This window comes from Salinisphaera sp. RV14, from assembly GCF_052044135.1.
Classification (GTDB): domain Bacteria; phylum Pseudomonadota; class Gammaproteobacteria; order Nevskiales; family Salinisphaeraceae; genus Salinisphaera.
In genome coordinates, this window is record NZ_JBQDYF010000006.1 from 168,712 (window position 1) to 224,034 (window position 55,323).

A 55,323-nucleotide genomic window follows, 5' to 3' on the forward strand; every position below is an offset into this window, starting at 1 on the left:
ATTTTTCTCATGCGGCGATTCGGTGTAATAGAAATCGACACCCTTCGGGGCTGGCCGGCGGCGTAACCAAGCATTCGCAAATATTTTTCTCGGGACCACGACGGCCGCCATCCTGGGTTCGCGCTCAAGGGGCGGTGTCGGTCACCTACGGCGTCCACGCGCTGCTGGCCGCGCAGTGGGGTTTCAGGCGGTCCGCGGCTGTCCTGTTGCGGCGAGTTGCGATCGCGACGCCAAGCTCTTGGCGTCCTCGCCACGGCGCGACGACGTCTCTGCCCACCACCCGCACAACGCCGACTGGGCCAATCACTCGATTATCAACCGTATCGGGGCCCTTTTTTTCGGCTACCCAGGAAAGTCGGGCCACCAGAATAGCGGCCCGGCCGAATAGCATTTCAGCCGGTTTCATTGACGGCGGGGGTAAGCCAGCGCATGCGGTGTCGCCTCCCGGCCGACTTTTTCGGGGACGCAAGGAGAGGGGCATGAGGATTTCCTATCATTTTCACCAGGGCGTGATCGCTGCCGTCATTCTGGCCGCGGGCACCGCCGCTGCGCAGGCGGGCGCCACGCATGGCGCGCCGTCGGCGAATCTCGACGTCTATCGGCTCGGCTATACCGCGACGCACTTTTATCGCCAAGAGCATAGTTTCGATAGCCAGAAGGGCTGGATCAACGGAATTGACCTCCAGAAGCTCTATATCGGCAACCATTTTTATTACGACAGCGATCTCGGTTACAGCGCCGGTAGCGCCCACTACGACGGCGGCGTTCAATATGTGAACCCGAATACCGGCCAGGTCGGCTCGCAGCCGTATTCGACCTCGATCGATGAAAAGCTGCTGACCAGCCACGTCGACATGGGCCCGGTGTTTCGCCTGGCAGGTGGTCGGGATGCGATCGTGCCGTTTATCGGTATCGGTGTGCGCTACCACTACGATCACACGAGTACCGGGCGCGTGACTGCGCCGGGCTTCGGCTCGGCTCCGGTAGCGGCCAGCCGTGACGATCGGCTACAAGCACAGGCGCGTTTCGGCGCGATGGACCGTTTCGCGATCACCCGCAGACTCGGCCTGGAACTGAAGGGACTGGCCACCTACAACTTTTACGGCCGGCTCTCCAACACGCAGTATTCCGGAAACTACAAGGGCCACGACTGGGGCTATGTTGGCTCGGCCACCGCCGATTATCAGCTTACCCGCGTGCTGGGCATCTATGCGCGTGCCAGTTACACCAGGGTGCATACCTCGCGCATCCAGCTGTCGCAGACATTCTACGAGCCCTCGGCCAGCAGTGGCGTCACTCGCCTGACGGTAGGCGCCCAGGCGCACTTCTAGACCACAGTTCGCGTCATGGATTTCGATCGATTTCTCGTGCCAGGCAAGGCGCGGTGATGAGCCCTATCGGGTTCATTGGGCTGGACCCCATCGATATCCGTAGGCGCGCCATCCCGGGCAGTAGGGCTCGACCGCAGATGACTGCGGCCGGGCCCTGCGTCTTTTCTGGCTCGAATTGGAGCCTGACATGCGCCATTGCGTGGAACGACAGCAGGCTCGCAGCCACGGGCATGACCGAGGCGCCAACACGGCCATTCAAAATCCGGTTTCAAGACCGCTCTGTTGTTGTTGGGGGTTGCATTCGCCGAGCAAACGTCCCCGTAGCCGGATGGCGGCTATCCCCTGGCCCGAATCACGGCCGAGACGCCGGCCAGAACGGTCATCGTCCCGATGATCTGCGGCAGCGAAATGCTTTCATGGAGGAACAAATAACCGAATGCCAACACCGCAATCGGCAGCGCGTTCAAACTCAAGGCGGCTGCTGTCGGGCCGATTGTTCTGAGCGCACGGTTATAGAGAATAAACGCCACGAACGAGGGGCCGAGGCCGAGGTAAAGTGCCGATCCGACAGCGGCTGGCGACAGAGAGCCTGAGCCTCCCAGAACGAGCTGTTCGATGACCGCAAGCGGGAGCAATGTCACCACAGCAGCCGCAGATAACGGCACCATGGCGGCCAGCGGCGGTAGTCCCGACAGGCCGTGAGTGGCGACCATCGCATAGACGATCCAGGCGCCGATTGCGAGCAGCATGACGAATACACCCGGAGACACCGTTCGCAAAAAGCTCATCGGCGCACCGTTTGTTACCACGATCACGGCGCCAGTGACCGATACAAACACGCCGGCCCAGCCCAGATACCCCAGACGCTCCTGAAACCGCAGCCATGCGACGATTGCGGTGAAGATCGGGATCGATGCCTCGAGCACGGCGACCGACGTCGTGCTGGCGGTATGCAGGGCCGCATAAAGCAACGCATTGAAAAGTCCGATGCCCGAGGCGCCGATGATAAACAGCCGGCCTTTGTGCTGTCGAAACAGGTTAATCGAGCGCCAGGCCGGGCCGCCAAAGCACACCACCGATGCCGTAAAAGCGATGATCGAACGCAACAGAGCGAGGGTGAACGGCGGTATTGCCGGCACCGCCGCCTTGCCGACCAGGATATTACCGGCAAATAACAGCACGACGACGCTGATCGGCGCCAGTTCACGTATCGAATGGTTCCATTTCATGGATCCAAAAGTACCGGATCGGAGAACGGCCCGTCATCAAAGAAATCTGCATCTCGATACAGCGTATTTGGAGAAAAGATTGGGTCAGGCCGTGCTCCGTGTGAGCAATATGAGGCCTGACCCTATGGCAAACACTGCCAGGGGGGCAGGTCTGCGCCCGACGCCTGTCGGCGCTAATCGATCTCCGATATGGCGGCGCCCGGATAGCGCTTTTCGAACTCGTGGACCAGTCGACGCTTTTCCTTGATTATGGCCACGGCCAATTTCGGCAACAGGTCGCGGGTGATGGCCCGGAGTGCGTCCGAGGCAAGGTCGGTATCCGCCGGGTCTTGCTCGCCAGGCCAGTGACGCCACTGTTGATAGTCGTCCGCTATACCGCCGGCCCCGGAATCTGCAACTTGCGTGCGCCGGTCGGCGAGCTGTTCCGTAAAGCATTTGCCAGCACGATTGTAAATGCACACCTGACGGGAAATATAGCCTCGGTATTGCCAGTCATTGTCGATGCAGGCGGCCTCGAGCCCGGTGGCGTAGGCGATCTGATAACACTCCGTGGCGCCGTCGCTGAAACGCAGGAGAAAATTGAAGGTTTCCGTGCGTATCGGCATCAAGAAGTCTTCGCCGGCATCACTTTGTCGGCGTGCGCGAAAAAAAGGTGAGCGAGGATTGTTGCAGCCCGTGGCCCGCGGTCGTTTTTCGCGGCTCTGATTCGCCCTGGGTATCGGGTAATAACCTGAGCCCCGACCGGTGTCGGTAGGGGAATCTCGTCGTGCACAGTTCATGTGTGCCCCCTGGGATTGGTTTGGTCGCTGGCCTGCCACGTTGACAGGATTTTATTGGAATCATCAACGGCCTTGTTTCGAAATTAATCGCTACACGGATTGAAAGCAAGTTTTAGTGGAAACTAAACAAAATCCGATCGGGGTACGTACGTCAACGCGATGCGTGCCTTGTGCTCATTTCATGTTTTCGATTCGTCTTGCTGGAAAGCGAGACGTAACTGCGGTATCCACGTCGTTAAATGAGAAGTCGAAAAAACGCCCGCAACAAGGCGGGCGTTGACAGGCGCGAATTGACGACGCTCGGTTAATCAATAGACGCGGTCAGCTCCTTGAGCAAAAACGCAAAGATCAGCCCGGTTTCCTCCAGTGCGGCAAATCGCCCCGGCAGGCCGCCGTGGCCGGCCGCCATATGCGTTCTGAGCAACAGGGTGTGGTTGTCGGTTTTGGTCGCGCGTAGTCTGGCGACCCATTTGGCGGGTTCCCAGTAGGTCACGCGCGGGTCGGAGACACCGGCGATGGTCAGTACGGCCGGGTAATCCTGGGCGGTGACGTTCTGGTAGGGGCAATAGCTGCGGATCGTTTCGAATGCTTGCGCGTCGTCGCGCGGGTTGCCCCATTCGGGCCACTCGGGCGGGGTGAGCGGCAGAGTGTCGTCCAGCATGGTGTTGAGCACGTCCACGAACGGGACGTCGGCGATCGCCGCCCCGAACAGTTCGGGACGCTGGTTGACGACCGCGCCGACCAGCATGCCGCCGGCGCTGCCGCCGTGGGCGGCGATCTTGCCGGGGGCGGTGTAGCCGGTTTCGCAGAGATGCTCAGCCACGCGAATGAAGTCGGCGAAGGTGTTGGGTTTTTTCTCGAGCTTGCCGTCGGCGTACCAGCGATAGCCGCGTTCCTTGCCGCCGCGGATGTGGGCGATGGCGTGCACGAAGCCACGGTCGATGAGCGAGAAACGGGTGGACGAGAAGGCGGCCGGCTCGGAGATGCCGTAGGCGCCGTAGCCGTGCAGCAGGCAGGGCGCGCTGCCGTCGATCGGGGTGTTTTTGTGGTGGGTGAGGGTGATCGGCACGTGCTGGCCGTCCGCGGTGGCGGCGGTCAGCCGACGCACGATGTATTGCGCCGGGTCGAAGCCGCTCGGCACCTGGCGTTGCTTGCGCAGGATGCGTTCGCGGCTGCGCATGTCGTAGTCGAAGGTTTCGTCCGGCGTGTGCGGGGCGCTGTAGAGAAAGCGCAGCGTGGTGGTGTCGTATTCGTAGCCGGCGGCCATGCCCAGGCTGTAGGCCTCGTCCGCGAAGGCGATGGCGTGGTCTTCGCCGCTGTGCTTGTCGGTAATGACGATACGCGGCAGGGCGTCGGCGCGCTCCATGCGCACGCGATGATGCGCGAACTCGACGTGGTCGAGGATGAGCCGACCCGGCACGTGCGGCACGAGCTCTTCCCAGTGGTCGAAGTCCGGCGTGGCGACTGGTGCGCGCATGAGGCGAAAATCCTCGGCGTCGCCGGCGTTGGTGAGGAGGACGAAATACTCGCCGTTGTCGTCGTCCACGCTGTATTCGCGGCCCGGCACACGTTCGGCGATCAGGCGCGGTGTGGCTTCGGGGTTGGCGGCCGGGATGAAGCGCGTTTCGCTGGTGGCGTGGTCGTGGGCGTGGATGAGCAGGTAGCGCGCGCTCTGGGTTTCGCCGAGGCCGACGAAAAAACCGGGGTCGGATTCTTCGTAGATCAGCGTGGCATTGGCCGGCGGCGCGCCGAGCGGCAGGCGCCAGACGCGGCAGGGCCGGTGATTCTCGTCGAGGGTGACGTAGAACAGCGTATTGCCGTCGGCCGACCAGGCGACGTTGCCGGTGGTGTTGTCGATCGGCGGCTGGATTTCGTCGCCGCGCGCGCCGTGTGGGTCGATGGCGCGAACGTGAATGGTGTAGGCCTCGGAGCCGCGGTCGTCGAGGGCGAAGGCGAGTTTGGCGTGGTCCGGGCTGTGGTCGACCGCACCGAGCGAGAAGTACGCGCGGCCTTCGGCCTCGGCGTCGCCGTCTAGCAGGATCTGTTCGCCGGCCAGCGGCTCGCCGGGTGCGGCGCCGCCATCCGACGCGCGCGGCGCCCGACAGAAGATCGGGTGCTGGCCGCCTTCGCGAAAACGCAGGTAATAGACATAGTCGCCGTCCGGCGTGGGTACGCTGGCGTCTACTTCGGCTATGCGACCGCGCATTTCGGCGACGAGTTTGGCCTGCAGCGCGGTGGTGTCGGCCATCGCGGCGTCGGTATAGGCGTTTTCGGCCTCGAGATAAGCGCGGATGTCGGCGTCGAGTTTGTCCGGATCGAGCATCGCCTCGCGCCAGTTCGGGTCGCGCAGCCAGGCGTAGTCGTCGTGCAGGGTCACGCCGTGGATGGTGGTCTGGCTGGGCTTGCGGGCCGCGGTCGGCGGTTCGGCGGCGATGGTGTCGAGCTGTTCGGACATGGATCTCATCGATGGTAGAAGCGACGGCCGCGGGGCGGCCTGCGGGATAAATGCGGGCTGGCCGCTGTGCTTCAAGGTGCGCGGCGACCCGCGGGATGGCTGACACAATACGTCAATCGCATGTTTGGCATTGTGGGCCGCAGGGCGCGATGATGAACGGCAAAGACTTGCAGACCACGGTGCGACGCCATGCAGCGACAAATCGGCGAACTCGTCATCGAATGTGTTCGGGGCGATATCACCCGGCAGGACGATATCGATGTCATCGTCAACGCCGCCAACAAGCAATTGCAGGGCGGTGGCGGTGTGGACGGCGCGATCCATCGCGCGGCGGGTCCGGAGCTGGTCAAGGCGAGCAAGGCGCTGGCGCCGATCGAAGCCGGCGAAGCCGTGATTACCGAGGCCTTCGATCTGCCCAACGATTGGGTGGTGCACTGCGCCGGGCCGGTGTATTCGCATAACACCGAGGTGCCGAAACAACTGGCAGCCTGCTATCGCAACGCGCTGGCGCTGGCGGAAGACAAGCAGGCGGCATCGATCGCCTTTCCCGCGATTTCGGCCGGTATCTACGGGTATCCGCTGGACGAAGCCGGTGCGATCGCCGTGCAGGCGGTGAGCGACCATGCACGCGCGTCGCTATCGCTCCAGCGCGTGCGCTTCGTGTTGTTTTCCGAGGAGGTGTACGCGGCGTTCTCCCAGGCGTTGTCGGAACGGAACTGATGCCGCGCGGGGCGGTGCAGGTTGCCGGGTTGCACGTGGAACCGTTGCGCCCAAAGGTGAACGCCGCCGGGCAGCCGGCGGGTCGGCTCAGCCGGCCGCGGTAGCGATCCGAGCCACCGGCGCGGCCATGACATAGTCATCCATCACGAAACCATGGCCGATGTCCTTCACATCTTCGTATTCGGTTCCGAAGCCGATGCGTCGATAGGCGGTAATGGATTCGGCGTTGTGCCGGTTTACCCGAAGACGCAGCATCGCGGCGCCGAACTCGCGGGCCTGGTCCGCCGCGCGCTGGACCAGCCGGCGACCCACGCCGAGATTGCGTGCCTCGATATGCACGTAGAGCTTGTCGAGCCAGGCGGTGTCCGGGTCGTCCGCATCGGGCGAGACGGCGACGAAGGCCACATAGCGTTCACCTCGGCGCGCCAGGGTGAAGCGTGTGCCGGCCGCCATTTGTTCGTTGAGGGCGTGTTCGCTGTAACCGCCGTCGAGCATGTACTCGACCTGCTCCCGGCCGATGATTGGCGTGTAGTGCTGGTGCCAGATAACGTGGGCCAGCGCCGAAAGCTCAAGCAGCAGGGCCGGGTTGTCGGCGGCGACGAGTTCGATATGATCCATCAGCACTCGGTGTCGGTGTGGTGGGCAGCAGCGAGGCGTTCGCGGATGCGATCGCCGTAGCCCGGTTCGCGCAGCAGGGCCCGGCCGCGGGGCGACTGCGCCAGCCGCAGTTCGATCCAGCGGGCGCGGCGGGTCAGTTCGCGGGCAGCGTGGGATTCGGGCAGTGTGCGCGCCAGGAGATCCTCGACCTCGCGCAGTTCGCGCCGGACCTCGATCTCGGGTGGCACGTAGCCAGCGTTTTTCAGAAGCCGGTAGCCCGCGCGCAGATGCTCGGGCACGTTCGCGGCCTCGTCGGCCAGCAAGGGCTTGCCCGCGCCGGGCAGGTCATCGAGTTCGCCGCGTTCGGCCGCCGCTTCGATGTGGGCGTCGGCCAGTCGGTCCAGTAGGCTCATGAAGCCGCACTATACGCGGTCGCCGCGCCTGCGGCCTTAACGAGTAACGCGCCCGGACTTGCGGGCCGGCCGTCTGCGGTTTGCGATACGACCGGTCGGGCCCGGGGTGCACCGGGCAATCGATGATCGGCCGCAATGCCGGGCCACAGGTCGCTGACACCGGCTGACTACGCTATGCTCGCCCTGCTTCGCCCGGCCGCGAAACAGCCCCGGGCACGGTCACCTACGAAATGGCAACAGGCTCAAGTGATGGCGGAGTATCTTGCCCCGGCGCTGCACGGCGCCGACACCGTGGACACGGTCCAGGCCAACGGCCTGGAGCTGGCCTACGAACAGTTCGGACGCGACGACGATCCGGCGCTGGTGATGATCATGGGGCTCGGCACCCAGCTCACCGCCTGGCCGGATGCGTTCTGTCGCGCCCTGGCCGACACCGGACTGCGGGTGATCCGCTTCGACAATCGCGACATCGGCCTGTCGAGCAAGATACGGGACACGCGCCGTTACGACTCGGTACGCCGGGCGTTTTTCAAGTCGTTGCTGGGCCGGGAAATCGAGACCCCGTATACCCTGGAAGACATGGCGGAGGACACGGTGGGGCTGCTGGTGGCGCTCGGTATTCGGCACGCGCATCTGGTGGGTGCCTCCATGGGCGGGATGATCGCCCAGATCGTGGCCGCCAAGCGCCCCGCGCGGGTGGCGTCGTTGACTTCGATCATGTCCAGCTCGGGCGCGCGCAAGCTGCCGCGCGGGCGCTGGAAGGTGATGATGCGGTTGGCCAAGGCGCCGAAAAGCCGCGACCCGGACGCGATCGTTGCCCATCTCGCCAGGACCATGAGTCTGATCAGCAGCCCGAAGATGGGGCGCAGTTATCACGACTGGGAGGCGGAAATTCGGCGCGCGGTCGAGCGCAGTTATTATCCGGCCGGCACCGCACGCCAGACGCTGGCCGTGCTCGCCGCCCCGCCGCGCGACGATCTGCTGGGGGCGGTGCGCTGCCCGGCGCTGGTGATCCACGGCAGGGCCGACCCGTTGCTGCCGGTCAAGCATGGGCGTTCCACCGCCGAATGCCTGCCCAACGCGCGTTACGAGGAAATCCCCGGCATGGGCCACGATCTGCCGCCGCGCATGCTGCCGCGATTCGTGGACTGGATCAGCGAACTGGTGCATGAAGCCGAAGATCGTGCCGCAAAGTCACGACAAGAAAGACAGGCCTGATGAACGCAAAACCATGCGAATGAAAATTGGCAAGGCGGCGAATGGTCGGGCGTCGGCCATGGGCGAGACAGAATGAATCTGCGCTGGGCTGCGATGGTGGAAAACGCTTGGTCAAGCGAGCGGCGACGAGCCCGGGTCATGGTCTCGGCGCCGATTCGGCCCGAATCCACAGGTCTTTAGATTGGCGCCGGCCGCGCTCATTTGCAGACGGTGTGGCCAACAACCGCCCTTTGAAACGTTGCAAAGCCGGGGCCGGGCTCAGCCGAAATCGAACCCGATCTGGTCGCCGGCGGCGGGCGGTACACGGAACGCGGCGGTATCCAGGGTGAAGCGCTTCCCGTTGATACCCGTCCGCTTGCAGGCCAGCGCGAAACGCCTGGCGATCAGGTCGGCATAGGTGCCGGTGCCGGTCATGCGCGTGCCCCAGCTGGCATCGTAGTCGGCGCCGCCGCGCATCTGCTGGATCAGGCTCATCACGTGTCGGGCGCGATCCGGATAGTGCTGGTCCAGCCATTCACGGAACAGGTGCTTGATCGCGTGCGGCAGGCGCAGCAGGACGTAACCGGCGCGCGTTGCTCCGGCCTCGGCGGCGGCAGCAATTAAACTTTCCATCTCGGCATCGGTGATCATCGGGATCACGGGGGCGATGAGCGCGCCGGTGGGCACATCGGCCTCGGCGAGCGCGGCGATGGTGCGCAGCCGCTGAGCCGGGGAGGCCGCGCGGGGCTCGAGATGCCGCTTGAGTTCGTTGTCGAGGCTGGTGAGACTGACGAACACACTGGCCAGGTTGCGTGCCGCCATGTCGCCGATCAGGTCGAGATCGCGGGTGACGTGCGCGCCCTTGGTCACGATCGAGATCGGCTGGTTGAAGCGGTGGGCGACTTCCAGGATGGCGCGCGTGATGCCCAGATGCCGATCGTCCGGCTGGTACGGATCGGTGTTCGCGCCCAGCGTGATCGCCTCGCAGCGATAGCGCGAGTGCCGGAGCTCGGCTTCGAACAGGGCCGCGGCTTCGGGCTTGTAGTAGATCTCGCTTTCGAAATCCAGGCCCGGGGAATGATCGAGATATTCATGTGTGGGCCGGGCGAAGCAATAAATGCAGCCATGCGCGCAGCCCTTGTAGGGGTTGATCGACGCGGAGAACGGCACGTCCGGCGATTCGTTGCGCGAGATCACGCGGCGCGTCGGATCGCGGTGCAGGTGCGTGGCCGGCGCGGTGTCGTCTTCGTCGGCCTGGTCGATCGTGTCCCAGCCGTCGTCGAAGTCCTCGCCGGCGGTGGCCGCGAACCGTGAGACCGGGTTGGTCAATGCCCCGCGGCCCTTGTGATGCGTTGCTCGGTGCGCCATATCCGTACTGTATGAATAAACAGTTGTTATGGCAAGCCGATGCCGCGATCACCGCATCGCGTGCCGAATCACTCGGTCCGGCGTCCGTCGACCAGCGGGTGCCGGCCGGGCAGTTTGAAGCGGTTCTTGCGCAGCTCGATCAGCTTGTCGACTTCCGCCGCGCTGAACTCGTGCGCGCCGCCGTACTGCGAGGCCAGATAGACCACCTTGGCGTAGTAGTCCAGCGCCTCCATCTTGAAGTGCGCGTTGTCGAGGTCGGCGCCGTACGACAGGGCGCCGTGATTTTCCAGCAACAACGCGTCGTGGGTCTGGAGGTAGTCGGTGATGGCGTTCGGCAGGTCCATGGTCGAGGGCGTGCCATAGGGCGTGAGCGGTACCTCGCCGAGCAGGATGGTCGATTCGGGCATGATCTGCTGGGTGAGCGGCTTGCCGCAGATGGCGTGCACGGTGGCGTAGAGCGGGTGGGCATGCACCACGGCATTCACGTCCGGCCGGTGCTGGTAGACATGCAGGTGCATGCGGATTTCGGACGACGGTTTGCGGCCGTTGTCGCCGATCGCCTGGCCGTCACGGTCGATCGTGCAGATCATGTCCGGCGTCATGAAGCCCTTGGACACGCCGGTCGGTGAGCAGAGGATGCGCTCGTCATCCAGCTTGACCGAAATGTTGCCGTCGTTGGCCGCCCCCATTTCGCGCTGATACAGACGCTGGCCGATCGCGCAGATGTGTTCGCGCAGCGCGTGTTCGGTGGTCGATGCAGACATCAGGGATCCTGTGTGGAGCCGGCGGCGCCGGGTTGGTTTTAATTGGCCAATATGACTAATAAGCAAAAAATAACAACACGAATAAAGGTTGTTCTTTTGTTTGTTTTGTTATGGGCCTGAATGGCGCATAGTATTATCAATCATCGGTCCGCCCGGGTAGTGTATGTCGCACGCCGCGTGTTCGCAGGCCGGGCCCGGGCCGCCCGGTCCCGTTCATTGCCTGGCCTTCGATTTCGGGGCCGGCAGTGGCCGCGCCATGCTCGGCCGGCTGGATACGTGCGGGCTGGCGCTCGAGGAAGTCCATCGTTTCGATACCGCCACCGTCATCGACGATGGTCAACTCTGCTGGGATCCGGACGCGCTGTACGGCGGACTGGAAACCGGCTTGCGCGCCGCGCAGTCGCTCGGCCCTATCCACGCTATTGGCATCGATGCCTGGGGCGTGGATTTCGGCCTGGTCGATGCCGAAGGCCGTCTGCTGGCGCCGCCGTTGCATCATCGCAACGGTCACGGCAGCCGCGGGGTCGCGCGCGGCCTGTTGTCGCTGGACGACATGCATCGCCGAACCGGCGCCCAGAAACTGGAACTGAATACGGTTTTTCAGCTCATCGATTTGCGCGCCCGCCGGCCCGAACTTATCGCCGCGGCCGACCGCCTGTTGCTGATGGCGGATTTGTTCTCGGCGCATCTGACCGGCCGGCAAACCAACGAATACACGCTCGCGACCACGACCGGTCTGTTCGATACGGTCCGCGGCGAATGGGCGTATGCGTTGATCGACGAACTCGGGCTGCCGCGCCGGCTGTTCCGGCCGGTCGTCGCCCCCGGCCAGCGCTGCGGTGTGCTGCGCCCGGCGCTGCGGGCGGCCGACGGCGTGGCCACGCCGGTGGTGGCCGTCGGCGCCCACGATACCGCGAGCGCGGTGGCCGGTCTGGATCTCGCGGCGGACGAGGCGTTTCTCATCCTGGGTTCGTGGTCGCTGCTGGGAGTGGAGACCGGCGCGCCGACGCGCGATGCTCGTACGCTCGCCCATGGTTTCGGCAACGAAGGCGGGGTCTGCGGTACCCATCGCCTGATCACCCGCATGAATGGGCTGTATCTGATTCAGATGCTGCGCCAGGCCTGGCGCGTCCGGCACGATGAGTACCCGGAGTTTTCCGAGATCACGGCGGCGGCGCGCGCGGCGCGATCCCTCGGTTTGCCCGCGTCCATGCGTATTGACCCGACCGATCGCCGTTTTTTCGCGCCCGACGACATCATGATGGCGATCGACGATTCCCTGGACGCCGGAGGGCACAGCCGACCGGCCGGACTCGGTGAATACGCGCTCGCCATCTATCGCGGGCTCGCCGACCAGATCGCGGTCGGCGTCGCCACACTGGAACAGGGATTCGGGCACCGGATCGGCGCGATCCATGTCTGCGGCGGCGGCAGCCAGGATGCGCTGTTGTGCGAATGCATCGTCGAGGCCACCGGCAAACCGATACGCCACGGCGCGGTGGAGGCCGCGGCCTATGGCAACGTCCTGATGCAACTCATCGGGCTGGGCGCGGTGGACGATTTGCGCGCGGCGCGCGCCTTGCTCGGCGGGTCGTCGCGACGCGAGCAGGCCTGAGCGGTGCCGCTGGCTATACTGACAACATGCCGGCGGCATTGGCCGTCGTCGGTTTGACGCTGATATGTAGGGATGATGCTGCCCGCGGAACGAAAACAGAAAACCCTCGATGTGTTGCGGGCCGACGGCAAGGTCGGTGTGGCCGATCTGGCGGCACGCTTTCGGGTCACCCGTGAAACGATACGCCGGGATCTGGAAAAGCTCGAGGCCGAAGGCGTGCTCGAGCGTACCCACGGCGGCGCGGTCGCCATCGTCGAGCGCAGTCAGGATTTGCCCTATCTCACCCGCGAGGCGGTCAATCGCGCGGCCAAGCAGCGCATCGCGCACAAGGCGGCGTCGCTCATTGCCGATGGCGATGCCGTCATGCTCGATTCCAGTTCCACCGTCTGCGAGATGCTGGGCGCGCTGGCCGGACGGCGCGATCTGCAATTGATCAGCAATTCCCTGCGCCTGGCCGCGGCGGGGGCAGACAGCGAACATGCGCTGATCACGGTGGGCGGCGAGCTGTGCAAGAAGTCGTTGGCGTTCGTGGGTGGGCTGGCCGAAGAATCGCTGGCCCGTTTCAACGTGCATTGGGCGCTGGTCGGTTGCAAGACGCTGCATGCCGAGGCCGGCGTGCTCGCATCCAATCTCGGTGAAGCCCAGATCAAGCGGGTCATGCTGGCGCATGCGCGGCGAACCGCGTTGCTCGTCGATCACAGCAAGTTCGATCGCAGTGCGCTGGTCCAGATCTGTGCGTTGCCCGAAATCGACGTGGTCGTGACCGATCAGGCGCCGAGCCCCGCCTGGATCGAGCGCCTGGCGGGGCTCGACGTACGCCTGATCTATTGAGCCGATGGCCTGCGGATGCGGCCCGGTGGTGGCGGCACGTTCGAGTCTACGCCCGCGGGGTGATCAGCGACCCGCTCAAGCGCGTTCGTCCTTGGGCGAGCCCATGACGATATAGGTCGTGATCGCACTGACATGCGGGTGTGTCCCGAGTATCTCGGTATGAAAACGCTTGTAGCTGGCGAGGTCCGGGCATTCGATTCGCAGCAGATATTCGAAGGCACCGGCGATGTTATGGCATTCGGCGACTTCGTCGGCATCGCACATCGCCCGTTCGAAGTTCTGCAGCGCTGTCTTCGTATGCGATGAAAGCCCCACGCTGACATATGCCGCGAAACCGCGCGCCGTGCGTTGGGGGTCGGTCACCACGCGGTAGCCTCGAATGACGCCCGTTCGCTCGAGCTCCTGAATACGGCGAAGGCATGTGGAGGGCGAGAGGTTTACGCGCTTGGCGAGCTCGACGTTACTGAGTCGCCCATCCTGTTTGAGCTCGTGCAATATTCGACGATTCGTCGCGTCCATCCCTGTCATTTTATTGCAACTTCATGCATCAATTGCAGTGAATTAGATCATAAATTGCTCGGTTTTCGGCGTAAAATTTCGCACAACACGACTGCAGCACATCCAGGCACCATGAGTTTTCCCGTAGTCGCCGCGCTTTTCGGCTTCGCATTCGTCACCACCGTGACGCCGGGCCCCAACAATCTGATGCTGATGGCGTCCGGCGCCAATTTCGGCTTTCGGCGCACGGTGCCGCACATGATCGGTATCGTGACGGGTCTGGCGTTGCTCACCCTGCTCGCCGGTGCCGGGCTGATGGCGTTGTTTGACGCCTTTCCCATCGTACGCACGGCGCTGAAGACTGTTTCGGTCGCCTATCTGCTGTGGCTGGCGTGGAAGGTGGCGACCGCCGCGCCGCCCGGCGAGACCGCGGCCAAGGGGCGGCCCATGACGTTTTTGCAGGCCGCGGCGTTTCAGTGGGTCAATCCCAAGGCGTGGGCGATCGGCCTGTCGGCGATCACGATCTATGCGCCCGATCGCTCCCTGCTATCCGTGACCCTGGTGGCGGCTGCTTTCGCGGTGGTGTGTTTCCCGGCGATTTCGGTTTGGGCCTGGTTGGGCACGGTCGTACGCCAGTGGCTGTCGAGCGCCCGGCGGCGCCATGTGTTCAATGGGGCCATGGCCGCGTTGCTGGTCGTGTCGCTGTACCCGGTTCTGGGCTTGCACGGTTGAGGCGCTGGTGGCGGTCAGAGACGTGCATTACGCAAAGCGGGGCCTATGGTCGATCGCAAAAACCTAACGGTTGCGACCTGTTTTTTATTGCGAACGCGGGTCGAGTGTTTTGCTTTGTTCGCTATCGATGCCTGCGGCCTCAGGGCGCGATGCGTTTGCCGGCCCAGTCGAACAGCAGGCCGGTATCGTCGGGTGTGAGCCCGGCGATGACGCCGAGCAGATGCTTCGCGGCCTGGTCGGAGCGTTGCAGTTGCCCTTCGGGTAGGCGTTTCTGAAATGGCCTGGACAGGCCGGTGTCCACCGTGCCCGGGTGCAAACCGACGCAGATCAGGTTTTTCGAACGGCGTGCCAGTTCGATCGCGGCAGTGCGGGTGAACTGGTTCTGCGCGGCCTTGGACGCGCGATAGCCGTACCAGCCGCCGGTGCCGTTATCGGAGATCGAGCCGATGCGGGCCGATATGCTGGCGATGACGGCGCGGTCGCCGTGCGTCGTGAGGTCGTGGAAATGCTTGATCATCAGCGCCGGGCCGATGGCATTGACCGCAAAGCTCGTGGCGAGATGGTTCGGATCCAGATCCGATAATTTCTTTTCTGGGCGGATGCGGCGGGCTTGGTCGTGCAGCAGCCCGGCGCAGGTGATCATCAGATCGAGGCGCGGGTGGCGCTGGCCCGTCGCGACACGGGCAGCTTCGATGCTTGATTCATCGGTGATGTCGAGCGGCTGCAGCGCGAGCCGGTCGCCGTACCTGTCCCGCAACGCCACCAGATCGGCGCTGGATTCGGGATCGCGGGCCGTGGCGGTGACCACGGTCGCGCGATCGGTAAGCACGTGTCCGACCAGGGCCAGGCCGAGACCGCGGCCGCCGCCCTGGATGAGAATATGTTTTTCGGTCATCGCTGCCGCGTCGAGAGGGACGATGACTTGAGCTTACGGCAGACGCCGCCCAGCCGATGCCGGCACGGGCTATTGCATCAGCCAGCTCAGGATGGCGATGCCCGGCATGCCGGCGATGGCCGCCGCGACGAACCGGCCCCGGAACAGCGAGCGCAGGCCGGAGATCAACAGGGCCTGGACGGCCGAAGCCGATGCGCGCCGTCCACACGGCCCGTGGCGCGGGCCGTGCGTCGGCCATCAGTGGCTCGGTTGCTGTGCGTCGGCCTTGTCTGACGGAATCTGCTCGGCGCGGGTCGGGATCGGCTTCTGCTGGGCGCGTTGGTTCGTGGTGCCGTTGCCGGTAATGTCGATGTCCACTTCCACCATCATGCCCGGCGCCAGCTTCGGTTTCGGCCCCTGGTCGATTGCAATGCGCACCGGGATGCGCTGGGTGATCTTGGTGAAGTTGCCGGAGGGGTTGGGGTCGGGCAGCAGGGCGAACTGGTTGGTCGCGGCGCCACCGATGACCTGCACGTGGCCCTTGTAGGTGGTGTTCGGCCGGGCATCGACCGAGATGTCGACCGGCTGGCCGACCGCCAGGTCGCTGATCTCGGTTTCCTTGATGTTGGCCTCGATCCAGACATCGCCGGGATCGTGCATCATCAGGATCGGCTGGCCGGCCGAGACATATTCGTTTTGCTCGATGAAGGTCTTGTCGACGATGCCGTGAATCGGGCTCTTCACGGTCAGGTCGTCGATCTTGTTCTGCTCGTGCGCGCGCCGGGCCTTGGCCTGTTTGAGCCGGGTCTGCAGCACGGTGGGGTTGGTGATCCGGCCGCCGGCGAGCAGGCCGGTGCGGGCATTGGCCACCGCCACCTGATCCTGCTGCACCTGGCTCTGGGCTTGCTTGTAGTCGGCCTGGGCGGACTGATAGTCGTAACGATAGATATCGCGCTGTTTCTGCGTGCCGCCGTGGGCCTTGTACAGGTTCTCGGCACGCACATAGTTGTCGTGGGCCTTCTCCATGCGCGACTTCGCGGCATGCATGGCGGCCGTGTCCGCGGCCAGCATGGCCTTGGCCGATTTCACGCCGCCGGCGATCTGCTGGTTGGCCAGCCGCAGTTGCGCCTTGATGTTGGCGATCTGGGCATTGATCTGCTCGAGCTCCAGTTTATCCGGCGTGCTGTAGAGTTGCGCGATCTTGTCACCCTGGGCCAGTTTGTCGCCCTCGATCAGATCGAAGCCGGTCACCCGGCCGGCCAGCCGCGAGGATACCGTGATCTCGTGCGAGGCCACGTGTGCATCATTTTCGCTGACGTGTGTGAAGCGGTGGTACAGCCAGAAGCCCAGCCAGACCACGATCACCACCGCGGCGATAATGATGGCGACGAGCTTGAGCTGGCGCTTGCGCAGGGCCCCGAATCTGGGGTTCTCGCGAACGGACTGTTTGTCTTTGGAGTCGGCCATAACGTGGTTGTGTCGTGTCGGAAACGGTTATTCGGCCCGGGCGGCGGCCCGCTGCTGTCCCCAGCGGGACAGCAGATAGGACGGCACGATCACCGCCGCCAGCGCGACGGCGACCATGAGAAAACAATCCTGATAGGCATAGATGGTCGCCCAGGTGGCATCGACCCGGGACAGCATGTCGCTGGCGGCGGCCTGGCGGTAGACGTCCGATGTGCCGGTGCGATGGGCGATTTCGCCGTACTGGCGCATGGCTTCCATGGCCATCGGGTTGCCCGGTGTGAGGCCCTGATGGGTCAGCTGGGCGCTGTGCAGGGCGGTGCGACGGTCGATCATCGCCACCAGGGCGACGGTGCCGAACGCGCCGCCGAGTTGCAGCGCGAAATTGATGGCACCGGAGCCGTAGCCGATCAGCCGCGGCGGTAGCGAGCCGATCGAGCGCGACAGCGTCGGCGGCGGCACGGTGGCCATGCCGGTGGCAACCAGCGCCATCGACAGGCTCAGATAGAAATACGAGGTGTTCCAGTCGGACTGGGCGAAGCGCCAGGTGGCGAAGGCCGTGATAGTGAGCGCGGGCACGGTGATCCAGTGCGTGGGGATCCGGTCGCTGAACCGCCCCACCAGTGGCACCAGCACGGCCAGCACGAAGGTCGAGGGCACGAACAGCTCGCCCGAAGTGATCGGGCTGTAGCTCAGAATCGCGTCCATGAATTGCGGCAGCAGATACATCACACCATAGAAGGCGCCGCCGAACAGGAACAGCACGATCGAACCGGCCAGGAATTCGCGTGTCTTGAAGATATCCAGATCGAGAATCGGGCGTTCCTGGCGCGGCTCCCACCACACGAAGAACACCGTGCCGACGATCGCGATCGCCTCCAGCCAATGGATCGTGGCATCGCCCCAGCCCCAGCGCTGGCCATTGGCGATGGCGGCCAGTGCGGAGAAGATGGCGATGAACAGTACCGTGGCGCCGATCCAGTCCAGCTTGGGCTTGCGTCCACTCCCTTCGCGATCGGGCAGAAAGATCAACCCCATCAGGATCGCGGCCCCACACACCGGCAGCACGACGAAGAACACATAGCGCCAGTTGAAGTGATCGACCAGATAGCCGCCGACCACGCTGGCCAGCGTCAACGGCAGACCCAGGCTCATGCCGTAGATCGCGGTGGCCAGCCCGCGTTTTTCCGGCGGGTAGACCGCGAACAGGGCTTCCAGCGCGACCGGCCGGATCACGCCGGTCATTGCGCCCTGGATCACGCGGGCGGCGATGATCATGCTCATGCCGGTGGCCCAGCCACCCATGAACGATGCGGCGATGAATACCAGCAGCAGGCCGACATAGGTCTTGCGCTGGCCGAATGCCGCCATCAGCCACGGCGAGATCAGCAGGGTGACCGTCGTTGCCGCCAGAAATCCGGTCGACAACCATTGCACCTGCGACGCGCTCATGCCGAACGCCCCCTTGATGTAGGGCGTGGCGACATTGACGATCGTGATCGACATGCCGAGCGCAACGAGGCCGAGCAGCACCGTGAGGGTGACGTACAAGCGGTATTTCGGCCCGTAGCGCTCGAACATGGCCTCGACCTGGGTCATGAGACTCCGAGCGGGAAAGAGTGGCAGGAAATATTGTGTAGTATACAGAAAGACGGGGGCGCATGCTTACCCATGCCGGTCCGGTTGGAACAGGAGCGAGCCGTGAAAAAACTGCGGAGGGCAATAGCCGGCCTGCTGGCCGGCGTCGTGCTGACGGGGTTGGCTGGATGTGCGCATGCGCCGGCGAAGACCGGCCCGGGCGCGGCACGCTTCGACAGCGCGCGGTATGACGTGACGATGGTTTATCCGGCCACGCTCAAGGTTCGCCACGGATTCGCCAGTGGTTATTTCCTTCAGCAGCGCTGGAATCCGGATGCCGCCCATGCCGTGTCCGGGCAGGGCTTGCTGACGCTGACGCTGCCGCAATCGAACAAGCTCACCACGGGCGAGCTGCGGCTCGGCGTCAGCGACGCGAGCCGGGCGTTGCACCATTGCGCGCTGCCCGACGACGGCAACGCGGGCGCGGTTTCACGAGTCGTGATTGACGGCGTGGCGTTCAAGCGCCGCGACACCGGCGATGCGGGCATGAACCATTACCTGATGCGGCACGCCTATCGCGGCGTCGCGCATGGCCATTGCTACGCCATCGATCTGATCGTGGATGGCACGAATCCTGGCGTCTATCCCGGCAATCCCACTCCGCCGATGACGAAAAAGACAGCCTTCAAGCGCCTGACGTCGTTACTCGATGGCCTGACCTTCTCCCGCTCCTGAACGCAGAAGACCGCCGGTAGGCGGCGTTCGGTCCTATCCGCCGGGCGTGTCGTGCGGCTTATTGATCGCCGCTGGGCTTGTGCTTCTCGGCGCTATGTTGAATGCTTTGCCCCGCGTCCTTCATGTCGTGGCCGAAGCCCGCCATCGTGTTGCAGCCGGCCAGCCCGAAGGTGGCGGCGACGATGAGCAGCAAGCCGAATGTAATCTGTTTCATGGCGTACCTTTGTTGAGTCATCTGGCTCTCGGCCCGGATGGTAACGCGCAGGGCATGATGCCCGAATTAGGCATGGCAATGCATGAACCGCGGCTGACGAGCCCCGGCCTCAGGTGGCCGGGCGTGGCGGCAATGCACGATCCTGCAACACCCGGCGCAGCACGAAGCTTGAATGGACGCCGGACACGCCCGGTATGCGTGTGATGTGCTGCAGCAGCAGGCGCTGATAATCGTCCATGTCGACCGCTGCGATACGCAGCAGATACTCGGCTTCCTGGCCGGTAATCAACAGGCATTCCTGGACCTCGGGCAGCTCGGCGATGCGGGTCTCGAATTCCTCGAAGCGCTCCGGCGTGTGTTGGTCCATGCGGATCATCAGCACCACGTTGAGGCCGTAGCCGAGCTTGCGATCGTCGACCGTGGCGCGATAGCCGGTGACCAGCCCGGCCGCTTCCAGTGCACGCACCCGCCGCAGGCAGGGCGAGGGCGACAGATTCACGCGTTCCGCTAGGGCCTGATTGCTGATCCGGCCCTCGGTCTGAAGAATTTCCAGGATCCGGCGGTCGAAGCGGTCGGGGAATTCGCTGTTTCGGTTATCGGCCATGGCGGCGCAATTTTATTCTATATCAGTGTCCGATCTGGGAATAATCTACCTTTAACCGGTATGCGCGCGCCATAGTTGGCAATCATCTGCCGCGGCTGGGCGCGTATCATGAAGTCATCGTCGGCGGTTGCCGGCGTTCGTATTCGTCAGGAGTTTCGTCATGTCCCGATTCGACCATCGCAAATACAAGCCGGCGCCGCGCGTGACCGGTTTCGATCGCACCTGGCCCGAGCGCGAGATCACCCGCGCGCCGATCTGGGTGAGCGAGGATCTCCGCGACGGCAATCAGGCGCTGCTCGAGCCGATGACGGTCGAGCAGAAACAGAAGCTGTGGAAGCTGCTGGTGGATATCGGCGTCAAGGAAATCATGGTCGGCTTTCCCTCGGCCAGCCAGCCGGACTACGACTTCGTGCGCTGGCTGATCGATGAAGACCAGATTCCCGAGGATGTCACCATCGCCGCGCTCACCCAGTGTCGCGACCACCTGATCGACAAGACCTTCGAGTCGCTGGAAGGTGTGTCCAAGGCGATCATCCATCTCTACAACTCCACCTCGACCATCCAGCGCGAGCGCGTGTTCGAGATGGATCAGGACGGCATCATCGATATCGCCGTGGCGGGTGCGAAGCGCGTCAAGGCCAATGCGGAGGCGCGCCCCGGCGTGCACTGGCGGCTGGAATACTCGCCGGAGAGCTTCTCGCAGACCGAGGTCGATTTCTCGGTGCGCATCTGCGAGGCGGTGATGGATGTCTGGCAGCCCACGCCCGAGGACCGGATCATCTTCAATCTGCCGAACACGGTGGAGCAGGTCGGCCCGCATCATCATGCCGACCAGATCGAGTATTTCTGCCAGCACATCAGGGGCCGCGATTCGGTGATCGTATCCGTGCACACGCACAACGATCGCGGCGGCGCGCTGGCCGCGGCCGAGCTGGCGATGCTGGCGGGCGCGGAGCGCGTCGAGGGTTGCCTGCTGGGCAACGGCGAGCGGACCGGCAACATGGATATCGTGGTCCTGGCGATGAATCTCTACGGCATGGGCGTGGATCCGGAGCTGGATCTGTCCAACCCGGACGAGATCATCAAGGTCGTGCACGAGTGCACCGGCATCCCCCTGCATCCGCGCCATCCCTGGGTGGGCGAGCTGGTCTATACCGCCTTCTCCGGCAGCCATCAGGATGCGATCCGCAAGTCGCTGCGCAAACAGGGCGACGACGAGCCCTGGCAGGTGGCGTATCTGCCGATCGACCCGCGCGACATCGGTCGCGACTACCAGGCTGTGATCCGTGTGAACAGCCAGTCGGGCAAGGGCGGTATGGCCTTCCTGCTCGAGCGCGACTACGGCATCAACCTGCCGCGCTGGATGATGCTGGCGCTGGCCCCGCACGTGCAGCGCGAGAGCGAAAAAGTCACCGGCGAACTGGGCTCGGCCGCGATTCGTCGCCTGCTGTTCGAACATTTCGATCGCCAGCATCCGGTGTCCCTGGTGGACTACAGCGTACGCCGTGTCGGTGAAGGCCAGAAGGTGTCGGTCACCCTGGCGCAGGCGGGTCGCCAGTTCACGATCGACGGCGCGGGCAACGGTCCGTTGTCGGCCTTCGTGCATGCCTGGAACGACTACACGGGCGACGATGTCGCCATCGCCGACTACGCTGAACATGCGCTGACCTCGGGCTCGGACGCGAACGCGATCGCCTTCGTCCAGCTCAAGGCCGGCACCATCCGTATCCCGGCCGTGGCCGAAGATGCCGATACGCTGTCGGCCTCGATGAAGGCCATCATCAGCGCCATCAACCTCTCGCGCGAGGCCGACGAAACCGGTCAGCGAGGTGGTCTGGCGGCGCTGGCGAGCTAGCGTTTCGCGCTCTACCTGGCGAGCCTCGGAGGTTTCTCCGGGGTTCTTTTTTTAGGTTCTTCGCGGATTACGGCGGCCATTGCGCCCTGCGGGGCCCGAGCGTTCAAGCAGGTGTAGCTATGAGTCAGCAGTGCACTGGGCTGGCAACGCCGAACAGGCGCTCGGAAAGCCCCGCCCCGGGCGTCTTCGCCGATCTCCGGTTTCGCGCTGCAGCGCGAGTCACTTCTCTTGTTTGCGCAAGAGAAGTAACCAAGAGAAAAGCACCCGGCACGGCGCCGGCTTCGCCGGTTCACGTCGAGGCGTAGTGTCGGCGGGATGCGCCCAGAACTCACATCGCTTTGGCGATGCTCAAACAGGCTGGACGCACCGGCGCCGTGCGCCGGACACCCGCCGACACTACGCCTCGCCGTCGCCGCACAACGGGACTGAAATACAGACACGGCATATCAGAGCTTGGCGTATTCCGTAAACCGTTGCATCGCGGCCCATCTATTAATCCGGCATCAAAACAGCTGACTTCATCAGCTGTTTTTAACGCCTTCAAAAATAAAAGCCGGCGCCTGTCCGTCTTTTGTTTTCAAAGGCTTCGCGGCCGATGGCCGCGGCGAGCATGCGGTCGCATACGCGCGCTATTAACCCGAAAAATCATCTATTTTTGTGCCGGGTTAATAACTATCGAGGCCAGCATCCGGCTCGCCTCGATCCCGCAAATACGCGAAGAGCCTTTTTTATCCACAGATTCACACCGATTAACGCAGATTAGAAGGCTGCACTGATCGGGGACGAAGGCGCTGTGCAGGCGGCTCGGCCTTCCCCGGCCTTGGTGTCGCGAGATGAAGCTGGGCAGGTCGCAAAAACTGTATCGATAGGGAGCAGTGTATTTATTGGCTGCACGCGAACAGCCGGCGCCGTGATTCTCCGTCTTCATCTGCGTGAATCTGCGTCGATCTGCGGACCCATGACTTCCGGACCGAAGCGCTCGCAGGGCAGTTGTCTCGCGGTGGCATGGTGCGTCTCGGAGCTTTATCCCGGGCTCTTTTTGTCCGCAGATCGACACAGATCGGACGGCAGTGCTGATCGTGCGTGGAAACCCGTAGCGCCGTCATTCCTTGTCTTCAATCTGTTTGAATCGGTGTCAATCCGTGGATGAAAGCCTTCGGGAACGAAGCGCTAAGGCCGCAACGATTGGCGGGCCGCGTGGTGGCCGATCAGCGCCCGAGATCGGCCGTGTTATAGCAGCTCGGCATGGTCTCGCCTTCGAGGCCAGCGATGAGGTTGTCCACCGCCAGCCGCGCCATGGCGTGTCGCGTTTCGGCGGTCGCGGAGCCGATGTGGGGCAGGGCGACGACATCGTTGCGGCCGATCAGCGGATGGCCGGGGCCGGCCGGTTCGTCCTGAAACACGTCCAGGCCGGCCGCGCGGATGCCGCCGGCGTCGAGTGCCGCGACCAGCGCGTTTTCATCCACCACCGAGCCACGGGCGATGTTGATGAAGATCGCGTGCGGCGCCATGCGTTCGAAGGCTTTTTCGTCGAACATATGATGGGTTTCGTCGCTGCCCGGTACGACGGCGCAGACGAAGTCCGAGTTCGCCAGGAGGTCCTCGAATTCGACGTAGCGCAGGCCGATTTCAGCCTCGGCCTCGGGCTTGCGCGAGCGGTTGCTGTAGACCACGTCCATCTCGAAACCGAAGGCGGCACGCCGGGCAATGGCCTGGCCAATACGGCCCATGCCGACGATGCCGAGACGCTTGTGGTGCACATTGACACCGAACTGATCGCGCCCGATCGGCGCCGTCCATTGCCCGGCGCGGACCCACTCGGCCAGCTCGACCACGCGGCGCGCGGTGGCCAGGATGAGTGTCATCGCCGTGTCGGCGGTGGTGTCGGTGAGTACGTCCGGCGTATGCCCCAGCGCGATACCCTGGTTCGATAGCGCGTCGACGTCGTATTTGTCGACCCCGACAGACACGCTGGAGAGCACCTTGAGCCGGCGCGCCTGATGGATGGTCGCGGCGGGCCAGCGCATGTTCACGCCGATGGCGCCGCCGGCGGTGGCCAGCGCATCGTCGAATCCGGGCGCGGCCGCCGGGTCCTCGTAGTCGGAAAAGTCGGCCAGCTGGTAGCGTTCGGCCAGCCGGCTCTTCTGGTCTTCGGGCAGGCTGTCGGAGAAGATCAGAACGGTCTGCGTCATGACAAGCAAGCGATGAATCCAGCCTGCAATCTAGCCCCTGGCGCGGTCGGGTCACAACACCGGGCGGCGCCGGGCCTATGCATCAATCCGGCATCGTGGCCGGCTTGGCACGGCTGTCGGCCCGTATATTGCTGTCAGCGCGGGCCCTATACATGCCGTAGTAGACCGGTCATCGGCTAAGCGTCGTCTTCGGCCACCGGTTCGGCCCGGAGCGCGGGCTGTGTCTTGTCGCCGCGGTTGGGCTTGAGTGTGGGGCGGGGCTTGCGCCGGCGCTCCATCTGGCGGGCCAGACGCGAGGAGCGCGCCACGTCGGACAGCGTCAGCACGCCCTGAACCTCGCGCGGATGGGTCATGTTGCCGTCCCTGGTGACCAGCGCCACTTCGCAGTTGGCCGCACGCAGTCGGCCGACGATATCGAAGATCATGTCCTCGGCGCCGACCACGATGTAGTCGGTTTCCATGTGCTCGTCGACCCAGCTGCGGATGCCGATGCCGCCGCGGCCCTTGAGCCGATAGTGGCGCCGCGAGGAGAAGATCGCCTGAATGTTCTGCTCGGCGTCGAGCACCAGCACATTGGGGTGCTGTCGTCCGAAGCGCCGGAAACGCCGCCGGACCTCGGCCATGCCGCGCGTGCTGCCCACGCGCACGACCCGCGGATCGTAGAAATCCGAGGCCTTGCGCAGCATGAACAGGTTGGTTTCCAGCGAGCCGGGCACTGGGTGGTTGCGGCGCGTCAGTTTGAAGGTATAGATGGTGTCGGCCATCAGGAACTGGCGCACGCCATAGGCGATGGACACGATGATCACCATGGGAATGATCACGTGATAATCGCGCGTCATTTCGAAGATGATCACCAGCGCGGTGAGTGCGGCGCCGGTCGAGCCCGCCACCACGCCGGCCATGCCGAGCACGGCCATGGTCGCCACATCCAGATGGAAGCCGGGCGCGACATGCTGCATGGCCACGGCAAACGCGCCGCCGAGCGTGGCGCCGAGATACAGCGCGGGCGAGAACACGCCGCCCGAGGCCCCGGAGCCGAGGGTGAGCGAGGTGGACAGCAGTTTGGCCGCGAACAGAAGCAGCAGTAGCCAGGGATTGGTGAGCACGTCTTCCAGGATGTTCTGGATCGTGGCGTAGCCGACGCCTTCGACGTAGTAATGCCCGCCATAGATCAGGAATACGTACATCATCACGCCGACGACGCCCATGCCGGCGACATGACGGACGTAGTCGTTCACCGGCAGCTTCTCGAAGCCTTCCTCGAACCAATAGATGCTGCGCGTGAACAGCCAGGCGGCCAGGCCCAGCAGCACGCCGAAGATGACGTAGACGACCAGCAGCTGGGGCGAATTGAGCACCAGGCCGTCGTTGCCGAGCGCCGGAATATTGAACGAGGGATTGGTGCCGAACAGGCTCTGGCCGACGAAGGCGGCGGAGCCCGTCGATAGCAGCACCGGGATCAGCGTACGGCCCGAGGTCTCCGGCAGGATGATTTCGATCGCGAACAGCACGCCGCCCAGCGGCGCGTTGAAGGTGGCGGTGATGCCGGCGGCCGCGCCCGAGGCAATCAGCGTATTACGCTGCCATTCGCGCAGCAGCGCCAGCTGGCCGACGGTGGAGCCGAGCGCCGAGCCGATCTGGATGATCGGCCCCTCACGGCCGACCGCGCCACCGGTGGCGATCGAGATCGATGACGCCAGCGCCTTGGTGGCCGCCACCACCGGCCGAATGATACCGCCCTTGTAATAGATGGCGTCGATGACTTCCGGGACGCCGTGGCCCTTGGCTTCGGGCGCGAAGGTTTTCACCAGCCAGGTCACGATCAACGCGCCGATCATCGGTACCGCGATGATCCACGGGCCCCAGGGGCTGGCCGCGGTGTGCTGGTTCGCATCGTAGGCGAAGGAAAACTGGCCGGCGAAGGCGAGATTGTGGAACAGGCCGATCAGCGCGCGAAACGCGCCGGCACCATAGCCCGCAGCAATCCCCACGCCTACGGCGAGCAGGCTGAGTATCAGGCTGGAGCGTTCGATCGTGCGTGGCCGGGCCACCGGGTCTCTCTTAATTGTCGGCGACGAAGGATCAGCGCCGCCCCGGCGGCGGGGGCGCGATCGACATCGTCGAGTGTGTGGATGTCGGCGGCGGCCCGGGTCGGGCTGCCGCGCGAAGCGCATCATACATTAATAAATAAAGACTTTCTAAACGTCGACGAAAATTCGGAAAATCGTGCCGATTGTGCAGTCAAATACGCTTTCATGAGGCTACCGTGCGGTCGCATTGCGCGTTCCGGGGCGGCGCGCCTCGTCCGATCGTCCAGTCGTGGCGCCGGCGCGTCCGCGCTAAACTGGCGACATGAGCGAGGCGGCGGGACAGAACAAGGGCCCGGGTTGGCGCGCACGGCTGGCGCGCTGGGTGAGCCGTTGGCTGGCGACCGATGTGCAGCCCCGGTCGGCGCCGCGCACCGATTTCCAGCGTTTGAGCGAGCACCTGCGCCCGGCCGATGTGGTGCTGGTCGCCGGGCGGAGCCGCGTGGCCGGCGTGATCCAGACCGTAACGCTCAGCTCCTGGAGTCATGCGGCGCTGTACATCGGTCGCGCCGACGCGGTGGTTGATACCGGCGTGCGCCGCGCCATCGCGAATGCCGGCTGGCCCGCCGACACCCAGGTGCTGCTCGAGGCCGAGATGGGCGACGGGGTGCGCGTATCGCCGCTGGACCGTTATCGGGGCGAGCATTTGCGCATTTGTCGCCCGCGCGACATGCCCGCGTCCGATCGCGCGGCCGTGACGGCCTATGCCTGTGCGCGCTATGGCACGCCCTACGACACGCGGCAAATCTTCGACCTGCTGCGTTTCTTCCTGCCCTATGGCGTGTTGCCGAGGCATTGGCGGTCGACTCTGTTCGAGGCCGGTCACGGCGACATGATCCGCGCGATTTGTTCGACGCTGCTGGCCAACGCATTTGCCAGCGTGCATTATCCGATCCTGCCGACCATTCATCGCGGCGAACACGGCGAGATGATCTTCGTGCGCCGCAATGGGCGCCTGATCACGCCGCGCGATTTCGATTATTCGCCGTATTTCGACATCATCAAATACCCGTTTTTCGGTGACGACGTCGCCCGGTACCGCGATTTGACCTGGGATGACGACGCGCCGCGCGCCTCGCGCCCGGTAGAGGGCCGCCGATCGATCAAATAGCGCGTCGGGATGGCGGGTGCCGCCGATTGCGTATACTCGGCCGAGGGGTTTCGCGACCGAAAACCATGGTGTTTCGCCGCAACGCGCATGACATCGCATCCAGTCCGGCCGCCCGCGAGGATCGCCGGGAGCGTGGCGCGGACATGCCGGTAATGGTCTGGAACAACAGGCGCCTGCGTGTGTGCCATGCCGTTTCCGCCAACACCGTGTTCTGCATCCTGAGTTCGCTGGCGTTCTCGATCTATGTGAGGCTCTCGAACACCTGTTCGACGACCAGCGGCTCGCTTGGCGCCATGGTATTGGCCTGGCTCTACCGCACCGTTGTCATCATGCGGGTCGGCGGCGAGATCAATGTCCGGCTCGCGTTCCAGGCCCCCGAGTACATTACGGTCAGCGGCAACAAGCCAATCGGTGAGCGCGGCGCGTTCGTGGCCGACAGCGTCGCCAGGCGCGCCCAGGCTGTTGATTGCGACGCCCAGGACGAACGAGCCCCGCGATGACTGCAACGCGTGTCGATATCCCCAGCAGCGCCGAACCAGGCGCTACCGTGTGTCTGCGCGAGGCGACCGCGGCTGGGCGGTCGGGCCACGCCGGTCGCGCCGTGCTGTTCGTCCACGGTGCGACCTACCCCGGCGTGATGTTCGATGTGCCCGGCGCCAGCTGGATGAGGCGGGCCGTGGCCGATGGTTACGACGCGTACGCGCTGGATGTCCGGGGTTACGGTGGCTCGACCCGGCCGGACTGCATGGCCGAGCCGCCCGAGGCCGGTGCGCCGTTCTGCCGGGCGGAGGATGCGGCCCGCGACATCGCCGACGCGATCGCCGAAATTCGGCGTCGCGCCGGGGTGGCTTCGGTCGATGTGGTGGCCTGGTCATGGGGCACGATGACCACCGCCTGCCACATCGCGGCCGGAGATTCGGCGGTCCGCCGGCTGGTGCTGTTCGCTCCGGTCTATGGCGTGCCCAACCCGGACTGGGTCGATGGGCTTTCGGAGCCGGGTCAGCCCAACCGGCTGCGCCGGCTCGGCGCCTATCGGACCGAGTCGCAGGCCCAGGCCGATGCCCGCTGGGCGGCCCAGATCACCGCGGCCCGGGCCGATGCCTGGCGCGATCCGGCGGTGCTGGGGGCCTGGTTCGAAGCCATGCAGGCCGATGAACCGGGCGATGTCGTACGTGCGCCCAACGGCGTGCTGCTCGATCTGTGGTCAGCCTTCAACGGGCGGCCGCGCTACGAAGCCGCTCGCATCCAGGTGCCGACCCTCGTGATTCGCGGTGGCGCCGACACCACGGCCACGCGGGCCGACGGCCTGGCGCTGCTGGATGCATTGGGCACAAAGGAAAAATGCTACGTCGAGATTGCCCATGCCAGCCACTTCGCACTGCTCGAGCATCGGCGGCATGTGTTGTTCGATCAGGTCGCTGCGTTTCTTGATAGCGAGCCCGACTGAGGCGAAGTATGCCGCCGTGCCCCGATCGAAATACCCAGACATGATGTTTTTGTCCTGCTCGTCCTAAACATCGTGTGGGTTATGTCGCGGGTGGGGTACGGCCCCGAGGCAGAGCGACATTGAGCGGGGCGGGTCATATCCAGGATTATCACATGACCCATGGAGGCTCAGGCCGCGCCAGAGATGCTTGAGCCGTGCGCCTCGTCGGCATACGGCGCGTTCACGTCGATCTGGACTTAAACAAGGACAAGATAACAAGGACACGATCGCGGCGCCGGGTTCGTGGCTGCGGACAGTCATGAGGCAGCTGCGGTGAGACGCCGATGGACATCGGTTGGCGTGGCATATGGTCTTGCGTGCTGGACTATGGAATTAATACGACTTTGGCTGCGGCAACGCGGCCCTCGTCGAGTTCACCGAACATCCGGGCGCCCTGGGACAGGGGGTGCGTTTCCACCCATTCCAGCCCGCCGAGCGCGCCATTCACCAGTGCGGACAATGCAGCTTGAAAATCGGATGGCGTGTAGGTATAGCAGCCGAGCAGGCTGATTTCGGCCAGAGTGAGCTTACGGGCATCCAGCTCGCCCCCTGACGCCTGCAGCCCAATGCTCAAGACGACGCCGCCGGGGCGCACAGCGGATATCGCAACGCTGCGTGTGACCGCCGAGCCAACGGCATCGACCACCAGATCGAAGCGACCCTCGGACAACGTGCTTTTGCCTGGATCGTGCAGATTATCCATGCCGGCCCTGGCAGCGGTGGTCTGTCGCAGCGGATTCGGCTCGGAGATCAGCGGATCAGATGCACCATAAGCGCGCAGCAGCAGTGCACTGATCAAGCCGATGGCGCCGCCACCGATCACGGCGGTTCGTGCCTCGGACAATGGTCTCACAGCCGCGCGGGCGGCCAGATGCAGGGCGTGCACGGCAGTGGCGGTCGGCTCGGCCAGGGCTGCATGAACCGGGTTCATGTGGGGCGGCAGCACGAACAGGTTGCGCTCGGGTATGGTGACATGCTCGGCGAATGCGCCCGGTCGTGTCATGCCAATCATGGTCCGCTCGGGACACAGATTGAAACGCCCCTGTCCGCAGTATTCACATTGGCCGCAGCTGATCAGCGGATTGATCGCCACGGCCTGGCCTGCGTGGACGCCGGTCTGGCAGATTCCCGCCACTTCGTGGCCCAGCACCAACGGCGGATTGCGCCGCGGGTCGTGGCCGTGGAACGCGTGCATGTCCGAACCGCAGATACCGGCTGCCTGCACATCGACAATCACGTCGCCCGCGTGTTGGCCGGGTTCGTCCTGATCCCGGTACTGCATTTCAAAAGGAGCGGTATAGACGAGCGCTTTCATTGCTGTTTCTCCGGCTATTTTGCGGTGAACCCACCGTCGACGAAAACGGTCTGGCCGGTGATGTAATCGGACGCACTTGCGGCGAGAAATATTGCGATGCCGTGCAGATCCTCCAGACGCCCATTGCGGCCGATCATCGTCTGCTCGGCGTTGCGCTGGGCCTGCGCTGAGTCATCGAACACCGGCGCGGTCAGTTCGGTTGGGAAGAATCCCGGCGCGATCGCATTGCAGTTAATGCCGTGCGGCGACCAGGCTTCGGCCATGGCACGCGTCATCTGCACCACGCCGCCCTTGGCGGTGCCGTAAGGCAAGCCATTGGGAAAGGCACGCACCGACTGTAGCGAGGCAATATTGATGATCCGGCCCCAGCTGCGGCGCTGCATCCGGCCGACGAGCGCCTGCGCCAAAACAAACGGGACAGTCAGATGGATATGCAGGGTCCGCTGCCAGGTGTCCACATCGACCTCTGCTGCCGGCAGGCGCGGATTGACGCCGGCGGCGTTGACCAGAATATCGGGCGCGGCATTCAGATCGGCACAGCGCGCGGCGACCAGGCGCAAAGCGTCCAGATCGTCGAGATCGATGTCCAGCACACTCGCCCGGCCGCCCGATTGCTGGATACGATCGGCGGCCTCCTCCAACCGATCGCGGCGTCGCGCGGCCAGGATCACGTGCGCACCGGCGCCCGCCAGCGCAATAGCCAGCTCGCGCCCAATGCCGGAGCTCGCGCCGGTTATCAGCGCTGATCGACCCGACAAGTCGAAAAGACCGTCGCTCACAGCGACGCGTCGAGGTCGAAGCTCTCGCCCGGGAAATACTTGTGCAGTCTGATGTCGCCGGTTCGGGCATGGCCTTCCATGCCTTCGCTGCGCGATAGTCGAGCGGCTACCGCGGCGACGTCGTGCGTGGCGGCTTTGTCCTGGCGCTGATAAGTCACCACCTTGATGAATTTGTGCGCGCTCAAGCCGCCGGTATAGCGCGCCGCACCCTTGGTCGGCAGGATATGGTTGGTGCCTGAGCATTTATCACCGAAGGCGACCGTTGTTTCCTCGCCGAGGAACAGCGAGCCATAGTTCTGCAGATTATCCCGCCACCAATCAAGATCCGCTGCCTGGATTTCCAGATGCTCCGCCGCGTATTCGTCGCTGATCTTTGCGATCTCTTCACGCGTATCGCCGACCACGATTTCGCCGTAATCGCGCCAGGCCGCCGTCGCCGCCTTGCGCTGGGTCTCCGGCAGCGCATCGATACAAGCGGGCATGCGTTCCATCACGCTTTTGGCCAGCGTTTCAGACGTCGTGAACAACCACGCGGGCGAATCCGGCCCGTGCTCTGCTTGCCCGGCCAGATCGGCCGCGACGATATCGGCATCTGCGTGCTCGTCCGCGATGACGGCAATTTCGGTCGGGCCGGCAAACAGATCGATGCCAACACGCCCGTAAAGCAGGCGCTTGGCCTCGGCGACAAAGCGATTGCCGGGGCCCACCAGCATATCCGCCGGCTTGTCCGTGAACAGGCCAAAAGCCATGGCCGCCACGCCCTGTACGCCGCCCAGTGCCAGTACATGGTCGGCGCCGGCGACTTTCATGGCGTAGAGGATGGCCGGATGAACGCCGCCGTCGCGTGGCGGAGAGCAGGCGATCACATTCTTCACGCCGGCGATCTTCGCCGTCGCCACGCTCATCAACGCCGAGGCGATGTGTGCATAGCGCCCGCCCGGCACATAGCAGCCGACGGTCTGCATCGGGATCAGGCGCTGACCGGCAAACAGCCCGGGGCTGATCTCGGACTCGAACTCGCGGATGCTGTCGCGCTGCTGACGTGCGAATCCGCCGATGCGCTCGTAAGCAAAATGGATATCGTCACGCAGCTGCTGCGGCACATGCTCGGCTGCCGCGTCGATCTCATCCTGCGACACGACAATGTCGCCCTCGAACTTGTCGAGTTCCCGGGCATAGGTGATTGCCGCTTGCTCTCTGCCGTTTTCCAGCTTTTCCAGCATCTCCAGGACGGTGCTGCGGGTCTGGCTCTCGCCAGAGGATGACGTGCGCGAGGCTTTCTTCAGGTAGCGAATGCTCATTACTCAAACTCCTTTGTGTAATCGCTTACAATTATATTTTTACTTGCGGTGCGAATACTGGAATCAATGGGTCAGAATGCCCACAGCGACAGCTGCGGGATGAACGCGATCACCAGCACGGCCAGCAGCATGGCAAACACGAATGGCACGGCGTACCACGCCACGCTCATCACGGGTGTTCCGCGCAGGCTGGATACCACAAACAGATTCAAGCCGAAGGGCGGCGTGATGAAGCCGACACCGAGCGCGGTGATCATCACGATAGAGAAATGAATATCGTTCATACCGATGTTGCGAGCGAGCGGTAGCAGCAACGGTGCGAGGATCACGATATTCGGCGTGGTCTCCATCACGCAGCCGGCCACGAGCAGGATGCCGATCATGATCAGGATCAGCACGGTCGGGTTGTCGCTCAGACCGGTCATGCCGGCCACGAACGTCTGCGGTATGTCCAGAGAGGCCAGAGTTTGCGCCAGTGGCAGCGACATGGCGATGATCGGCAGGATGACGCCGTTCACCTTCGCTGAACTCTCAAGAATGCGCGGCAGATCGCGCAGATGCAGCGTGCCTTGCCCAAAGCCGACGGCGATGGTCACGCTTACGGCCACCGCGGCGGCCTCGGTCGGCGTGAATATACCCGAGTAGATGCCGCCCAGAATGATGAATGGAATCATCACTCCGTATCGAGCCGCCCAGAAGGCGCGCAGCCAACGGTTGAGGGAAAACTTGGCACTCTCATGCTCGTAGCCGTTGATGCGGTTGAGCATCACATTCGTGAAGAGGATGGTCACGAGCACGACCACACCGGGCACTGCGGCTGCGAGAAAGAGGGTGGCCACTGACTGGCCCAGAATGAGCCCAATGATGATGTATGAGATCGACGGTGGGATGAGCACGCCGGTACACGAGCCGGCTGCCACCAGCGCGCAGGCCATGGCTTCCGGATAGCCACGTGTGACCAGTCGGTCCAGTGTTATCCGGCCGATCGCCGCGGTATCGGCTGCGTCCGATCCGGAAATACAGGCGAAGAATCCCGCGCCCAGAACCGTGGCCGATCCAAGGCCTGTGCGGGCCCCGCCTACCGTCGCCTCGGCGAGATCCAGCAGTTTCGTCGACAACCCCGTGCGCACCAGCAGATCGCCCGTCAGGATGAACAGCGGAATTGCGATGAGTGCGAACGAATTGATGCCGTCGAACAAGGCTTCACCGAACAACGACAGCGGCAACACGCCGGTAAAGTAGAGCATGGCGCTGGCGCCCAGGCCGATAACGACCCAGATCGGTACCGCCAGCATCATCAGCACCACCATTGCAATCAGCGGCCCATAAAAGCCCCAGCCCAGGGTGGCTGCCTGCTGTGCATACATGAGTGCGTTCATTCTGGCGATCTTCCAGTGCATGTAGCGCCATCGGGCTCTTGGCCCGCCGGCAGCCCATAAGGTGTTGCAATCATTGCCGCGTCACACGCCAGTGCCGTTCCTCAATCAAAAAGCTTGCTGCCTTCGAACGGCGCACGTCCTGTGCGTAGATCGGATACGTCGCGAAGCATTGCCTGCAACAATCGGAATATCATCATCCCGAATCCAAGCGGCACGGCAGCCAGAAACCAAACCCGGCTGACCTGAAGCGCTTCGGCCACTGAGCCGAATTGCCACGATGTCTCTATTGGTGCCATTGACCAGTAGATCGCGATCACCGCCAGCAGAAGCGTCATGAGATCACCGAAAATCAGTACCGTCGCCTTGCCGCGTGGCGGCAGCCATTGCAGCAGGGCATCGATACGAATATGGCTACGCTCGCGTACCGCGGCCGACGCACCCACCCAAGCCAGGTATATGAATAGAAACCGGGATGCTTCGCCGCCCCACACGGACGAATCGGCCAGTAGAAAGCGTCGCGCCACTTCACTGGTCACGATCAGTACGATGGCGACATAGAGCACGAGCAGTAACCATCGCTCGCCGTTGCGATCAAGTGCGCCAACAATGGCTCGAAGCCTGGATTGCCGCCGAGCAAGCGGAGATTCGGCGGTCATACGTCGGCCACGTAATACGTGCCTCGCTTTTGCGTGGCCGCCAGGAATTCATCGAACTTGTCGAGTGAACCGGCGAGCTTCTTCTTGGTGTCGTCCCATGTCTTGAGCTGATGACCACAGGACGCCTTCCACTGCGCCATCTCGTCGTCATTGGGCGTATAGAACTGCACCCCGGCCTTCTGCAGTTCCTGCATGGCATAGGCGCGGGATGCCGGCACCTGAGCCAGGTTCTGGCGGAACGTGATGTCACTGGCCTCCTCGATTGCGTGCTGTACCTCGCTCGGGAGGCTTCTGAACCACTTCAGGTTGCACGAATAGATCTGTGAATCAGGCACGGCCTCGTTGAAGGTCACCCAGGACAAGACATCCTTGAATCCGAATACATAGAGAGCGTTGATCGATGGATCGAGGGCGTCGGCAACCCCTTCCTTGATCGCCGCAGTCGTCTCGCCCCAGGCGATTGGCGTCGGATTGGCGCCCATTAATTTATAGACTTTCTGCAGAATCTCGGACCCCGGCACACGAAACTTGATTCCGTGCATCTGGTCCGGCGTCTTTATCGGTCCCTTGCCGCCCTTGCGCAAGGCAATGACGCGCGGGTCGATGACGACGTACATCAGCGCCTTGAAGCCGTGACTTTCCAGCTTCGGATTGATTGTGTCCTGCCATGTCTTGGACGTGACCAGGTTCACGAAATGCTGGCTGGCACCGCACCAATACGGCAGGTTGATCAGATCCGCTTCAGGTGCGAATGGCGCAAAATTGGAGAGAGAATGCTGAGCGCCCTGTATCGTGCCGCTCTGGACCTTGTTAACAAGGGCGGTTCCAGCACCGAGTTGGCCGCCGGGAGCAAGCTTCACGTAGACCTTGCCGCGCGTCATGTTCTCGATATTGTCCTTCAGGTTGAGCTGCATGATCGGGTAGCTACGCGAGGCACCGACGATATAGGCGGTGGCTAGATTCATCGTGTATTTGGCGGATCGCGCCCGCTGCTGCTCCTCACGGGAAACCGCGGCAACAGCCGGTTCCGAGGTCAGTAACCCGCCCGTGGCGGCAATCACGGCTGTGGTGAATCCGTAGCGGCCGGCGACCGACAGAAACTGGCGTCTATCCGGCGATTTCAGGCTCTTGTCGAAATCTCTCGAATCTTTGCTGCGTCCCATGAGTCATTCTCCTGCTTTCGCACTGGCGATTATTGTTAATTACGATTATTGGGCGTGTTTTCCCGGCGTTCCGCTACCAGCGCCGCCGCCACCAGAAAGACCGATATCAGCACTAGCAGCGCAAACTGCAGCGCGTTATCCGGCAGTAGTCGAACAAGGAATCCAGGCAGCATCCCTCCCAGTTTCCCCAGTACAACATCAAGCACATACAGCGCCGCGCTGAACCAGAAAAGACGCAGCAAGATTTTCTCTAAGCTCGTTCTGCCGGATCGCACCAATCTCATGCTGCTACCAAATGAAAGCGCTTACATACGCTATGCATAACAATATTGCACTGTCAACACTGCTGGCGGCATGGGCGTTTGGAATCGCTGATACCCCGTCGCGGGGGGCTTTTAGGGCGTCCTTTTTTTTATATACCGAATTGATTTATTTGATTTTATTTTTAACCCCTGGTTGCTGCTACAACTTTTGGATGAGTTTTCGCGCTGGTTGCGGTGCCACCAACGTCTAACTCCGTACAGGGCCGACAAATGACAGCCCTGCGCAAATGAGACAGACTTTAGGAAAATCACTAACCCGTTTGTATCGAGTGAAAGCTGCGAGACGTACGAGCCGCAATGTGGGCATTATCGACGTCGCGCGTCGCGCTGGCGTATCAACAGCGTCGGTTTCGCGCACTATCAACTCGCCCGATATGGTGCGCCCCGAGTTGCGCAAGCGCATCGAAGCCGCAATAAGGGATCTCGGCTATATCCCGTCTGGTGCCGCGCGAGCGCTGGCAAGCAGCCAGACTCGCGCTGTAGGCGCCATCGTTCCCACGCTGGACAACGCGATATTCGCCAGCGGTATCAGCTCGCTTCAACGCCGCTTGACGCAATTGGGGTACACGCTACTGGTGGCGGCGTCCGAGTATGACTTGGAGCAGGAAGTTCGAGAGGCGCACGCCTTCCTCTGTCACGGCGTTGAAGGGCTAATGCTGGTTGGAGAAGCGCACGCGCCCCAGCTGTATAGCCTGCTTGAGCGGTACCAGTTACCGTTCGTGAACTGCTGGACGTACCGAGCCTCGTCCGAATACCCATGCATCGGATTCGATAACGAAGGGGCAGCGCGCCGACTCACCGAATATCTTATCGACCTAGGCCACCGCGACATTGCAATGATCGCAGGCGTGAGCCAATCGAACGATCGTGCACAGGCGCGTATCCAGGGCGTACGGGCTGCACTCGCCGTGATCGGTAGGCAGTTGGAGGAGCAGCGATTAGTAGAGCAGCCCTATGGGATCGCAGATGGCCGAAACGGTATGCGTGAATTGCTGAATCGTTGCGCGCAACCCCCGACCGCGGTGATATGCGGCAACGATGTGCTGGCGATCGGCGCTATATTCGAATGCCAATCGCGCGGCCTGGGGGTCCCCGCAGCCATCTCGATCACTGGATTCGACGACTTGAGCATAAGCGCACATCTGCAACCGGGGCTGACAACCGTTAAGGTGCCGTCTTCAGAAATGGGCGCCAAGGCTGCAGATTTTCTCGTAAAACGCATCAACGGCGAGACGACGCTGCTCCATACGGAAATTGAAACGACTCTGGTCGTGCGTGGAACGACGAAATCCGCAGCGAATAGAGTGGTCACGACTTAGCTCGATTAATCCGAGCTTTGGCAGGGGCCAGTCAACGACAGTCTCGACAGTCATCGACAGGCGTTTCAATGGTTGAGGCGCCGAGCCAGATCAGTTTGTTCTTCAACCCCGGCCGCGCACGTGGCGACGATTGCTGGTAGCAGGACAGTCGCTTGTAGAACAAAGCCTCGTAGGGCGTATAAGGCTGGTTTCGTTGCTCTGGACCCGCGACGAGCGGGTTATCACCACGCTGCCCAAGGTGATACGGCGTGGTCGCTTGCGCCAACGGATTGCTCCCGATATCGCACAGACCCGCGCGCCCGGCGAACTGCGCGGTCAGCGAATGCAGCGAGTAGTGAGCTGATGCAATGGCAGCCGATGATATCCGCGCCGCGGTTGACCTGACGAATATGCGCCGACAGCGCCCCGAACAGCGAGCCGCCGAACAGCCAGGACAAGGGGCTCGATTTAGTCGGGTCTATGACGATATGTTCGCGATATCGAGCGTGTGACTTACGCTCGGCCTGCTGGTGCAGGCAGGCGCGAGGGGCATGCCGCGGTCGTCAGTCGAGTTCGTTGAAATAGTAATGATGCCCGGTGTGGCAGAGACTGCGGCGCCATTCAACGGGCTCGTTGCGAATGTTTAGAGCGCGCCGTTCCACCGACAGCAGCGGTGAAGCCGGGGCCACGCCGAGCAGTTCTGCTTCAGTCGCAGACGCGGCGGCCGCGCGGACCATCTCGCTCGCATGGACGACCATCACGCCGTATTCCGTCTCATAGAACTCATACAGCGTGTTCGGCAGGTCTTCGAGCCGCCAGCTCGATAAACCCGGGAAAAGACTGCTCGGAATGGTGATGCTCTCGTAAATCACGGGTGTGCCGTTAAGCTCCCGGACGCGCTCGATCCGAACCACCATGGCGTGCGCGGAGAGTTCCAGTGCGCGAGCCTCGGTCGCGCTCGCCTTGCTTTCCAGGCAGCGGGTGACCCGGCTGATCGGCAGTTCCCGCTCGCCGTTGTCGTTGACCAGGTGGAAGAACTGGAACAGCGAGCGTTGCTGGCTATGGCGCGCTGCGAACGTGCCTCGCCCCTGGCGTCGTTCCACAAGGTGTTCCTTCTCCATCGCGGTGAGCGCCTTGCGTACCGTGCCCTGGCTCACGTCGTATTCCTGTGCCAGAGCGATCTCACTGGGAAGCGCCGTGCCGGGCGGCCATTCATTATTACCTAAGCGCCTGACGAGCAAGCTTTTTATCTGCTCGTAGAGCGGTCTGTAATTTAATGTGCGTGCTTCGCTCATAGGGCCCTGTGCCTCGTGTAGCGGCTCATCATAACCGATAGTCTAATATTGACAGTCTTATATAAGACATAATACAAAAGACGTGCCGTTACGGCTCAACGCGATATCTGGAGGAAATTCAATGGAGACCCACTTCCTGGTCCACAACAAGGCTGACAAGGTCGGCGTTGTGGTTGTCGAAGGCGTCAGCGCAGGTGAAACGCTTACCGGCTGGCTGATGGAGGGCGACGAGACGCTCGAGATCAAGGCCAATCACGACATCCCGATCGGTCACAAGATCGCGCTCGACGATATCGGTAACCAAGACACGATCATCGAATATGAGCACGACATCGGCCGCGCCGTGGCCGACATCGCCAAGGGCGATCACGTGCACGTCCACAACATCAAGACCAAGCGGTGGTAGCCATGACGAAGCGCACTTTTCTGGGATATCGGCGTGAAAACGGGCGCGTGGGCGTGCGTAACCACGTCATCATCCTGCCGCTCGATGATATTTCGAACGCAGCCTGTGAAGCGGTGGCCAACAACATAAAGGGCACGATGGCCATCCCGCATCCGTACGGGCGGCTGCAGTTTGGCGCGGACCTGGATCTGCATTTCCGCACCCTGATCGGCACGGGAGCGAACCCGAATGTCGCCGCAGTGGTGGTTATCGGTATCGAACCTGGCTGGACCCAGCGCGTGGTCGAGGGTATCGCCAAGACCGGTAAGCCGGTCGAAGGTTTCGCCATTGAACAGCATGGCGATATCGACACCATCGCGCGTGCCTCCTGGACCGCCAAGAAGTTCGTGCAGGACGCTTCAATGAAACAGCGCGAGGAATGCGGTATCGACGAACTCTGGATTTCCACCAAGTGTGGCGAGTCCGACACCACCTCGGGGCTGGCCTCCTGTCCTACGGTCGGGAATCTGATGGACAAGCTGGTGGCCGAAGGCGCGACGATGTGTTTCGGAGAGACCTCGGAAATCACCGGTGCCGAGATGGTCTGTGCCGAACGCGCTGCCGACGAGGCGACCAAGCAGAAGTTTCTGGATACCTGGGGCAGCTACAACGATTTCATCAACCGTCACAAGACCAACGACCTGTCCGAGTCGCAGCCGACCAAGGGCAATATCGAAGGCGGTCTGTCGACCATCGAGGAAAAAGCCTTCGGCAACCTGGCCAAGATCGGGCACAAGACGTCGTACATCGACGTACTCGAACCGGCGGAAGAGCCGACGAAGGGGCCCGGGCTGTATTTCATGGATACGTCGTCGGCCGCGGCCGAGTGCGTGACGCTCATGGCCGCGGCCGGGTACGTGGTGCATCTGTTCCCGACCGGGCAGGGCAACATTATCGGCAACCCGATCGAGCCGGTGATCAAGCTGTCGGCCAACCCGCGCACCGTGCGCACCATGGCCGAGCATGTCGATCTCGACGTGTCGGGCATCCTGCGGCGCGAAATGGATTTCGACCAGGCCGGCGACGCCCTGATCGAGTCCGTGCTCGAGACGAGCAGTGGTCGTCTGACCGCCGCTGAAGCGCTCGGCCATCGCGAGTTCGTGCTGACCAAGCTGTATCGGAGTGCTTGATGAAAATCGGCGTGCGGCCGAGTGGTAGCCGCGCGCCGTTCGCCGTTGACTTCAGGGAGAGTTGAGTGAGCGATATCGTAATCACCGAATTCATGGACGAGGCGCCGATCGCGGCCTTGCGCGAACGCTACGACGTACGTTTCGAGCCTTCGTTGGTGGATGAGCGGGCGACGCTGCTCGGAGCGGTCGGCCACGCGCAGGCGATCATCGTGCGCAATCGCACCCGGGTGGATCGCGAGTTGCTCGAGGCGGCGCCAAAGCTGCGTGCCGTCGGGCGGCTCGGCGTCGGGCTCGACAACATCGATCTGGAGGCGTGCCGGGCGCGCGATGTGCGCGTGCTGCCAGCCACGGGCGCCAACGATGTGGCTGTGGCCGAGTATGTGATCGCGGCGGCGCTGATACTGCGGCGGGGCGCGTACGAACATCGTGCTTCGATGCAGGCTGGCGAATGGCCGCGTTCGGCGTTGATCGGACTGGAGGTGGCAGGGGCGACGATGGGGCTGGTCGGATTCGGTGGTATCGCCCGCCAGGTCGCGGCTCGGGCCAAGGCGCTGGGTATGCGCGTGATGGCACACGACCCCAACCTGTCGATGCACGACGCCTGTTGGGCCGAGTACGACGTCGAGCCGATCGACTTCAAGTCGCTTCTGGCCGAGTCGGACGTGCTCAGTCTGCATGTGCCGCTCGTGCCCGGCACGCGGCATCTGATCGATGCGGCGGCGCTGGCGCGCATGCGATCGGGCGCGGTGATCGTCAACAGCGCGCGTGGCGGTGTAATCGACGATGCGGCGCTTGCCAGCGCCTTGGCCGATGGCGTCATTGCGGCGGCCGCGCTCGACGTGTTCGAGGACGAGCCGTTACCGGCGGATTCGGTCTATGCCGGGCTCGATAACGTGCTGCTCACGCCGCACATCGCCGGGGTGACGGTGCAGTCGAACGTGCGCGTCAGCCAGGTCACCGTCGACAATGTACTCGCCGCGCTCGACGAGGCCGCGGCATGAGTCGCGTCAGCGCCGAGCGAGCCCGGGAACTGGCGAGCAAGGTATTGTGTAACAACGCCGTCAGCGCCCCGAACGCCGACGCGGTGGCGACGGCGCTGGTGGCCGCGGAGCTCGATGGTCTGGCCTCGCATGGCCTGTCCCGCCTGATCGCGTATGCCGATCAGGCGATGGCCGGAAAGGTGGATGGCTATGCCAAGCCGCGAATCCGGGTCAATGCGCCGGCGGCGTTGGCCGTGGACGCCGGCCATGGCTTCGCGTTCCCGGCGATTCAGTTCGGCATCGAACATGGTGTGGCGCGGGCGCGAGAGGCCGGCAGTTGCACGGTCGCGATCAGTCATTCGCACCATGCGGGCGTGCTCGGTCATCACGTGGAAGCGGCGGCCGCGCAGGGGCTGATTGCAATCGGGTTTTCCAATTCGCCGGCGGCGATGGCGCCGTGGGGCGGATCGAAGGGCGTGTTCGGCACCAATCCGATCGCCTGCGCCGTGCCGCGCAGCGGCGCGCCCCCCATGGTGATCGACCTGTCATTGAGCGGCGTGGCACGGGGCAAGGTCATGCTCGCGAACCAGCGCGGCGAGGCGATTCCCGAGGGGTGGGCGCTCGACGAAGCCGGCCGCCCGACCACCGAGGCCGCGGCCGCGCTCGCCGGCACGATGATCCCCGCCGGGGGCGCCAAGGGCGCGGCTCTGGCGCTGATGGTCGAGATTCTGTCGGCCACGCTCACGGGTTCGAGCTATGCCTTCGAGGCCAGCTCTTTTTTCAACATGGAAGGCCCGCCGCCGAATATCGGGCAATGCTTCTGGCTGATCGATCCGGACCGGCTGGCCGGCCCGCAGTTTGCAGCGCGGCTCGAAGTTCTGTTTGCCGCGATCACCGACCAGCCCGGTGCGCGTATTCCCGGGGTGCGCCGGCACGAGTTGCGGGTCGCGAATCAGAAAAAAGGTGTTGAAATCGACGATGCGTTGATGGCGAATATCGGACAGCGGGTCGGCGTATATAAATAGCTGAGAACCCACGCCGTTGCCCACGAGCTTCAAACAGAAAGCGGCCGCGGCGGGATATGAATCACAACAACGTGAACATGCGAAACGGAGGAGAACATGAAGATCAAAACGATGGCGGCAACCATGGTGCTGGCGAGTACGCTCGCGGTGCCGGTTATGGTGACGACGGCTCGAGCCGCCGATGCATCGAACTATCCATCGCGGCCGCTGCACTACATCATCCCGTTCGGGCCCGGCGGCGAGTCGGACATCACCGCCCGCTTGCAGCAACCGATATTCGAGAAGATGACCGGTCAGAACATGATCATCGAATACAAGTCAGGCGGCGGCGGGGCAGTAGCCTGGTCGCAGCTGAATTCGATGAAGGGCGATGGCTACACGATCATGGGTACGAATCTGCCGCATATCATCGTCAAGCCGATGATGGGCAACGTCGGCTTCAAGACGAGCGACATCACCAACGTGTACATGTTCGAGTACACGCCGGATGCGATTCTCGTGGCCAAGGACAGTCCGCTCAAGACGCTCGACGATCTGATCGCCTACGCCAAGAAACACCCCGGCATGCTCACGATGTCGGGGTCGGGCACCGGGACCGCCAACCAGTTGGCCAACGTGCGGTTCGAGAATATTACCGGCACCAAGACCACTTATATTCCGTTCAAGGGTACCGGGGCTGCCTATACGGCGCTACGCGGCGGACAGGTCAAGGCGGAATGGGGATATTCGACGGTGGCAGCCAATCATCCGGGCGAGGTCCGCATGCTGGCCGTGGCCACCGATAAACGCATGGCGATCTTTCCGCAGGTGCCCACCTTTAAGGAAAAAAAGATCGATATGGTTGGCGGCGCCTATCGGGGTGTGGCGGTGCCCAAATCCACGCCCGAGTCGATCCGAAAGAAACTCTCGGCTCTGATCGGCAAGGTCAACGCCAATCCGAAGTTCAAGCAATCGTTGGCCAAGCGCGGCTTTGTCGAACTGAACGTGCCGTACGAAAAGATGGATGCGTTCATGAGCAAGCAGCGCGCCAAGTACACCAGACTCGTCAAGAAAGCTGGTCTGGTGCACTGATTTGCAGCCTGGCCCGGCACACGCGCGGGCCAGGCCGCTTTTCTTCGGAGTCTGAGGACGATGACTCATATCAATGACATCCTGGCCGCGCTGACGCCGCTGCATCTGGCGTTGGCCGTGCTGGGTGTAGCGGCCGGCACTATCCTGGGCGCGATTCCCGGGTTGACGGCGACCATGGCGATCGCGGTGCTGGTGCCGCTGACTTTTTCCATGGACCCGACCACCGCGCTTATGCTGATGGGGGCGATCTACACGGGTGCGATCTATGGCGGTGCCTATGCAGCGATCCTGCTGAACACGCCGGGCACGCCCTCGGCGATCGCCACCACGTTCGATGGCTACCCCATGGCCAAGCGCGGCGACGGCGATCTGGCCGTGACCATTGCCTGCCTGTCCAGCGTATTCGGTGGACTGGTGGGGGCGGCCGTCCTGTTGTTTCTGGCGCCGCCATTAGCCAATGTGGCGCTCGCCTTTGGGCCGGTCGAATATTTCTGGCTGGCCATTTTCGGCCTGACGCTGATTTCGGCCATTTCCTCGGGGCAACTGCTGAAAGGACTCATTGGCGCGTCCTTCGGCTTGTTGCTGTCCTGCGTGGGGGTTGCGCCCATTTCCGGGAGCCCGCGGTTTACCTTCGATTCCACCACGCTGCTCGGCGGGATCAATGTCGTATCCGGCCTGATCGGCCTGTACTGCATCCCCGTACTGATCAATCTGGTCGCCCGGCCGGAGCGTCATCTGGAAATCCAGGAAGCTTCCCGTGGCTTTCGTTTGCCCGAAGCGATCCGGCTCTGTATGTCCGGCGGCCTCAACCTGATCCGTTCGTCGCTGATCGGCGCGTTCGTTGGCATTCTGCCGGGCGCCGGCGGGTCGATCTCCGGCCTGGTGTCGTATTCAGAGGCGCGTCGTGCGTCGAAGACCCCCGAGCGTTTCGGCCAGGGCGAGCCGCGCGGCGTCCAGGCCAGCGAATCGGCCAACAACGCCACCGTCGGGGGCGGCATGGTGCCCACCCTGGTGTTGGGCATTCCGGGCACACCGCCGGATGCCGTAATTCTGGGCGCGCTGCTGGTGCAGGGGATCCAGCCGGGGCCGGCCATGTTCTCCGGGCATAGTCCGATTGTCTACACCTTCATCTACGGTCTGTTCATCGCCACGCTGCTGATGTTGCCGATCGGCCTGTTGATCGGTCGTTATGCCTTCAAGTCGATTGTTACCTTTCCCAAGGCGGTGCTCGTACCGATCGTCGCTTTCATGACGATCATCGGCACCTACGCGATCAACAACTCGGTCTCCGACGTCATGGTGATGATCGTGCTGGGCGTCGTCGGTTGGGGGCTCGAACGCCTCGGCTTCCAGCCGTCGCCGATCGTGCTCGGCCTGATTCTCGGCCCCATTGCCGAGCAGGGCTTCGTCCAGGGCTGGATGATCGGGGGCGCCACGGGCGACCCATTGGCCATCTTTTTCTCGGGGCCGCTCGCGATCGGCATCTTCCTGTTGATCCTGGCCTCGCTTTTCTACCCCATGATCGCCGGCCGTCTGAGCCGGGGTGCCAAGGAGCGCGACAATGCCCCCGTCTAAGGATGCCGTGCGCGACACCCGCGATCTGCGGGGCACCGTCGGCGCTTTGATCTTCGTCGTCGTCGGGGGCGTGTGCTGGTGGGATATCAGCCGCACGCCCTCACCGCAGGCGACGGTGTTCCCCGAGACCGTCATCGGGCTGATGGTGGTGTTCAGCGCACTGCTGATCCTACGCAACCTGCTGGGCTACGCCGCGCCGGCGTCGATTGGCTCGGCCGGTTCGGTCGTTCGACGCGTTCTGCTGATCGTGGTGATGGTCATCGCCACGCTGGCGATGCCGTACTTCGGCTTCCCGATCGCCGCACTGGCCGCGTACGTGGCCATCATGGCCATTGCCATGTATGAACGCTGGACTCCGATGCGGCTGTGGCTCTATCCCGCGTCGGGGGTGATCGTGGTATTGGGTTTCTATTTCATCTTCAAATACCTGTTCCAGGTCCCGCTGCCCGAGCCTTCGCTGTTCGGGCCGCTGTTCTGAGCGGGGAGGGCTCATGCGCATACAGGAAATCCGCGACGCGGTGGCGCCGATTGCATCGCCCATCCGCAATGCGTTCATCGATTTTTCCAGGATGACCATCAGCGTCGTTGCGATCGTGACCGATGTTCAGCGCAATGGTGAGCAGATCATCGGTTATGGCTTTCATTCAAATGGTCGTTACGCGCAGCAGGGAATTCTACGATCGCGCCTTCTGCCGCGCCTGGCCGAAGCCGAGCCGGAGAGCCTGCTGGATGCGACGGGCGAGAATTTCGATCCGCAGAAGATCTGGCGCTGTTTCATGCACAACGAGAAACCGGGCGGGCATGGCGACCGCGCCGTGGCGGCCGGGGCTCTGGACATGGCGGTGTGGGACGTCATCGCGAAGGTGGCCGAACAACCGCTGTGGCGTCTGTTGTCCGATCGATACAACGACGGTCGGTACGACGATGAGATCGTGGTCTACCCCGGTGGCGGCTACTACTACCCGGGCAAGGAAATCGAAGGTCTCAAGGACGAAATGCGGCGCTACGACGAAGCGGGCTATCGCGTGGCGAAGATGAAGATCGGTGGCGCGGATATCGCCACCGACCAGGCGCGGATCGAAGGGGCTCTTGAGGTTCTGGGCGACGGGCAGCGCCTGGCCGTCGATGCCAACGGCAAGTTCGATCGGCCAACCGCGATCGACTACGCCAGAATGCTCGAACCCTACGATCTGTTCTGGTACGAGGAGCCGGGCGATCCGATCGATTATGCGCTGCAGGCCGAACTGGCCCGGCACTATGATCTATCGATGGCCACGGGCGAAAATCTGTTCTCGACGCAGGATGTCTGCAATCTCATACAATTCGGCGGCATGCGGCCCGACCGCGACTGGATCCAGGCCGACCCCGCACTCGCTTACGGGCTGACCGAATATCTCAATCTGATTGCGGCGACCGAGCGCCTTGGCTGGCCGCGGCGCCGGTTGATGCCCCACGGCGGGCACCAGCTCGCCTTGAACATTGCCGCCGGGCTGCAGATCGGCGGCACCGAATCGTACCCCGCGGTATTCCAGCCCTACGGCGGTTTTGCCGACGATATTCCGATCATCGACGGGCGCGTCCGGTTGCCGGACGCGCCCGGTATCGGCATGGAGCGCAAGCCGGTGATGTTCGACGCCCTGCGCAAAGCGCTCGAATTGACCGGCTGAGCGCGCCGAGTGCGCTAATCGTCCAGGTGTGCGCCGCGCCGGGACACCTCGGCCAGGGCCGACAGGTCCTTGTCGCCGTCGCCCGCCGCCATTGCCTCGGCCAGGCGTTCACGAGCGGTGGCGCCCATGGGCATGGGCACTTGTTCGGCGTGGGCCGCGGCCAGCGCCAGATCCACATCCTTGGCGCCGAGTGCCAGTTTGAAGCCTTCCGGGTTGTCGTACTCGCGCTTGCTCATCGCCGGGGCATAACCCTGGTAGGCCGGGGCGGCGAATACCGAGCTGGTTACGATCTCCAGGAAATCGCCGGGTTCGATGCCGTATTTGGCGGTGAGCGCGGCCGCCTCACCCATGGTTTCCACCGCCGACATGAGCATGTAGTTGGTCGCCAGCTTCATGACATTGGCCCGGTAGGGTGCATCGCCGGCCGGCCAGACCTTCGCGCCCATCGTCTCCAGCGCCGGCCGCGCGGCCTCGATGGCGGCGTTCGGTCCGGCGGCCAGGATCTGCAGCTTGGCTGCCTTGGCGATGTCCGGCCGGCCGAGCACCGGCGCGGCGACATAGGCCCTGCCGGCGGATTGATGACGGGCCGCCATGTCGCGGCCGGTCTCGACCGAGACGGTGGCCATGTTCACATGCACGGTGTTCTCGCCCATGGCCTCGATCAGGCCGTACTCGTCGACTACGGCCGCCAGCGCCGCATCGTCGGCCAGCATGGTGATCAACACGTCCGCCGTGGCGCAGTCGGCCGGCGAATCGGCCTGCGTCGCACCCGCTTCGACCAGCGGCTGGCACTTGTCGGCGCTGCGGTTCCAGACCGTGACGTCGAAATTCGCGTTGATGAGATTGGTGGCCATGGCGCGCCCCATGGCGCCGAGTCCGATGAATCCGATTTTCATGATTTGATCCTGTGTGATGTGGCGCCGCGCGCTGCGCGCCGCTGGAATGGAGGAATGACGTCCGAATGCTCAGATCGTGGGTTGCCAAACATGCGGCAGAAAGCGATAGCCCTCGCCGTCGGTCACGACATAGCCGATGCCGGGAAAATCCAGATGATGGCCGCCGACGAGTTCCTGCGACTCGGCCAGCTCGGCCATGATGCGGCGGCGCGTCTCGCGCGCCTGTGCGACATCGGTATCGAAGGCCACGCCCGCATCCGGGCAGGGAAACTGAATCTGCGGCAGGTGCACGATATCGGTCCACAGCAGGATACGATCGTGGCCGGATTCGATGCGATAGCCGGAATGATCGGGGGTATGCCCCGGCAACGGCACGCGCGTGATGCCGGGCAACACCGAGGTACCTTCCAGGTGCTGCATTTGCGCGCCGACTGCGGCGATCACGCGGTGGGCGGCCTGGAACTGGCCTTGCTGGGCGTCGGAGGCGCCCTCGGGAATCTCGCCGCCCCAGTAATCCAGCTCGCCCGCCGGTACCAGCACGGTGGCCTGCGGAAACACCGCGTTGTCGTCGGCATCGATCAGACCGCCGACGTGATCCGGGTGCATGTGCGTAATCAGCACCGTATCGATTGCGGACGGCGTCACGCCGATTGCTTGCAGATTTTCCAGCAGATAGGGCCCGGCATCGCCGGCCAGACCGCCGAGGCCGGTGTCGATCAGGATCTTCTGCGTACCGGTGTCCAGCAGATAAGCGTTGAGGGTGATGCGCGGCGGCGTCGGGCGCCGGCTTTCGGCGTGTAGCCGACGCACTTCGTCTTCATCGATGTTCTGCGGCAGCGCGAAGCTGGCCTCCATCTGGGCATCGAGTAGGGTGGTGAGAACAAAGTCGCCTATGCGCAGTTGGTGCACGTTGGCGGGTTGGGTTGTACTCATGAAGCAGGATCGGCCGTTTGATTGCGGGCCGATCAGTTGTGGGTGATGGGTTCCACGCTACAACACCCGGCCAGGCCATGCATTACGGCGCCGGCGATCGGCTCGCGCCGCCATCGTCCCGCGCTACTTGACGGCATCGGTTTCCAGTTCGGGCATCAGCACCACGCTTTCCTGCTCGTTTGGATCGGTGCGCGCGATCACCGCGCGGGCGGTTTCGCTGTCGCTGGGGTTGTAGGGCAGGTGCGGCACGTTCGCCGGGATATAGAAGAAATCGCCCGGCTCGACGACGGCGTGCTGCTCGAGATGATCGCCGTACCAGCAGTGCGACACGCCTTCGAGCGCGTAGATCGCCGTTTCGTGGTGTTCGTGCTTGTGCGCCCTGGCGCGGGCGCCGGGTGGAATGGTCACGATCTGCATATGAATGCCGGCCGCGCCCACCGATTCGGCGGACACGCCCACGTTGTAGTCTAGTGCCTGCTTGCCGGTGATGGTGTCGCCGGCGCGTACGACGCGGCAGGTGGGTTGATCGATTGCGCTCATATTGGCCCTTGCTCGACTGTCCAGGACGCCGATTCTAGAGGATATCGGCCGGCCGGACGTTGCGAACGATCAAGTCGGATGCTACCGATGTCGGGACGAGGGCCGGCATATCGGCCGCGAACGCGGATCGTGCGAATCTGCCGGCCATGGTTTGTATTGCAGGAGAAATCCGATGAGTGATTCGGTATCGAAATCGGGCAAGGCGGCCGGGATGGCCTTCGTTACGGGTGGCTCGCGCGGCATCGGCGCCGCCATCTGCCGGCAACTGGCCGCCGACGGCTATGCCGTGGCCGTGGGCTACGGGCACAACGAAGCCGCCGCGCAGTCGGTGGTGGCCGCGATTCGCGACGCGGGCGGCACGGCCGAGGCGGTTCATGTCGATGTCAGCGAACTCGACAGCATCGACGAGCGGATCGGCGAAGCCGAAGCGGCGCTCGGCCGCTTGTCCGTCCTGGTGGCCAATGCGGGCGTCACGGGCGAGACCCGGCGTGTGGATGAACAAAGCCTGGGCAATATCGAGGATGTGTTCCGGGTCAACGCCGTGGCGCCGATCGTCTGCGCGCAGGCTGCGGTACGCCGTCTTTCGACCCGTCACGGCGGCCAGGGCGGGGCGATCGTGATCATGTCGTCGGTGGCGGCCCATTCCGGGGGCGCGGGCGGCCTGGCCACCTATGGCGCCAGCAAGGGCGCGATGGAGACTTTCATTCTCGGTCTGGGCAAGGAAGTGGCGGACGAGGGCATCCGCGTCACCGGCGTGGCCCCCGGCATCATCGATACCGACATGCCGCCGGACGAGCTGCGCGAAGCGGCCGAGACTGCGGTGCCGATGCGCCGGCTCGGCAAGCCGGCGGAGATTGCCGACGCCGTGTCCTGGCTGGTCTCGGACCGCGCCTCGTTCGTGACCGGCGAATCGGTGACCGTTTCCGGCGGCCGCTAGCCGTTGCAAGTGCTCAGGGCTGGGGCAGCCGCCGGGCCGCTCCAGCCTTGTACAGGCCCAGCAGTGTGGGCCGAATCGACAGACGCACGGCGGGCCCGGCATGGCCGGTTTCCAGTTCGATCATGCGTTCGTAATAGAATTCGGCCTGCTCGATGTCGGCCTCGGCATCCCGAAGCCGCCGGCGGTGAAGCGGGTCGGGCGGGCGCGAGCCCAGATTTTGGCAATACGCCTGGTAGCGCTGGCGTGCTTCGTCGTAGGTCAGGCGCGCCGCGTTTTCACGCAAATACTTCATCCGGGTCGCGCGGTTACGCCGAACCATGAGGAATCGCAGCGCGATCAGAGCGCCGACCACCACCAATACGCTTGTCATCTCTGCCTCAGAGAACCCACACAAAGCCGTCGATCGTGCGTAATAACGGCCCCGGGGCGGCATAGTTAATACCGTTTCCCGGCAAAAGACACGCTTTATTTTCGCCGCCGGTGTGGCGGCCGGTCGGCGCCGTGCGCGACCGGCCGGATTCGAGTCTTTATCGGTCGTGAAACCGGGGGGTAGGTCTGGGCCCGACGCGGCGCCCCGGCCCCGTTCAGCCGCCCAGCGTTTCCTCGAATAAGGTCGACAAGCGCTTGTAATGACGGGCATCGGCGGCTTCGTTGTAGACCGGCGCGTCGAACGCGGTGTAGCCGTGGCCGGCGCCCTTGTACAGTTCGGTGGTGAAGTCCACGCCGGCCGCCGCCATGGCGGCATCGAGCCGGCCGATCTGTGCCGGCGGCATCAGTTCATCACCATCGGCGTGGCCCAGATAGACACGGCCCTTGATCCGGTCGACCACGCCGAGCGGGCTGTTTTCGTCGCCCTCGACGGCAAGCCGGGCCGAATGGAAGCCGGCGGCCGCGGCCACGCGTTCGGGATGGGCTGCCGCCATGCGCAGGGCGAACGCACCGGTCATGCAATAGCCAACCACGCCGATGCGGCTGCCGTCGAATTCGGGTTCGGCGTCGATCGTGGCGACCAGCGCCGCGAAGTCGCGCGCCTGAGCTTCCGGCGTCAGATGGCCGGCATATTCGAACAGCGTCGGCCGGACGTCTTCGTCGCGAAACGATTTCCCTTCGGGCACCACCGGACCCACGACGTCGCGGTAGTAGATGTTGGGCATGAGTACCGCATAGCCGTCGTCGGCGATGGTCTGGGCCTTGTCGTGATAGCAGGGCCGCAAGCCGCCGATGTCGGTGAACAGCACGACGGCGGGCAGGGCGCCGTTCGCATCGTCGGGTGTGAAGATGTGGGCGTCGATCGTGCCGTCGGTGGCGTTGATATCGATGGCGCGGCTCATGGGCAAACTCCTAATGAAATGAGTGGCATCACGTGGGTTATAGGACCATGTACCGGCATTCTGCAACGACCGCGCGGGCCTGCGGGGCCCGCGCGGTGGTCTCGATGGGGCGGCGCGGCTCAGGCCGCGTGCATGGTCCGGCGCGATGCCGCGGCCCGTCGGCCGAGCCAGGCATCGATCGCGAAGCGCCCCGGGCCGGCGACGTAGAGCGCCAGCAGGCCGCCGATGATTGCGATGTTCTTGTAGAAGTTGATTTCGTTGGCGTACTGCTCGGCGCCGGTCATCGTCCAGTACGGGTGGCCGATGAGTGCAGTGCCCAGCGTATAAAGCGCCATCAGCAGCGCCAACGGTCGGGTGGCCGCGCCCAATGCAATGGCAAGCGCCACCGGCACTTCCATCACGACGGCAATCACCGCGGCGAGCGCCGGCAAGGGGGCGCCGGTGTGTTGCATGTAGGCCACGGTGCCGGCGAAGCCGACCAGCTTGCCCCAGCCGAAGAGCACGAACAGCCAGGCAATCAGCACCCGGGCGGCGAGCAGCAGCGGATCCTGGAAATACGATTTGTGCAGGAGAGAGTCGAACATGACGGGCCTCGTTGCGATTGTGGATCGGGCCGGCAAGGCCGGCTGTTTCATTCAAGTTAGGCGCAGGACGCCCGGATCGGAAGCCGGCATAATCTCAACACGGCGTTCTATTATGGGAACGAGGCGTGGAAGATCTTGATGATCTGTTCTATTTTTCGAGCGTGGTCGAGCACGGCGGCTTCTCCGCCGCGGCCCGGGCGCTGAAGCAGCCCAAATCGAAGCTCAGCCGGCGCGTGGCCGCGCTCGAGGCACGGCTTGGCGTACGGCTGCTTAATCGCGACACCCGAGGCATTTCGCTGACGCCGATCGGCGAGGCATTCCATGCGCATTGCCGCACCATGCTCGATGCCGCGCGCTCCGCGTTCGAGACCGTCCAGCAAAGCCAGGCCCAGCCGCGCGGCACGGTCCGCCTGAGTTGCCCGCCGGGGCTGTTGTATCTGCGGCTGGCACCGTTGATCTCGGCCTTTCTGGCCCGTTATCCCGAAGTAAACCTGGAGATCGAGGCGGTGGCGCGGCCGGTCGATCCCGTGCGTGAAGGTTTCGATGTGGCGTTGCGCGTGCGGCCAACACCGTTGGCCGACAGCGATCTGAACATGCGCGCGATCGCGGCCAGCCCGCATCGGTTGATCGGTGCCCCAGAGTTGGTGGCGCATCTGCCGGGCCGCGCCACAGCGCCCGAGCGCGTCGACTGGCCGGCGCTGAGCGAAAGCCGCCCGGATGGCCGTTATTGTTGGTATCTAGAGAACACCGCCGGCCTGCGTTGCGAGATCGCCTACCGGCCGCGGCTGGTGACCGACGATATGTCGACCCTGCGCCGGGCGGCACTCGACGGTCTGGGCGTGGCGCAGTTGCCGATGCTGTTCGTCGGCGACGACCTCGCCGCCGGCCGGCTGGTCAATCTACTCCCCGGCTGGGCGCCGCCCGACAAGCTGCTGCACGCCGTGTTCGCTTCGCGCCGCGGCCAGTTGCCGGCGGTACGCGCGCTGCTGGATTTTCTGGCCGAATCCATTGGTCCGAGCGATTTCACCCGCCGGCCCCCGGCGGGCGAGGTCAGCGGGCGTTCGACAGAATGAGGTGGGTGCCGAAACCGGCCAGTACGATGCCCACGAGCCGGTCGAACGCCGTGCGGACCCGGCTGAACAGCGCCAGCGCCGGCGGGCGGCTCAGAACCAACGCGACAACCGCGTACCAGCTCGCCGAGATCAGGGCCATCATCACGACGGCCGCCAGACTCCAGCCGATCGAGGCCTGCGGCGGCATGACGGTGGCGAACAGGCTGGATACGAATACCGCGGTCTTGGGATTGGCCAGATTGGTGATCAATCCGGTGCGGAACAGCGCGCGCGCCGCAGGCTGATCGTGCGCCCTCGGCGGGTCGCCGCCGGGGCGGGTCGAGGCGCGCAGCATAGCGACGCCGAGCCAGATCAGATAAGCGCCGCCGACAAGTTTCAGGCCGATATAAGCCCAGGGCGCGGCCAGAAAAAGGCCGCGGATACCCAGAGCGCCGGCCAGTCCCCAGACGAGTGTGGCCGACGCAATGCCCGCCACCGCGAACAGGCTCGCCCGGGCGTGATGGCGGGCGGCAGTACGCGCCACCAGCACGAAATTCGGCCCCGGTGACATCGCGGCCAGCAGCCAGAGGCTGCCGATCAAAAAGAACGAATGCATGTCTCGTCTCAGTTTTCGTCCACTAAAAAGTCATCAGGCGCGATCGTGTCGGCAACGTATATGGGCATCGTTACCCTGGGCCCGTCGCGACACCGGCGACCGCCCGGCCGACATCCGCCAGCACCCTGTCGCGCTGGGCATGCGTGGCGGTCGAGCCGGTGTAGTAGGCGGCCACCAGAATGGGTTGGCGGTGCGGTGGCTGGATGATCGCAATGTCGTTGGCGCTGTTGTCGCCGCCGGAGCCGGTCTTGTCGCCGACGCGCCAGGCCGCGGGCAGGCCGGCCCGCAGGCGATGATCGCCGGTCTGGCAGGCACGCATCCAGGCCATGAGTTGCTGCGTCGAGGCAGCACTCAAAGCGTGACCCAACAGAATCCGTTGCATCAGACCGAGCATGGCGCTCGGTGTAGTTGTGTCGTGCGGGTTGCCGGGCGTGTAGTCGTTGAGTGCGGTTTCGTATCGGTCCGAGCGCGTCACGTCATCGCCCAGCGAACGGACGAAGCGGGTCACCGCCGCGGGGCCGCCGACGCTGTGCAGCATGAGGTTGGCCGCCGTGTTGTCGCTCTGCGTGAGCCCGGCGCGGCAGATCGCGCCGAGTGTCATGCCAGTGGCGACGTGTTGTTTCGTTTCCGGCGAGTAGGTCACGACGTCGTCTTCGCTGTAATCGATGTGGCGGGCCAGCGATTCGGCGCCAGCATCGACGTGCGAGAGGATGAGCGCAGCGGTCGGGAACTTGACCGTACTACACAACAGGAAGCGTTCGTTGCCGCGGTGGGTGATCCGCCGACCGCCGCCCGTATCGACGACCGCCACGCCCAACCGGCCGCCGTGGCGGCTTTCCAGCCGGGCCATGGCGGCTTTGAATGCCGCATCGGTGTCGGCCGCCAATACGGGCGGCGCGCCGATCAGTGAAAGGACCGCACCGGCCGCGAACTGCTGAATGAACTGACGACGATCCAAGACTAAAGCCTCACGATACAGCGGACGGAAAAGTTTAGCCGAATCGTATGGCAGCGGCGCGTCTGGCTGGATCGGCCTCGCCGGGGCCGGCCCAAGCCGGCAGCGTCAGCCCCTCCACCCTATTACAGGCGCATGCCGCCCGAGGCCTCGATGCGCTCGCCGTTGATCCAGCGCGCGTCATCCGACAATAGCATGGCCATCGCGCTGCCGATCTCGTCGGCCCGGCCGGGTCGGCCAAGCGCAGTGATCGACGATACATAAGCGTTGACCTCGGGGTTGTCCCGCACTCTGCCGCCGCTGAAATCGGTGGCGATGGCGCCCGGCGCGATCGTATTCACGCGAATCTGGCGCTCGGCCAGCTCGGTGGCCAGATACCGGGTCAGCACCTCGACTGCGCCCTTGGCTGCGCCGTAGATCGATGTGCCGGGCATGGAAAAACGCGCCAGTCCGCTGGAAACGTTGAGGATCCGGCCGCCGTCGGCCAGCAGCGGCAGCAGCCGCTGGGTGAGGAAATACGGGCCTTTCAGGTGTGTATCGATCACAGCATCGAACTGTTCTTCCGTGGTGCTCGCGAACGGCTCGTGCATGGCAATACCGGCGTTGTTGAGCAGCCCGTCGAAGGTCTCGCGCTGCCAGGTCTGGGCCAGTACACGCTTCACAGTGGCAGCGAATGCCACGAAATGCCTCGCTTGACCGACATCCAGCGGTAGCGCGACCGCCTTGGGCCCCTTCGCCTGGATTGCCGCAACGGCCGTTTCGGCGGCTTCTTTCTGTGAACGATAGGTGAGGATGATGTCGTGCCCGCGATCGGCCAGGTGCAGCGCCGCGCTCCGGCCGAGACCGCGGCTCCCGCCGGTGATGAGAATGATCTGGCTCATGTGGATCTCCTGAGGGGTGAGCGTGCGATAGAGCTTATTGGGCGTGCGGTTGGCGATAAACCGCGTCATGATGAATACACTGTTGCATTGAAGTGGACAATCGATGGCGATCGATCGCGTGGCCGCGTTGCAGGCATTCATTCGTGTGGTCGAGGCCGGGGGCTTCACTCGTGCGTCCGAACAGCTCGGGTTATCCCGTGCCCGGGTATCGCGCCAGATCCAGCAACTCGAGGATCATCTGGGAGTGCGCCTGCTGCATCGGACGACCCGCCGCGTGCGGCTCACCGAGGATGGCCGAGCGCTGCTCGATCGCGGCCGCGAATGGCTCGATGATCTCGATGAGATCGAAACCCTGTTCGAGCACAGGCATAACGCGTTGTCGGGCCTGTTGCGGGTCGATGTCGGCCATGCGATGGCGCGTCATCTGCTGATCCCGGAATTGCCCGGCTTGCTCGCCGCCCATCCGG

General features: G+C 63.7%; 55 protein-coding genes (1 of these 55 only partly in view). 23 read left to right on the top strand and 32 right to left on the bottom strand.

Annotation, left to right across the window (positions count from 1 at the left end; all coding sequences use genetic code 11):
* Positions 1 to 479 precede the first annotated feature (479 nt).
* Entirely contained in the window at positions 480 to 1,331 is an 852-nt protein-coding gene (locus ACS8Y6_RS08655) for a hypothetical protein (protein ID WP_440855397.1), read from the top strand.
* Positions 1,332 to 1,666: 335 nt separating this feature from the next.
* Here ACS8Y6_RS08655 and ACS8Y6_RS08660 read toward each other — a convergent pair whose 3' ends face one another.
* The 3 genes from ACS8Y6_RS08660 to ACS8Y6_RS08670 form a co-directional block, all read right to left on the bottom strand.
* Positions 1,667 to 2,560 (bottom strand): DMT family transporter, encoded by an 894-nt coding sequence (locus tag ACS8Y6_RS08660; protein WP_440855398.1) that lies wholly within the window; start codon positions 2,558 to 2,560, stop codon positions 1,667 to 1,669.
* Positions 2,561 to 2,733: 173 nt separating this feature from the next.
* Complete coding sequence (locus tag ACS8Y6_RS08665) at positions 2,734 to 3,168, bottom strand: hypothetical protein (RefSeq protein WP_440849261.1); 435 nt, start codon at positions 3,166 to 3,168, stop codon at positions 2,734 to 2,736.
* A gap of 475 nt (positions 3,169 to 3,643) precedes the next feature.
* On the bottom strand, positions 3,644 to 5,794 hold the full coding sequence (locus ACS8Y6_RS08670; RefSeq protein WP_440855399.1) for a S9 family peptidase: 2,151 nt from the start codon (positions 5,792 to 5,794) through the stop codon (positions 3,644 to 3,646).
* Between the two features lie 189 nt (positions 5,795 to 5,983).
* Between ACS8Y6_RS08670 and ACS8Y6_RS08675 the strand changes: the two genes are divergently transcribed.
* Positions 5,984 to 6,514: an O-acetyl-ADP-ribose deacetylase gene (locus ACS8Y6_RS08675; RefSeq protein ID WP_440849259.1), complete on the top strand. Its 531-nt coding sequence runs from the start codon at positions 5,984 to 5,986 to the stop codon at positions 6,512 to 6,514.
* An 87-nt stretch (positions 6,515 to 6,601) separates the two neighbouring features.
* Here ACS8Y6_RS08675 and ACS8Y6_RS08680 read toward each other — a convergent pair whose 3' ends face one another.
* Positions 6,602 to 7,132, bottom strand: coding sequence for a GNAT family N-acetyltransferase (locus ACS8Y6_RS08680; RefSeq protein WP_440849258.1), 531 nt, complete (start codon positions 7,130 to 7,132; stop codon positions 6,602 to 6,604).
* Positions 7,132 to 7,524, bottom strand: coding sequence for a DnaJ family domain-containing protein (locus ACS8Y6_RS08685; protein ID WP_440855400.1), 393 nt, complete (start codon positions 7,522 to 7,524; stop codon positions 7,132 to 7,134). Before ACS8Y6_RS08685 ends, ACS8Y6_RS08680 begins: the two co-directional genes overlap by 1 nt.
* Before the next feature lie 249 nt (positions 7,525 to 7,773).
* Between ACS8Y6_RS08685 and ACS8Y6_RS08690 the strand changes: the two genes are divergently transcribed.
* A complete protein-coding gene (locus ACS8Y6_RS08690; RefSeq protein ID WP_440855401.1) occupies positions 7,774 to 8,742 on the top strand; it encodes an alpha/beta fold hydrolase in 969 nt (322 codons plus the stop codon).
* 258 nt (positions 8,743 to 9,000) lie between these two features.
* On the opposite strand, the gene ACS8Y6_RS08695 is transcribed toward ACS8Y6_RS08690, so the two are convergent.
* Both ACS8Y6_RS08695 and ACS8Y6_RS08700 read right to left on the bottom strand, forming a co-directional pair.
* A complete protein-coding gene (locus tag ACS8Y6_RS08695; protein ID WP_440849255.1) occupies positions 9,001 to 10,089 on the bottom strand; it encodes a PA0069 family radical SAM protein in 1,089 nt (362 codons plus the stop codon).
* 68 nt (positions 10,090 to 10,157) lie between these two features.
* The gene (locus ACS8Y6_RS08700; protein WP_440849254.1) at positions 10,158 to 10,853 is read right to left on the bottom strand and encodes a class II aldolase/adducin family protein; all 696 of its coding nucleotides are present in this window, start codon (positions 10,851 to 10,853) and stop codon (positions 10,158 to 10,160) included.
* A 163-nt stretch (positions 10,854 to 11,016) separates the two neighbouring features.
* On the opposite strand from ACS8Y6_RS08700, the gene ACS8Y6_RS08705 reads away from it, so the two are divergent.
* Positions 11,017 to 12,468 carry a rhamnulokinase gene (locus ACS8Y6_RS08705; protein WP_440855402.1) on the top strand — a complete coding sequence of 484 codons (1,452 nt, stop codon included), beginning with the start codon at positions 11,017 to 11,019 and terminating at the stop codon, positions 12,466 to 12,468.
* Between the two features lie 72 nt (positions 12,469 to 12,540).
* Positions 12,541 to 13,299, top strand: a complete 759-nt coding sequence (locus ACS8Y6_RS08710) for a DeoR/GlpR family DNA-binding transcription regulator (RefSeq protein ID WP_440855403.1) — start codon at positions 12,541 to 12,543, stop codon at positions 13,297 to 13,299.
* 75 nt (positions 13,300 to 13,374) lie between these two features.
* On the opposite strand, the gene ACS8Y6_RS08715 is transcribed toward ACS8Y6_RS08710, so the two are convergent.
* Entirely contained in the window at positions 13,375 to 13,827 is a 453-nt protein-coding gene (locus ACS8Y6_RS08715) for an Lrp/AsnC family transcriptional regulator (protein ID WP_440849251.1), read from the bottom strand.
* A 102-nt stretch (positions 13,828 to 13,929) separates the two neighbouring features.
* On the opposite strand from ACS8Y6_RS08715, the gene ACS8Y6_RS08720 reads away from it, so the two are divergent.
* On the top strand, positions 13,930 to 14,529 hold the full coding sequence (locus tag ACS8Y6_RS08720; RefSeq protein ID WP_440855404.1) for a LysE family translocator: 600 nt from the start codon (positions 13,930 to 13,932) through the stop codon (positions 14,527 to 14,529).
* A 139-nt stretch (positions 14,530 to 14,668) separates the two neighbouring features.
* On the opposite strand, the gene ACS8Y6_RS08725 is transcribed toward ACS8Y6_RS08720, so the two are convergent.
* The 3 genes from ACS8Y6_RS08725 to ACS8Y6_RS08735 all read right to left on the bottom strand — a co-directional run bounded on the left by ACS8Y6_RS08725 (position 14,669) and on the right by ACS8Y6_RS08735 (position 18,466).
* Positions 14,669 to 15,424, bottom strand: a complete 756-nt coding sequence (locus ACS8Y6_RS08725) for an SDR family oxidoreductase (protein WP_440855405.1) — start codon at positions 15,422 to 15,424, stop codon at positions 14,669 to 14,671.
* A gap of 237 nt (positions 15,425 to 15,661) precedes the next feature.
* On the bottom strand, positions 15,662 to 16,870 hold the full coding sequence (locus tag ACS8Y6_RS08730; RefSeq protein ID WP_440849248.1) for an HlyD family secretion protein: 1,209 nt from the start codon (positions 16,868 to 16,870) through the stop codon (positions 15,662 to 15,664).
* Positions 16,871 to 16,897: 27 nt separating this feature from the next.
* Positions 16,898 to 18,466, bottom strand: coding sequence for a DHA2 family efflux MFS transporter permease subunit (locus tag ACS8Y6_RS08735; RefSeq protein WP_440849247.1), 1,569 nt, complete (start codon positions 18,464 to 18,466; stop codon positions 16,898 to 16,900).
* 102 nt (positions 18,467 to 18,568) lie between these two features.
* On the opposite strand from ACS8Y6_RS08735, the gene ACS8Y6_RS08740 reads away from it, so the two are divergent.
* On the top strand, positions 18,569 to 19,180 hold the full coding sequence (locus ACS8Y6_RS08740; protein WP_440849246.1) for a hypothetical protein: 612 nt from the start codon (positions 18,569 to 18,571) through the stop codon (positions 19,178 to 19,180).
* Positions 19,181 to 19,238: 58 nt separating this feature from the next.
* Here the strand turns inward: ACS8Y6_RS08740 and ACS8Y6_RS08745 are convergent, their stop codons facing one another.
* Positions 19,239 to 19,394: an entericidin A/B family lipoprotein gene (locus tag ACS8Y6_RS08745; RefSeq protein WP_109992946.1), complete on the bottom strand. Its 156-nt coding sequence runs from the start codon at positions 19,392 to 19,394 to the stop codon at positions 19,239 to 19,241.
* A 109-nt stretch (positions 19,395 to 19,503) separates the two neighbouring features.
* Positions 19,504 to 19,998, bottom strand: a complete 495-nt coding sequence (locus ACS8Y6_RS08750) for an Lrp/AsnC family transcriptional regulator (RefSeq protein WP_440849245.1) — start codon at positions 19,996 to 19,998, stop codon at positions 19,504 to 19,506.
* A 160-nt stretch (positions 19,999 to 20,158) separates the two neighbouring features.
* Here ACS8Y6_RS08750 and ACS8Y6_RS08755 point away from each other — a divergent pair, with 160 nt between their 5' ends.
* Complete coding sequence (locus ACS8Y6_RS08755; protein WP_440849244.1) at positions 20,159 to 21,853, top strand: 2-isopropylmalate synthase; 1,695 nt, start codon at positions 20,159 to 20,161, stop codon at positions 21,851 to 21,853.
* Positions 21,854 to 23,061: 1,208 nt separating this feature from the next.
* Here ACS8Y6_RS08755 and ACS8Y6_RS08760 read toward each other — a convergent pair.
* Both ACS8Y6_RS08760 and ACS8Y6_RS08765 read right to left on the bottom strand, forming a co-directional pair.
* Complete coding sequence (locus tag ACS8Y6_RS08760) at positions 23,062 to 24,045, bottom strand: 2-hydroxyacid dehydrogenase (RefSeq protein WP_440849243.1); 984 nt, start codon at positions 24,043 to 24,045, stop codon at positions 23,062 to 23,064.
* A 176-nt stretch (positions 24,046 to 24,221) separates the two neighbouring features.
* Positions 24,222 to 26,096, bottom strand: coding sequence for a chloride channel protein (locus ACS8Y6_RS08765; protein ID WP_440849242.1), 1,875 nt, complete (start codon positions 26,094 to 26,096; stop codon positions 24,222 to 24,224).
* 301 nt (positions 26,097 to 26,397) lie between these two features.
* Here ACS8Y6_RS08765 and ACS8Y6_RS08770 point away from each other — a divergent pair, with 301 nt between their 5' ends.
* From ACS8Y6_RS08770 to ACS8Y6_RS08780, 3 genes are all read left to right on the top strand, one after another.
* Positions 26,398 to 27,243 (top strand): YiiX/YebB-like N1pC/P60 family cysteine hydrolase, encoded by an 846-nt coding sequence (locus ACS8Y6_RS08770; RefSeq protein ID WP_440849241.1) that lies wholly within the window; start codon positions 26,398 to 26,400, stop codon positions 27,241 to 27,243.
* A gap of 65 nt (positions 27,244 to 27,308) precedes the next feature.
* Complete coding sequence (locus tag ACS8Y6_RS08775) at positions 27,309 to 27,743, top strand: hypothetical protein (protein WP_440849240.1); 435 nt, start codon at positions 27,309 to 27,311, stop codon at positions 27,741 to 27,743.
* Positions 27,740 to 28,690: an alpha/beta fold hydrolase gene (locus tag ACS8Y6_RS08780; protein WP_440855406.1), complete on the top strand. Its 951-nt coding sequence runs from the start codon at positions 27,740 to 27,742 to the stop codon at positions 28,688 to 28,690. The genes ACS8Y6_RS08775 and ACS8Y6_RS08780 overlap by 4 nt, the downstream gene beginning before the upstream one ends.
* 364 nt (positions 28,691 to 29,054) lie before the next feature.
* Here ACS8Y6_RS08780 and ACS8Y6_RS08785 read toward each other — a convergent pair whose 3' ends face one another.
* The 7 genes from ACS8Y6_RS08785 to ACS8Y6_RS08815 form a co-directional block, all read right to left on the bottom strand.
* On the bottom strand, positions 29,055 to 30,044 hold the full coding sequence (locus tag ACS8Y6_RS08785; protein WP_440849238.1) for an alcohol dehydrogenase catalytic domain-containing protein: 990 nt from the start codon (positions 30,042 to 30,044) through the stop codon (positions 29,055 to 29,057).
* A 14-nt stretch (positions 30,045 to 30,058) separates the two neighbouring features.
* On the bottom strand, positions 30,059 to 30,823 hold the full coding sequence (locus ACS8Y6_RS08790) for an SDR family NAD(P)-dependent oxidoreductase (RefSeq protein WP_440849237.1): 765 nt from the start codon (positions 30,821 to 30,823) through the stop codon (positions 30,059 to 30,061).
* Positions 30,820 to 32,124, bottom strand: coding sequence for a histidinol dehydrogenase (hisD, locus tag ACS8Y6_RS08795; protein WP_440849236.1), 1,305 nt, complete (start codon positions 32,122 to 32,124; stop codon positions 30,820 to 30,822). The genes ACS8Y6_RS08790 and hisD overlap by 4 nt, the downstream gene beginning before the upstream one ends.
* Before the next feature lie 71 nt (positions 32,125 to 32,195).
* The gene (locus ACS8Y6_RS08800; RefSeq protein WP_440855407.1) at positions 32,196 to 33,503 is read right to left on the bottom strand and encodes a TRAP transporter large permease; all 1,308 of its coding nucleotides are present in this window, start codon (positions 33,501 to 33,503) and stop codon (positions 32,196 to 32,198) included.
* 101 nt (positions 33,504 to 33,604) lie between these two features.
* The gene (locus ACS8Y6_RS08805) at positions 33,605 to 34,159 is read right to left on the bottom strand and encodes a TRAP transporter small permease (RefSeq protein WP_440855408.1); all 555 of its coding nucleotides are present in this window, start codon (positions 34,157 to 34,159) and stop codon (positions 33,605 to 33,607) included.
* Complete coding sequence (locus ACS8Y6_RS08810; protein WP_440849233.1) at positions 34,156 to 35,322, bottom strand: TRAP transporter substrate-binding protein; 1,167 nt, start codon at positions 35,320 to 35,322, stop codon at positions 34,156 to 34,158. The genes ACS8Y6_RS08805 and ACS8Y6_RS08810 overlap by 4 nt, the downstream gene beginning before the upstream one ends.
* 35 nt (positions 35,323 to 35,357) lie before the next feature.
* Positions 35,358 to 35,564 carry a hypothetical protein gene (locus ACS8Y6_RS08815; RefSeq protein WP_440849232.1) on the bottom strand — a complete coding sequence of 69 codons (207 nt, stop codon included), beginning with the start codon at positions 35,562 to 35,564 and terminating at the stop codon, positions 35,358 to 35,360.
* A gap of 380 nt (positions 35,565 to 35,944) precedes the next feature.
* Here ACS8Y6_RS08815 and ACS8Y6_RS08820 point away from each other — a divergent pair, with 380 nt between their 5' ends.
* Positions 35,945 to 36,964: a LacI family DNA-binding transcriptional regulator gene (locus tag ACS8Y6_RS08820; protein WP_440849231.1), complete on the top strand. Its 1,020-nt coding sequence runs from the start codon at positions 35,945 to 35,947 to the stop codon at positions 36,962 to 36,964.
* A 542-nt stretch (positions 36,965 to 37,506) separates the two neighbouring features.
* Here the strand turns inward: ACS8Y6_RS08820 and ACS8Y6_RS08825 are convergent.
* A complete protein-coding gene (locus ACS8Y6_RS08825; protein WP_440849230.1) occupies positions 37,507 to 38,238 on the bottom strand; it encodes a GntR family transcriptional regulator in 732 nt (243 codons plus the stop codon).
* A gap of 121 nt (positions 38,239 to 38,359) precedes the next feature.
* Here ACS8Y6_RS08825 and ACS8Y6_RS08830 point away from each other — a divergent pair, with 121 nt between their 5' ends.
* The 8 genes from ACS8Y6_RS08830 to ACS8Y6_RS08865 all read left to right on the top strand — a co-directional run bounded on the left by ACS8Y6_RS08830 (position 38,360) and on the right by ACS8Y6_RS08865 (position 46,131).
* The gene (locus ACS8Y6_RS08830) at positions 38,360 to 38,644 is read left to right on the top strand and encodes a UxaA family hydrolase (protein WP_440849229.1); all 285 of its coding nucleotides are present in this window, start codon (positions 38,360 to 38,362) and stop codon (positions 38,642 to 38,644) included.
* 2 nt (positions 38,645 to 38,646) lie between these two features.
* Complete coding sequence (locus ACS8Y6_RS08835; protein WP_440849228.1) at positions 38,647 to 39,813, top strand: UxaA family hydrolase; 1,167 nt, start codon at positions 38,647 to 38,649, stop codon at positions 39,811 to 39,813.
* Between the two features lie 65 nt (positions 39,814 to 39,878).
* The gene (locus ACS8Y6_RS08840; protein WP_440849227.1) at positions 39,879 to 40,814 is read left to right on the top strand and encodes a hydroxyacid dehydrogenase; all 936 of its coding nucleotides are present in this window, start codon (positions 39,879 to 39,881) and stop codon (positions 40,812 to 40,814) included.
* Positions 40,811 to 41,818, top strand: coding sequence for an Ldh family oxidoreductase (locus ACS8Y6_RS08845; protein ID WP_440855409.1), 1,008 nt, complete (start codon positions 40,811 to 40,813; stop codon positions 41,816 to 41,818). Before ACS8Y6_RS08840 ends, ACS8Y6_RS08845 begins: the two co-directional genes overlap by 4 nt.
* A gap of 96 nt (positions 41,819 to 41,914) precedes the next feature.
* Positions 41,915 to 42,889: a tripartite tricarboxylate transporter substrate binding protein gene (locus ACS8Y6_RS08850; protein ID WP_440849225.1), complete on the top strand. Its 975-nt coding sequence runs from the start codon at positions 41,915 to 41,917 to the stop codon at positions 42,887 to 42,889.
* Between the two features lie 60 nt (positions 42,890 to 42,949).
* Positions 42,950 to 44,464, top strand: a complete 1,515-nt coding sequence (locus tag ACS8Y6_RS08855; protein WP_440855410.1) for a tripartite tricarboxylate transporter permease — start codon at positions 42,950 to 42,952, stop codon at positions 44,462 to 44,464.
* A gap of 7 nt (positions 44,465 to 44,471) precedes the next feature.
* Positions 44,472 to 44,942: a tripartite tricarboxylate transporter TctB family protein gene (locus ACS8Y6_RS08860; protein WP_440849223.1), complete on the top strand. Its 471-nt coding sequence runs from the start codon at positions 44,472 to 44,474 to the stop codon at positions 44,940 to 44,942.
* 13 nt (positions 44,943 to 44,955) lie between these two features.
* Positions 44,956 to 46,131: an enolase C-terminal domain-like protein gene (locus ACS8Y6_RS08865; RefSeq protein WP_440855411.1), complete on the top strand. Its 1,176-nt coding sequence runs from the start codon at positions 44,956 to 44,958 to the stop codon at positions 46,129 to 46,131.
* 14 nt (positions 46,132 to 46,145) lie between these two features.
* Here ACS8Y6_RS08865 and ACS8Y6_RS08870 read toward each other — a convergent pair whose 3' ends face one another.
* The 3 genes from ACS8Y6_RS08870 to ACS8Y6_RS08880 all read right to left on the bottom strand — a co-directional run bounded on the left by ACS8Y6_RS08870 (position 46,146) and on the right by ACS8Y6_RS08880 (position 48,500).
* Positions 46,146 to 47,075: an NAD(P)-dependent oxidoreductase gene (locus ACS8Y6_RS08870; RefSeq protein ID WP_440855423.1), complete on the bottom strand. Its 930-nt coding sequence runs from the start codon at positions 47,073 to 47,075 to the stop codon at positions 46,146 to 46,148.
* A gap of 21 nt (positions 47,076 to 47,096) precedes the next feature.
* The gene (locus tag ACS8Y6_RS08875; protein ID WP_440849221.1) at positions 47,097 to 47,960 is read right to left on the bottom strand and encodes an MBL fold metallo-hydrolase; all 864 of its coding nucleotides are present in this window, start codon (positions 47,958 to 47,960) and stop codon (positions 47,097 to 47,099) included.
* Positions 47,961 to 48,083: 123 nt separating this feature from the next.
* Positions 48,084 to 48,500: a cupin domain-containing protein gene (locus ACS8Y6_RS08880; RefSeq protein WP_440849220.1), complete on the bottom strand. Its 417-nt coding sequence runs from the start codon at positions 48,498 to 48,500 to the stop codon at positions 48,084 to 48,086.
* Between the two features lie 172 nt (positions 48,501 to 48,672).
* On the opposite strand from ACS8Y6_RS08880, the gene ACS8Y6_RS08885 reads away from it, so the two are divergent.
* Positions 48,673 to 49,437 carry an SDR family NAD(P)-dependent oxidoreductase gene (locus ACS8Y6_RS08885; RefSeq protein WP_440849219.1) on the top strand — a complete coding sequence of 255 codons (765 nt, stop codon included), beginning with the start codon at positions 48,673 to 48,675 and terminating at the stop codon, positions 49,435 to 49,437.
* 13 nt (positions 49,438 to 49,450) lie between these two features.
* On the opposite strand, the gene ACS8Y6_RS08890 is transcribed toward ACS8Y6_RS08885, so the two are convergent.
* From ACS8Y6_RS08890 to ACS8Y6_RS08900, 3 genes are all read right to left on the bottom strand, one after another.
* Positions 49,451 to 49,807: a hypothetical protein gene (locus ACS8Y6_RS08890; RefSeq protein ID WP_440849218.1), complete on the bottom strand. Its 357-nt coding sequence runs from the start codon at positions 49,805 to 49,807 to the stop codon at positions 49,451 to 49,453.
* Between the two features lie 214 nt (positions 49,808 to 50,021).
* On the bottom strand, positions 50,022 to 50,768 hold the full coding sequence (locus ACS8Y6_RS08895) for a dienelactone hydrolase family protein (RefSeq protein ID WP_440849217.1): 747 nt from the start codon (positions 50,766 to 50,768) through the stop codon (positions 50,022 to 50,024).
* Between the two features lie 119 nt (positions 50,769 to 50,887).
* Positions 50,888 to 51,352 (bottom strand): DoxX family protein, encoded by a 465-nt coding sequence (locus ACS8Y6_RS08900; protein WP_440855412.1) that lies wholly within the window; start codon positions 51,350 to 51,352, stop codon positions 50,888 to 50,890.
* 125 nt (positions 51,353 to 51,477) lie between these two features.
* On the opposite strand from ACS8Y6_RS08900, the gene ACS8Y6_RS08905 reads away from it, so the two are divergent.
* On the top strand, positions 51,478 to 52,425 hold the full coding sequence (locus ACS8Y6_RS08905; RefSeq protein ID WP_440855413.1) for a LysR substrate-binding domain-containing protein: 948 nt from the start codon (positions 51,478 to 51,480) through the stop codon (positions 52,423 to 52,425).
* Here the strand turns inward: ACS8Y6_RS08905 and ACS8Y6_RS08910 are convergent.
* The 3 genes from ACS8Y6_RS08910 to ACS8Y6_RS08920 form a co-directional block, all read right to left on the bottom strand.
* Positions 52,403 to 53,020: a LysE family translocator gene (locus ACS8Y6_RS08910; RefSeq protein ID WP_440855414.1), complete on the bottom strand. Its 618-nt coding sequence runs from the start codon at positions 53,018 to 53,020 to the stop codon at positions 52,403 to 52,405. The genes ACS8Y6_RS08905 and ACS8Y6_RS08910 overlap by 23 nt on opposite strands.
* Positions 53,021 to 53,090: 70 nt before the next feature.
* Complete coding sequence (bla, locus tag ACS8Y6_RS08915) at positions 53,091 to 53,978, bottom strand: class A beta-lactamase (RefSeq protein WP_440855415.1); 888 nt, start codon at positions 53,976 to 53,978, stop codon at positions 53,091 to 53,093.
* A gap of 122 nt (positions 53,979 to 54,100) precedes the next feature.
* Positions 54,101 to 54,856: an SDR family NAD(P)-dependent oxidoreductase gene (locus ACS8Y6_RS08920; RefSeq protein ID WP_440855424.1), complete on the bottom strand. Its 756-nt coding sequence runs from the start codon at positions 54,854 to 54,856 to the stop codon at positions 54,101 to 54,103.
* Positions 54,857 to 54,965: 109 nt separating this feature from the next.
* Between ACS8Y6_RS08920 and ACS8Y6_RS08925 the strand changes: the two genes are divergently transcribed.
* Positions 54,966 to 55,323 carry the 5' portion of a LysR family transcriptional regulator gene (locus ACS8Y6_RS08925; RefSeq protein WP_440855425.1) on the top strand. It continues 551 nt past the right edge of the window, so 358 of the gene's 909 nt are visible here — the first part of the coding sequence; it begins with the start codon at positions 54,966 to 54,968; its stop codon lies beyond the right edge, outside the window.

Excerpts from the sequence above, each read along its gene's own strand:
- ACS8Y6_RS08655 (WP_440855397.1), top strand. The coding sequence starts at position 480 with ATGAGGATTTCCTATCATTTTCACCAGGGCGTGATCGCTGCCGTCATT.
- ACS8Y6_RS08660 (WP_440855398.1), bottom strand. The coding sequence starts at position 2,560 with ATGAAATGGAACCATTCGATACGTGAACTGGCGCCGATCAGCGTCGTC.
- ACS8Y6_RS08670 (WP_440855399.1), bottom strand. The coding sequence starts at position 5,794 with ATGTCCGAACAGCTCGACACCATCGCCGCCGAACCGCCGACCGCGGCC.
- ACS8Y6_RS08675 (WP_440849259.1), top strand. The coding sequence starts at position 5,984 with ATGCAGCGACAAATCGGCGAACTCGTCATCGAATGTGTTCGGGGCGAT.
- ACS8Y6_RS08680 (WP_440849258.1), bottom strand. The coding sequence starts at position 7,132 with ATGGATCATATCGAACTCGTCGCCGCCGACAACCCGGCCCTGCTGCTT.
- ACS8Y6_RS08685 (WP_440855400.1), bottom strand. The coding sequence starts at position 7,524 with ATGAGCCTACTGGACCGACTGGCCGACGCCCACATCGAAGCGGCGGCC.
- ACS8Y6_RS08690 (WP_440855401.1), top strand. The coding sequence starts at position 7,774 with ATGGCGGAGTATCTTGCCCCGGCGCTGCACGGCGCCGACACCGTGGAC.
- ACS8Y6_RS08695 (WP_440849255.1), bottom strand. The coding sequence starts at position 10,089 with ATGGCGCACCGAGCAACGCATCACAAGGGCCGCGGGGCATTGACCAAC.
- ACS8Y6_RS08700 (WP_440849254.1), bottom strand. The coding sequence starts at position 10,853 with ATGTCTGCATCGACCACCGAACACGCGCTGCGCGAACACATCTGCGCG.
- ACS8Y6_RS08705 (WP_440855402.1), top strand. The coding sequence starts at position 11,017 with ATGTCGCACGCCGCGTGTTCGCAGGCCGGGCCCGGGCCGCCCGGTCCC.
- ACS8Y6_RS08710 (WP_440855403.1), top strand. The coding sequence starts at position 12,541 with ATGATGCTGCCCGCGGAACGAAAACAGAAAACCCTCGATGTGTTGCGG.
- ACS8Y6_RS08715 (WP_440849251.1), bottom strand. The coding sequence starts at position 13,827 with ATGACAGGGATGGACGCGACGAATCGTCGAATATTGCACGAGCTCAAA.
- ACS8Y6_RS08720 (WP_440855404.1), top strand. The coding sequence starts at position 13,930 with ATGAGTTTTCCCGTAGTCGCCGCGCTTTTCGGCTTCGCATTCGTCACC.
- ACS8Y6_RS08725 (WP_440855405.1), bottom strand. The coding sequence starts at position 15,424 with ATGACCGAAAAACATATTCTCATCCAGGGCGGCGGCCGCGGTCTCGGC.
- ACS8Y6_RS08730 (WP_440849248.1), bottom strand. The coding sequence starts at position 16,870 with ATGGCCGACTCCAAAGACAAACAGTCCGTTCGCGAGAACCCCAGATTC.
- ACS8Y6_RS08735 (WP_440849247.1), bottom strand. The coding sequence starts at position 18,466 with ATGACCCAGGTCGAGGCCATGTTCGAGCGCTACGGGCCGAAATACCGC.
- ACS8Y6_RS08745 (WP_109992946.1), bottom strand. The coding sequence starts at position 19,394 with ATGAAACAGATTACATTCGGCTTGCTGCTCATCGTCGCCGCCACCTTC.
- ACS8Y6_RS08750 (WP_440849245.1), bottom strand. The coding sequence starts at position 19,998 with ATGGCCGATAACCGAAACAGCGAATTCCCCGACCGCTTCGACCGCCGG.
- ACS8Y6_RS08755 (WP_440849244.1), top strand. The coding sequence starts at position 20,159 with ATGTCCCGATTCGACCATCGCAAATACAAGCCGGCGCCGCGCGTGACC.
- ACS8Y6_RS08760 (WP_440849243.1), bottom strand. The coding sequence starts at position 24,045 with ATGACGCAGACCGTTCTGATCTTCTCCGACAGCCTGCCCGAAGACCAG.
- ACS8Y6_RS08770 (WP_440849241.1), top strand. The coding sequence starts at position 26,398 with ATGAGCGAGGCGGCGGGACAGAACAAGGGCCCGGGTTGGCGCGCACGG.
- ACS8Y6_RS08775 (WP_440849240.1), top strand. The coding sequence starts at position 27,309 with ATGGTGTTTCGCCGCAACGCGCATGACATCGCATCCAGTCCGGCCGCC.
- ACS8Y6_RS08780 (WP_440855406.1), top strand. The coding sequence starts at position 27,740 with ATGACTGCAACGCGTGTCGATATCCCCAGCAGCGCCGAACCAGGCGCT.
- ACS8Y6_RS08785 (WP_440849238.1), bottom strand. The coding sequence starts at position 30,044 with ATGAAAGCGCTCGTCTATACCGCTCCTTTTGAAATGCAGTACCGGGAT.
- hisD (WP_440849236.1), bottom strand. The coding sequence starts at position 32,124 with ATGAGCATTCGCTACCTGAAGAAAGCCTCGCGCACGTCATCCTCTGGC.
- ACS8Y6_RS08800 (WP_440855407.1), bottom strand. The coding sequence starts at position 33,503 with ATGAACGCACTCATGTATGCACAGCAGGCAGCCACCCTGGGCTGGGGC.
- ACS8Y6_RS08805 (WP_440855408.1), bottom strand. The coding sequence starts at position 34,159 with ATGACCGCCGAATCTCCGCTTGCTCGGCGGCAATCCAGGCTTCGAGCC.
- ACS8Y6_RS08810 (WP_440849233.1), bottom strand. The coding sequence starts at position 35,322 with ATGGGACGCAGCAAAGATTCGAGAGATTTCGACAAGAGCCTGAAATCG.
- ACS8Y6_RS08825 (WP_440849230.1), bottom strand. The coding sequence starts at position 38,238 with ATGAGCGAAGCACGCACATTAAATTACAGACCGCTCTACGAGCAGATA.
- ACS8Y6_RS08830 (WP_440849229.1), top strand. The coding sequence starts at position 38,360 with ATGGAGACCCACTTCCTGGTCCACAACAAGGCTGACAAGGTCGGCGTT.
- ACS8Y6_RS08835 (WP_440849228.1), top strand. The coding sequence starts at position 38,647 with ATGACGAAGCGCACTTTTCTGGGATATCGGCGTGAAAACGGGCGCGTG.
- ACS8Y6_RS08845 (WP_440855409.1), top strand. The coding sequence starts at position 40,811 with ATGAGTCGCGTCAGCGCCGAGCGAGCCCGGGAACTGGCGAGCAAGGTA.
- ACS8Y6_RS08850 (WP_440849225.1), top strand. The coding sequence starts at position 41,915 with ATGAAGATCAAAACGATGGCGGCAACCATGGTGCTGGCGAGTACGCTC.
- ACS8Y6_RS08855 (WP_440855410.1), top strand. The coding sequence starts at position 42,950 with ATGACTCATATCAATGACATCCTGGCCGCGCTGACGCCGCTGCATCTG.
- ACS8Y6_RS08865 (WP_440855411.1), top strand. The coding sequence starts at position 44,956 with ATGCGCATACAGGAAATCCGCGACGCGGTGGCGCCGATTGCATCGCCC.
- ACS8Y6_RS08875 (WP_440849221.1), bottom strand. The coding sequence starts at position 47,960 with ATGAGTACAACCCAACCCGCCAACGTGCACCAACTGCGCATAGGCGAC.
- ACS8Y6_RS08880 (WP_440849220.1), bottom strand. The coding sequence starts at position 48,500 with ATGAGCGCAATCGATCAACCCACCTGCCGCGTCGTACGCGCCGGCGAC.
- ACS8Y6_RS08885 (WP_440849219.1), top strand. The coding sequence starts at position 48,673 with ATGAGTGATTCGGTATCGAAATCGGGCAAGGCGGCCGGGATGGCCTTC.
- ACS8Y6_RS08890 (WP_440849218.1), bottom strand. The coding sequence starts at position 49,807 with ATGACAAGCGTATTGGTGGTGGTCGGCGCTCTGATCGCGCTGCGATTC.
- ACS8Y6_RS08895 (WP_440849217.1), bottom strand. The coding sequence starts at position 50,768 with ATGAGCCGCGCCATCGATATCAACGCCACCGACGGCACGATCGACGCC.
- ACS8Y6_RS08900 (WP_440855412.1), bottom strand. The coding sequence starts at position 51,352 with ATGTTCGACTCTCTCCTGCACAAATCGTATTTCCAGGATCCGCTGCTG.
- ACS8Y6_RS08910 (WP_440855414.1), bottom strand. The coding sequence starts at position 53,020 with ATGCATTCGTTCTTTTTGATCGGCAGCCTCTGGCTGCTGGCCGCGATG.
- ACS8Y6_RS08920 (WP_440855424.1), bottom strand. The coding sequence starts at position 54,856 with ATGAGCCAGATCATTCTCATCACCGGCGGGAGCCGCGGTCTCGGCCGG.